Raw genomic sequence first — 55617 nt, forward strand, 5'->3', positions numbered from 1 at the left:
AGGAACACCGCATCGGTCTGCGCGGCCCGACGGAGGGCGAATCCGCTGTCCATGACGAGAGCCTAGGACGCGGGTGTTACGTCACCATGTCGGGCAGCCGTGAGTACCGGACACGTCGTCGGTGATGTAGAGTACTTCTCGTTCGCAGTATCATGTTACATATCAGGAGGAAAGATGTACTGCTGCTTCTATTTCATCCAGGCGCTCCTCAACTGCTTCTGCGGGTCCGCCGGCGGTTCCACGGGCGGATCGACGGGCGGCTCGGGCGGATACGGGGGCTACTGACCGCGGCCGTACTGCCATGTCACAGCTGAGGGCTCTCGGCGAGACCGGATGGTCTCACCGAGAGCCCTCGGTCATGTCTGCTGCTATGCCTCGATGACGAGCGGGACGATCATCGGGCGCCGGCGCAGGCGCTGGTTCACCCAGCGGCCGATCGTCCGCCGCACGATCTGCGACAGTGCATGGGTGTCACGGACGCCGTTCCCGGACGCTTCCTTGAGCGCCGCCACGATCTTGGGCGTGACGTCGTCGAACACCGCGTCGTCCTCCGCGACACCGCGCGCGTGGATCTCGGGGCCGGAGATGATGCGACCGGTCGCCGCGTCGACGACCACGATCACGGAGATGAAGCCCTCCTCCCCCAGGATCCGCCGGTCCTTGAGGTCCGCGTCCGTGATCTCGCCGACCGTCGATCCGTCGACGTACACGAATCCGAGGTCGAGCTGACCCGTGACCCGCGCGACGCCGTCCTTGAGGTCGATCACCGTGCCGTTCGAGGCGATCAACGTGTTGTCCTCCGGGATGCCCGTGTCCTGAGCGAGCTTGGCGTTCGCGATCAGATGCCGGTACTCGCCGTGCACCGGCAAGACGTTCTTCGGCTTCAGGATGTTGTAGCAGTAGAGCAGCTCACCCGCCGCCGCGTGGCCGGAGACATGCACACGAGCGTTGGCCTTGTGCACGACGTTCGCGCCGAGCTTGGTGAGGCCGTCGATGACGCGATACACGGCGTTCTCGTTGCCGGGGATCAGGCTCGAAGCGAGGATCACGGTGTCCCCTTCGCTGACCTCGATCGCGTGGTCCATGTTCGCCATCCGGCTGAGAACAGCCATCGGCTCGCCCTGAGATCCGGTCGACATGTAGACGATCTGCTCATCGCGAAGGTCGCGCGCCTTCTTGAAGTCGATGAGGACACCGTCGGGCACCTTCAGGTAGCCCAGCTGCTCCGCGATCGTCATGTTGCGGACCATGCTCCGACCGAGGAAGGCGACGCGACGACCATGGGCGGCAGCGGCGTCGATCACCTGCTGCACGCGGTGGACGTGGCTGGAGAAGCTCGCGACGATGACACGCCGGGGCGCCTTGCCGATCACCTGATCGAGCACGGGTCCGATCGACCGCTCGGTCGGGGTGAAGCCGGGGACATCGGCGTTGGTCGAGTCGACCAGGAAGAGGTCGACTCCCTCTTCACCGAGCCGTGAGAATGCCCGCAGGTCGGTGATCCGTCCGTCCAGGGGCAGCTGGTCCATCTTGAAGTCGCCGGTCGCGAGAACCATGCCCGCGGGAGTGCGGATCGCGACCGCGAGTGCGTCGGGGATCGAGTGGTTGACCGCGACGAACTCCAGGTCGAAAGGTCCGACCCGCTCCTCCTGGCCCTCTTTGACCGTCAGCGTGAAGGCCTTGATGCGGTGCTCCTTGAGCTTCGCCTCGACCAGCGCGAGCGTGAGGCCGGAGCCGATCAGGGGGATGTCGCTCTTCAGGCGCAACAGGTACGGGACGGCGCCGATGTGGTCTTCGTGTCCGTGTGTGAGCACCACCCCGACGATGTCGTCGAGTCGGTCGCGGATCGGCTCGAAGTCGGGGAGGATCAGGTCCACGCCCGGCTGATGCTCTTCCGGGAAGAGGACGCCGCAGTCGACGATCAGGATCTTGCCGTCGTACTCGAACATCGTCATGTTCCGGCCGATCTCGCCGAGACCGCCGATCGGGATGACCCGCAGCGTCCCTTCATCGAGAGCGGCCGGTGCTACCAGGGGAATGGACATGCTGTCTCCTCAGTCGGACACTCCGCGCGTCCGTTCGTTCATGGTGACGCGGCTCAGCGCGTCGTGCCGTGCACCTTCGGCAGGGCACCACCCGCAGCCGCATTGCGGTCGGGTCGGAAGTTCGAGAAATCGGCGCCGGGGACGTTCTTGACGAGATCGAGCTCATCCTCGATGAGCGCGGCCTCCCATTCCTCGGGGCCGACGAGGGGAAGACGGACGCGCGGGCTCGAGATGCGGCCGAGTCCGTGCAGGATGTACTTCGCCGCCACGGTGCCCGGCACGTGCGTCATCACCGCGCGCACGAGAGGCTCGAGACGCTTGTGCTCCGCGGTGGCGGTGGCGAGGTCGCCCGCGTTGACCGCGTCGATGATCGTGCGGTACGGCGCCGCAGCCACGTTCGCGGTGACCCCGATGAGTCCTGCTGCTCCGATCGCGAGGTGTGGCAGCACATTCGCGTCGTCGCCCGAGAAGTACATCAGATCGGTCTGGTTGAGCACGCGGCTCACCTCCGAGAAGTCGCCCTTGGCGTCCTTCACCGCGAGGATGTTGGGGTGCTTCGCGAGCCGGAGGATCGTCTCGTACTTGATCGGCACCCCCGTGCGGCCGGGGATGTCGTAGAGGATCACCGGGAGATCCGTCGCGTCCGCGACCAGACGGAAATGCGTGAGGATACCCGCCTGGGTCGGCTTGTTGTAATAGGGCGTCACGATCATGATGCCGTCGGCGCCGGCCTTCTCGCTCGCTTTGTACAGCTCGATCGCATGCGCCGTCTCGTTGGAGCCGCCGCCGGTGATGATCTTGGCTCGGCCGGCAGCGACGGACTTGCCGACTTCGACGAGCTTGAGCTTCTCGGGGTCCGTCAGGGTCGAGGTCTCGCCGGTCGTTCCCGTCACGACGATGCCGTCCGCGCCCGCGGTGATCACGTCATCGATGTGCTTCTCGACGGCGGGCCAGTCGACTTCGCCGTCGGCCGTCATCGGAGTGACGAGCGCGACGAGGACCTGTCCGAAAGGGTTGCCCGAGTGCGTCATGCTCCCAGCGTATCTGGTCGGATACCGCTCATGCGGACGCGGTGACAGGTCCGGTGACGTCACCGATGTGTCCTGCCGCGCCGAGTGGGAGCGCGGCTCGGCATACGCTCATGGGATGGGATGGGTCACGCACCGCAGCGAGTCCAAGTACGAGAACCTTTGGATCCGGGTGCGGGAGGACACCGTGTCGGGCCCGAACGGCGCCGATGGCATCTACGGCGTCGTCGCCACCTGGCATCCTGCCGTGTTCATCGTCGCGGTGGACGACGAGGACCGCATGTGCCTGATCACCATCGACAGATACACGGTGGGGGTGAGCACCGAGATCCCGGCTGGAGGCAGCGACGGCGAGGAACCGCTCGCGGCGGCGAAGCGGGAACTGCGTGAGGAGACCGGGTACGAGGCGGACGACTGGACGTCGCTCGGCTCCATGTATGCGTTGAACGGGATCGCCGAGGCGCGTGAGCATGTGTTCCTCGCGCGGGGCGTCCGGCCGCTCCCCTCCTCGGAGGACGCCGCCGCGAGTCAAGCCGAAGAGGGCATCCGGGAAGTCTCGTGGGTGCCCTTCGAACGGGTGCTCAGGATGATCGCGGCGGGTGACGTCACCGACGGCGAGACCATCGCCGCGGTCGCGAAAGCGGGCATCGCGCTCGGCAGGTTCCGTTGAGACGTGCGTCTCAGACGCGACCTCGCCTCGCCACGCGCGAGGTGAGCGAGCTCGGCAGGAAGCGGGCCACAGCCACTATCACCTTGTATCGCACCGACGGCACGGACACCGGCTTGCCACGGGCGGCATCGCGCAGCCCCGCGCGCACGACATCGCGGGCGTTCAACCACATGATGCTCGGCACGCCTTCCTGCCCGACCGCCAGCCCCATGCGCTCGTGGAACGAGGTGTGCGTGAAGCCGGGGCAGAGTGCGGTGACGCTCACTCCATCACGCGAGTACTCCGCGTCGGCCCAGCGGCTGAAGCCGATCAGCCAGGACTTGCAGGCCGAGTAGGTCGATCGGGAGATGAAGCCGGCCACTGAGGCCACGTTGATGATGCGCCCTCCTCGACCTCGCATGGACTGGAGCGCGGCGTGCATGAGACGCATGGACGCCTCGACATGCACGCGGAGGTGTCTCACCTCATCGTCGATGTCGTTGTCGGCGAACTGCAGCGGCAACCCGAAACCGGCGTTGTTGACGAGCAGATCGACGGGATCGGAGACATCACGGAGCCGCGCGGCGACCTTCTCGACATCGCCGACCTCCGTGAGATCCGCCGGAAGGACCTCGACGGCGACACCGTGCTCACGACGCAACTCGGCGGCGAGCTCCTCCAGCGGACCCGCCGAACGGGCGACGAGGATGAGATCGGCGCGACGTCGCGCGAGTTGCCGCGCGAACTCGGCTCCCAATCCGGCACTGGCCCCGGTGATCAACGCAGTGGGCATCAGCGCTCGTATCCGAGGAAGCGGTAGCGGATGTCGGAGCGAGACGTGTGCCACTCCCCCTCGTCGACGAGGCGCCAGCCGGTCTTCGGCGGCGCGTAGGCGTCTCCGGCGACCTGAAGGTCGAGCTCCGTGACCTCCAGCCGGTCGGCGTCGCCGATCACCTGCCGGAAGATCTCCGCTCCGCCGATGATCCAGACCTTGTCGAGACCGCGCACGGCTTCGGCCACCGTCGCCGCGCGGCGCGCACCCTCCTCGGCCCAGTCCTGCTGACGCGTGACCACGATGTTGTCGCGACCGGCGAGCGGACGGAAGCGATCAGGGAGCGAGTCCCAGGTCTTGCGGCCCATCACCACCGGCGCTCCGAGGGTCACTTCCTTGAAATGCGCGAGGTCCTCGGGAACGTGCCAGGGCATTCCGCCCTCGGCGCCGATCACGCCGCCGCGCGCCTCCGCCCAGATCAGCCCGACCCAGGTCATACGGCCACCGCTGCCCGGATCGGAGCATGGTGCTGGTAGGCCTCGACGACGAAGTCTTCGTAGCGGTAGTCGAGGATCGAGTCCGGCTTCCTCGCGAATCGCAGTGTCGGATAGTCGTACGGGTCTCGGCTGAGCTGTTCGCGCACCTGCTCCACGTGGTTGTCGTAGACGTGACAGTCTCCGCCGGTCCACACGAAGTCGCCCGGCTCGAGCCCGACCTGCTGCGCGATCATCATCGTGAGCAGAGCGTAGGAGGCGATGTTGAACGGGACCCCGAGGAACATGTCGGCGCTGCGCTGGTACAGCTGGCACGAGAGCTTGCCGTCGGCGACGTAGAACTGGAACAGCGCGTGGCACGGCGCGAGAGCCATGTCGGGGATATCCGCCGGGTTCCACGCCGAGACGATCAAACGCCGCGAGTCGGGAGAGCGTCGGATCTGCTCGATCACCTCGGACAACTGGTCGATGCTCCCGCCGTCGGGCGTCGGCCAGGACCGCCACTGCACCCCGTAGACAGGACCGAGGTCGCCTGACTCGTCAGCCCATTCGTCCCAGATCGTGACGCCGTTCTCGCGCAACCACGCGACGTTCGAGTCGCCTCGAAGGAACCAGAGCAGTTCGTAGGCGATCGACTTGAAGTGCACACGCTTCGTCGTGATGAGCGGAAACCCCTTCGACAGGTCGAAGCGGATCTGCCGACCGAAGACGCTCGTGGTGCCCGTGCCTGTGCGATCGGACTTGTGCGTGCCGGTCTCCAGGACATCGCGGAGCAGGTCTTCGTACGGCGTCGGGACGGCTTCGCTCATGACAGCCACGATACCGCGACCCTTCGTGTCTCGGGCGGAGCGGCGCCGGCTACGGGGCGTCCGTCATGGTGTGAAACATCGGCCCGAGGCTGTCTCCACACGGCATATCCTCGCTCTATGTCGCCCACGCTTGCCCTGGGGATCGCCGCGACACTCCTCGTGCTCGCGACGACCATCGGCATCGTGCTGCGCCGGCGCGACGGACGACGGCGCGACGGCGGCGCGCTCCGCTTCGATCCCGCAGACGCCGCCGCGGCGGAGTTCGGCGCACGGGCGACCCTGGTGCAGTTCAGCACCGAGATGTGCGCGCGGTGCCCGCAGGTGCGCCGACTGCTCGGCGGTTACGCCTCCGACCATGAAGGACTCCGCCACGTGGAGATCGATCTGACGCATCGCCCTGATCTCTCCGCCCGCTACAAGGTGCTGCAGACCCCGACCACCTTCGTGATCGACAGCTCAGGCGCGGTCCGTGCGCGATTCCACGGAGTGCCCCACCGCCATGCCCTCGCCGAAGCCCTCGCAGCCGTCTGAGTCCGAAAGTCTGGAGCACACATGAGCACGCCCGCAGGCATCGACCCCCGAGGTCCGCGCTTCGCCGCCACCATCACGGCCGTCCTGCTGCTCGCGGCGACCTTCCTCGGGCTGATCGGTATCTCGACGGCGCAGTTCCCCGGAAGCTGGTTCGCGATCACTCCGTCCTCGGACTTCGCATTCGTCGCAGGGAGGACCTGGGCCCTCCCCTCTGCAGGGTTCGCCGACCGTGTCCTCGACCCAGGGTTCCTGCTCACTGTCGTCATCGCCCTGCTGTTCCTGTGGGGTGTCGTCTCTCCCCGGACCACGCCATGGAGCGTCGTCTTCCGCTCAGTGGTGCGCCCCCGACTCGCTCCGCCGACCGAACTCGAGGATCCGCGCCCGCCCCGCTTCTCTCAGGGCGTGGGGCTGTTCGTCGTCACGATCGGACTCGCGCTGCACCTCGCCGGCATCCCCTGGGCGCTGCCGATCGCGACGGCTGCCGCCTTCATCGCCGCGTTCCTCAATGCGGCCTTCGCGTTCTGCCTCGGCTGCCAGCTCTATCTCCTGCTGCAGCGCGCCGGGGTCGTCGGGCGCGAAGCTGCAGCCTCCTGACCGCTGTTCCCCCGCGTCCGGCCGATCGATAGGCTGACCACGAGTCGATGCCGCACCCCCGCGGCGCGAGAACCGGAGGAATCATGCCCGTCACCAGCGAAGCCGCCAGCACGTGGACCGGATCGCTCATGGAGGGGTCGGGCACCGTCGCGTTCTCTTCATCGAACCTCGGAACCTTCCCGATCAACTGGAAGGCGCGTAGCGAGGGCAGCGACACCACGACCACGCCGGAGGAACTCATCGCGGCCGCCCACGCGTCCTGCTTCAGCATGGCGCTCTCGCACGCCCTCGCGGAGAACGGCACTCCGCCGGAACGCGTCAACACGACGGCCTCGGTCACGTTCAAGCCGGGTGTGGGCATCACGGGCAGCCACCTCAACGTCAACGCGAGCGTTCCGAACCTGACGCCCGAGGCGTTCCAAGAGATCGCGAACGGCGCCAAGACCGGCTGCCCCGTCTCTCAGGCGCTCGCCGGCATCGACATCACTCTCGAGGCGACGCTCGCCTGAAAGCCGCGTCAGGGTCGGCGACGAGCGAGGCGGATCGCCTCGCGGATGCTGGCCCTGGCGTCCTTACGGCGGCCGGCCGCATCCTGGACGACGCCCAGGCGGTAGCGCGCGCGCCAGTCGTCGTCGGCCGCATCCGCTTCCGAGGCGTACCGAGCGATGAGCGGATCCGCGTCTGCGCGAGCGATCCGACCACTCGGCGTGAGCTCCGTCTCGACCGGGGGCATCCCGCCTTCGGCATCGAGTAGACGTCCGAGGCGGTCCGCTCCGAAGCCGAACATCATCTCCCTGACCAACGCCCAGGCCCCGATGGGCGCCAGCACGAGGAGGGTGATCCCCATTCCGATCGACACCGCAGTGCCGACGGACATGAACATCACCGCGAGCCAGATGGCCACGGCGAGGTAGACGAGCAGCGCCGCAGCCATCAGGCCGACGCCGATGCGCGACATCACGATCGGATGCCGATGTCGATCATGTGCTCGAGGCCCACGACCACACCCGTCGCGTTGAGCGCGAAGGGCACGGCGAGCCGGATTCCGGGCGCGTAAGCCAACGCCGAGTCGGTCGTGTCGTGAGTGAAGGTGAGCGACTCGCCGGGACCGGAGAGGATGACCTCCTGCTTCGCGACCACGCCAGGGCGGCGCAGCGAATGGATCGGCACGCTGCCGACCTGCTGTCCACGCGCGCGCTGATCCGCATGCGGCGCACTGACGGGCCCGTTCTCCGCCCGAGCAGCGGCGATCAGTTCCGCCGTCCGCACGGCGGTTCCGCTCGGAGAGTCGATCTTGGTCTCGCGGTGTGCCTCGACGATCTCCGCCGAACCGAAGAACGGGGCCGCCGCAGCAGCCAGTGCCGAGCCGAGCACCGAACCCAACGAGAAGTTGGGGATGAAGACCGCACCGGTGCCGGCAGCCTCGACGAGAGGGCGCACGAGCGCGATCCGCTCCGCCGACCAGCCCGAGGTCGCGACCAGGACGTTGGTGCCGCGCTCGACGGCTGCACGCACGACCTCGATGCTCACCTGCGGTGTCGAAGCGTCCACCACCAGATCCGCCCCGTCGAGCTCGGAGAGATCACTGGACGAGGTCAGCACGCGGCTCACCTCGAAGCCCTCGAGCTCATCGATCACCGAGCCGATGATCGTGCCGAGCTTCCCGGTTCCGCCGACGAGGGCTACCTGCGTGGTCATGTGCCCAGTCTATTTCGGCGCCGGTGGGGTGCGGCCGGGGGCGCGCGGGCGGCGCTGCGGTTTGCCGGAGTGCGGCACCAGATCCGGCGTGGCACTCACAGAGTCCGATCGCAGAGCAGCGCGGCCCCCGCCCCCTTCGGGTGCCGCCTCAGACCAGGAGGGCGTCGGGGATGCCGGTGCGCAACTCCACGGGGAGGTGGCCGGTGTCGTTATGGGTGAGGAGAGTCCAGGGTCGCCCCTGCTTCTGCGCGATGACCGTGAGGCCGCAATGGGACTGATTCAACGTCATCCATCGCCACTCCGGAGCCGCGAGCACCTCGCGGACGAACCACGAGATCACGAAGTTGTGTGTGATGAGCACCTCATGCACTTCGCCGGTCTTGCGTACGAGGAACTCGTTGACCGCGTCCGACATCTGCGCCCGCCCCGCCTCGATCTCCGCCTCGGTGACCGATCCGAAGAACGGCTCGAACACCGCGGGAGTGTCTTCCGTCATGCCGGTCGGCACGCAGTCGAACAGCAACGCGGTCGGCTCGGGGTCCACGGAGGGAAGACGAGCGGCGATCGCCCGGGCCGTCTCGTTCGCCCGCAGCAGCGGTGAATGCCAGACAGCATCGAGTGGAAGCCCGGACAGCCGGTCGGCGATCAGCTCGGCCTGCCGCTGCCCTCGGGGAGAGAGGGGTCCATCGGCGAGACCGTGCTCCGCGTCCTGATGTTCACCGTGTCTGACCAGATATATGTAGTGCGTCACAACTCGCTCGCTTCATCGCCAGCATTCGCCGGGCCTCCTTCCCACCCTATGTCACGGGTGGGGGGAAGCTCAGTTGCCGGCCCGGGTGAGCTCGGCGAGGTGGCTGCGCGACAGCGAGACCCCCGCGCCCTGCATGAGCTCGTCGACATGATCGGTGGCGAAGGCGTTCACGATCGGCGCGGCGATCGTGCGCTGCGCCAGCAGCCAGGCGATCGACACGGCCGCGACGGGAACCGCGAGCTCCTCCGCGACCTGGTCCAGCGCGCGCAGGATCTTGATCCCCCGCCGGTTGAGGTGCCCCCTGAGCTGCTCGCCGCGGACCCCCCGCGATGTGAGCGCCTTGTTGCGATGCCGCCCGGACAGGAATCCGTGTTCGAGTGCATGCGACGGGGTCACTGCGAGGTTCTGCGCACCGGCGACCAGACGCAGATCGCCCTCGAACGGCTGACGCCGGATCAGGTTGTACGGCGCATCGATCACCTGGATACGTGGGTAGCCTGCCGAGGCGAGGATGCGCGCCTCGACGAGTCGCTCCGGCGCAAGTCCGTAGGCGCCGACGGCCCCGACCTTGCCGGCATCCGCCAGCCACTCCACTGTTGCGAGGGTGTCTTCCAGGTTCGTCGTCGCGTCGAGGGTGGCGTCGAGGTACAGCACGTCGATCCGCTCGACACCGAGTCTGGTGAGCGAGCCCTCCACCGCACGCACGAGGTTCACGGAGCCGAGTCCCGGGTTGTCGGCGTGCGCGCCGATGCGCACGCTCAACACCGCCCGATCGCGTCGTCCGCGTGACCGCAGCCACTGTCCGATGATGTGCTCGCTACGCCCGCCCGAGAAGCCGTCCGCGGTGTGGATGGCGTTCCCGCCGAACTCCACATAGCGATCGAGGATGCCGTGGCTGGTCTCGAGGTCGACGTTCCAGCCGAATTCGGCTGCGCCGAGCATCAGCGGAAAGGTCTCGAATCCGGTCTCTCCCAGAGGAACGCGGATCGTCTCTCCTATCCCGGGGCCGACGATGGGGATCGGCGCGGAGGGATGCTCGGCGGGTCCCTGCTGGGCGCGCTCGGCGTCTGCTCCCGCGCCTACGCTGAACAACCGCATTCTCTCTCACCCCCGCGTCGATCGGTGCGTGCCGACCTGCGTACCTGCTCGATCTGCACCCCCCGGTGCGTACTTCGAGGGTAAGCGACTTCCCCGAACGTCTTGACCAATCCAGGGAACGGCGCGGAAACGTCCGATAACGATTTGGTCACACCGGGACGACGAAGCCCGGGCCCGTCCAGTGCGGACGGACCCGGGCTCCGATGCCGGCGCTGTGCTTACTCGGCGGCAGCGTCCTCTGCAGGCGCTGCCTCGGCAGCTGGTGCCTCGTCGATCACGGGCTCGAGCGACAGCTTGCCTCGGTCATCGATCTTCGTGATCTTCACGAGGATCTTCTGGCCGACCGACAGGACGTCGTCGACGTTCTCGACACGCTTGCCACCGGCGAGCTTGCGCACCTCGGTGACGTGCAGCAGGCCGTCCTTGCCCGGGAGGAGCGAGATGAACGCACCGAAGGTGGCGATCTTCACGACGGTGCCGAGGAACTGCTCCCCGACCTCCGGGTTGGTCGGGTTGGCGATCGCGTTGACCTGGGCGCGGGCGGCCTCGGCCGAGGGGCCGTCGGTCGCGCCGATGTAGACGGTGCCGTCCTCCTCGATGGAGATCTGCGCACCGGTCTCGTCCTGGATCGCGTTGATCGTCTTGCCCTTCGGGCCGATCAGCTCGCCGATCTTGTCGACCGGGATCTGCACGCTGATGACGCGCGGCGCGGTGGGCGCCATCTCGTCGGGAGCGTCGATCGCGGCGTTCAGGACGTTGAGGATCGTCAGACGAGCCTCCTTGGCCTGGGTCAGCGCGCCCGCGAGCACCGACGACGGGATGCCGTCGAGCTTCGTGTCGAGCTGGATCGCCGTGACGAACTCGCTGGTGCCTGCCACCTTGAAGTCCATGTCGCCGAGCGCGTCCTCCGCGCCCAGGATGTCGGTCAGGGCCGCGTATCGGGTCTCACCGTCGACCTCGTCGGAGACGAGACCCATCGCAATGCCGGCGACGGGAGCGCGCAGCGGCACACCCGCGTTCAGCAGCGACAGCGTCGATGCGCAGACGGAGCCCATCGACGTGGAGCCGTTGGAGCTCAGCGCCTCGGACACCTGACGGATGGCGTACGGGAACTCCTCGCGGCTCGGCAGCACCGGCACGAGGGCGCGCTCGGCGAGGAAGCCGTGCCCGATCTCGCGACGCTTCGGCGAACCGACGCGGCCGGTCTCACCGGTCGAGTACGGCGGGAAGTTGTAGTGGTGCATGTAGCGCTTGCTCGTCGTGGGCGACAGCGAGTCGATCTGCTGCTCCATCTTGAGCATGTTCAGCGTGGTGATGCCCAGGATCTGGGTCTCGCCACGCTGGAAGATCGCGGAGCCGTGCACGCGCGGGATGACCTGCACCTCGGCGTCGAGCGGACGGATGTCCGCCAGGCCACGGCCGTCGATGCGCGCACCCTCGGTGAGGATGCGGCCACGGACGATCTTCTTCGTCACGGACTTGTACGCGGCGGAGAACTCCAGCGGAGCGGCGGCCGGAAGCGAACCCGCCTCGGTCGCCTCGATGAGCTCGGCCTTCACGCGGTCCTTGATCGCATCGTCAGCGGTCTGACGCTCGGTCTTGTCGGCGATCTGGTAGACGTCGCTGAGTTCGGCGAACGCGCGCTCGGACACGAAGTTGTAGACCTCGTCGCTGTACGCCGGGAAGACGGGGTAGACACCCGGCTCCTTCGACGCCGTCGCGGCGAGCTCTGCCTGAGCCTTGACGAGCTGAGCGATGAACGGCTTCGAGGCCTCGAGGCCCTGGGCCACGATCTCTTCGCTCGGCTTGGTGGCGCCGGCCTTGATGAGGTTCCAGCTGTCCTCGGTCGCCTCGGCCTCCACCATCATGATGGCGACGTCTTCCGAGCCGTCGGCCTTGGTGACGACGCGACCGGCGACGATCAGGTCGAACACGGCCTCGGAGACCTGCTCCGCGGTCGGGAACGCGACCCACTGGTCCTCGTGCTGGCCGTGCCCAGGGATGAACGCGAGGCGCACACCGGCGACGGGGCCCGAGAACGGCAGACCCGAGATCTGCGTCGACGCCGACGCGGCGTTGATCGCGAGCGCGTCGTAGAACTCGCCCGGCGCGATCGAGAGGACGGTGATGACGATCTGGACCTCGTTGCGGAGGCCGTCGACGAACGACGGACGCAGCGGGCGGTCGATCAGACGGCAGACGAGGATCGCCTCGGTGGAGGGGCGGCCCTCGCGACGGAAGAACGAGCCGGGGATCTTGCCCGCGGCGTAAGAGCGCTCCTCGACATCGACCGTCAGCGGGAAGAAGTCGAAGCCCTCGCGCGGGTGTTTGCCCGCGCTGGTGGCCGAGAGGAGCATGGTCTCGCCGTCGAGGTACGCGGCGACAGCGCCCTGAGCCTGCTGCGCGAGGCGGCCGGTCTCGAAGCGGATGGTGCGGGTGCCGAAGCGGCCGTTGTCGAGAACGGCCTCGGTGGCGGTGATTTCAGGACCTTCCAAGAGGTCTCTCCTTCTTTGTTTAGACTCGCGAATCCGTATGACGCGCGAGCATGTTCAAAGGAGCGGAACGGAAGGGTTCGGGCGCGCGGGCACTCCCGCGAATCTCGCCTGCGCTGGCCACCAGTAGAAAGCCACCCGACGCGTGCCGAGGAACCCACCACAGGGGACCAGCTTCTCCGCCGATCGCTCCATGAGTCGATATGAAATTGTGCGGTTGACAGACGCCAACCGCATCCACCCTACCAGCGCCGACCGCGATTCCCTCGTGGCGCCGTGCATCGCGGACAGGACATACGTCGGCCATACGACGTTCACCCGACGGATGCCCTCAGGTGGGGGTGATCGGTTCTGCTGAGTCCATGCGCATGTCAGTGATCGGCTGCGGGTACCTCGGTGCCGTGCACGCCGCTGCGATGGCCTCGATCGGGCACGACGTCGTCGGCATCGACGTGGACGAGCGGAAGATCGCCGCCCTGGCGTCGGGCGCTGCGCCGTTCTTCGAACCCCGGCTGCCGGAACTCCTGGCCGAGGGACTCGGTTCGGGGCGGCTGCGGTTCAGCAGTCAGATGGCGGACGCCGAGGGTGCGCAGGTGCACTTCGTGGCAGTCGGCACACCTCAGGTGGCAGGGGGACACGCCGCCGACCTCCGATTCGTCGAGGCGGCCGTCGACGGCCTGCGCCCTCACCTGAGGCCGGGCGATGTCGTCGCAGGCAAATCCACCGTCCCGGTCGGCACCGCTGCACGGCTCGCCGCACGCGTGATCGACACAGGGGCGACGCTCGTCTGGAACCCGGAGTTCCTCCGCGAGGGCTGGGCCGTGCATGACACGCTCGCGCCCGACCGGCTCGTGGTGGGCGCGGAGCAGGACGCGGATGGCGGGCGCGCCGTCGCCGTGCTGCGCGACGCCTACGCGCAGGCCATCGACGCGGGCACTCCGTTCCTCGTGACGGACCTTGCCACCGCCGAGCTCGTGAAGGGTGCGGCCAACGCCTTCCTCGCGACGAAGATCTCGTTCATCAACGCGATGGCGGAGATCGCCGAAGCCTCCGGCGCCGACGTCGCACTTCTCGCGGACGCCCTCGGATACGACACCCGGATCGGGCGACGCTACCTCGGGGCGGGCATCGGTTTCGGTGGAGGCTGCCTCCCGAAGGACATCCGCTCCTTCGCCGCGCGCGCCGACGAGCTCGGCCGCGGCGAAGCGGTCGGTTTCCTCCGTGAAGTCGACGCGATCAATCTGCGGCGACGGGAACGCGCCGTCCGGCTCGTGGTCGATGCGCTGGGTGGACTCGTGTTCGGGCGACGGATCGCGGTGCTCGGAGCCGCGTTCAAACCGTTCAGCGACGACATCCGCGACTCCCCCGCCCTCGACGTGGCCGTGCGTCTGCGCGGTCTGGGAGCGGATGTCGTCGTCACCGACCCGGCTGCGATCGACAACGCGTCCGCCGCGCACCCGCAGCTCGGATACGCGCGAGACCGGGATGAGGCTCTCCGCGACGCCGACGCGATCGTCGTCGTGACCGAATGGGATGAGTACCGCCGGGATCTCTCGCCGGAGCACGCGGGTGCTCTGGTGCGCGGCCGCGTCGTCGTCGACGGCCGCAGCTGCCTCGACGCCGCAGCCTGGCGTGCGGCGGGCTGGCAGTACCACGGCTTGGGCCGCCGATAGCTCACGCGAGCCACGACGGTGGTCGCGGTCCTGCGATCAGCGCACCGTCACGCCACGTCCGGCCGGGGTCCGGCCGAGATACACGTAGTCCTGGTGCTTCGACGCCCTGCCGTCGCCGGCGGCACGCCCATGCAGCCGACGCCACACCCAGGGAAGGGCATGACGACGCCACCAGACCCCGACGCTGATGGGTTCATGCTCGTGCAGTGCAGCGTCGAGAAGTCCGAGCGCATCGGCGTCGGGCACACCGAGCATCTCTCCCGCCCGATACGCGAGGAAGCGATGCCCGCGACTGCTCAGATGCACGAGATCCTCCCCCCAGTTCGGCCGCTCCGCGAGAGACGGATACAGGTCGGTGTCGATGAGCATCGCACCGGTGCGCGCGGCGATGCCCGCCAACGCCGTGGCGAACGCGGCGAACCTCCGGGTGTAGATGACCGCCGCACGACGCCCCGGCAGGAACGGCGTGACCAGGAGCACGTCCGCGCCGGCTTCCCTGAGCCGGACGACCGCACCTTCCAGTTCCAGTGCGAGCGCGTGGATGTCCACGTGATGCTTCACGAGGTCGTTGGCGCCGATCAGGATCGAGACGAGGTCCGGACGCAGCTCCACCGCCCGCTCCGTCTGCATGCCGGCCACATCACGCACCCGCTTCGAGCGGATCGCGAGGTTCGCGTAGTGCAGGCCGCCCTGCGCCGCGAGAAGCAGTGCGAGGCGATCGGCCCACCCGCGCAGGGCGCCGTCGGGGGCCGGGTCGCACAGTCCCTCCGTGAGCGAATCTCCGAGCGCGACGAAACGCCGCCAACGACGGGGTGTCACCGCCGCAGGGACTTCCGGCCGGACCGTGCGTCGCGCCCGTGCTCCCCTGTCGGCACGGTGCAGCGTCCGCGCCTCGTCATAATGCCCCAGGAGCTGATCGCACACGCTCGCCCAGCTGCGGTCCTGCACTGCCGCATGGCCTGCTGCGCCGAACGCGTGTCGCTTCCGAGCGTCCCCCGCGAGGTCGGCCACACGCATCCGAAGGTCCGCGTGATCCCCCGGTCGGTACAGCCAGCCGTCGATGCCCATCCGCACGAGGTCGAGGGGGCCTCCGCGACCTGTCGCGATCACGGGCACGCCGCTCGCGTGCGCCTCCTGGAGCGTCTGACCGAAAGTCTCGCTCTCGCCGGGATGCACGAACAGGTCGAACGACGCCATCGCGGACGCGAGCGCCAGACCGTCGAGGTGCCCGAGGAACACCGCCTCCGGGAGCAGGCTCTCCAGCCGTGCCCTGCTGGGCCCGTCCCCGACGATCACGATTCGCGTCCCTGGGATGTCACGCAGCGCGGCGAGATCCTCGACCTGCTTCTCGGGAGCGAGACGCCCCACATAGCCGATCACGACCTCTGCCGCCCAGGAGGCGCGAAGCGCTACGTCGCGACGTGCGGGCTGGAAGCGTTCCGCATCGACGCCCCTCCCCCAGCGCCGCACACGGTCAACGCCCAGTGCGGCGAGCTGCTGAGCGGAGTCGGCGGATGGAGCGAGGGTCAACGTCGCCCGGCGGTGCAATCGCGAGATGTGGGACTGGGCGATACCGGTCGTCGCGGCGATGCGGTAGCGCTCCGTGTACGCCGCCACGTCCGTCTGATAGGCGGCCGCACTGGGGACGCCGAGGCGCTCCGCGGCGAGCACGCCACGCCAGCCGAGCGCGAAGGGCGAAGCGAGATGCACCACATCCGGCTGGAACCGCTGGAGCGACGAGGCGATGCGATGCACGCCGGACGTCCCGACCCTGACGTTGCGATAGCCCGGCAGCGGGAGGCTCGGAATGGCCTCGATGAGCGCGCCGTCGACCTGGGCGGGAATTCCGTCGGCAGCGGGCGCGATGACGTGTGCGTCGTGACCCGCGTGCTCGAGGTGCCGAAGGATCTGCAGCACCGAGCCGGTGACGCCGTTCATGTGCGGAAGGAAGGACTCCGTGACGATCGCTACTCTCACACGCCAAGGATGACGGCGGTCCCGGCCGCCACCGGCCGGAAACGACCTTCGGCACCAGATGTTCACCGGATGCTGGACGGGGGGTCACCGGTTATCCGGCCTTTGGTTCCCGTTCACCGGCGGAAGGCACAGTGGGCGACGTGGCTGCCGACATGCTCACCGAATCACTCGCCGGCCCGTGGAGCCTGGCGTTCATGTGCCTGCTCGTCGTCGGAGATGCGTTCTTCGTCGTCGTACCGGGAGAGATCGCGGTGACCGCCCTCGGAGCGCTCGCCGTGACGACGGGTACTCCGCCGCTCTGGGCCGTCGTCGTGTGCGCGGCCGCCGCCGCGACTCTCGGCGATGCCTGCTGCTACGTGCTCGGGCGGCTGGTCGGCACCGAACGCTGGCGGTGGATGCGAGCAGCGCGCGTGCAGCAGGCTCTCGCGTGGGCGCGGCGTCGACTCGACGCCGGCACGGCCACCGTCCTGTTCACCGCCCGCTTCGTCCCGTTCGCGCGGCTCGCGATCAATCTGGTGGCGGGAGCATCGCGCATCCATCCGCCGCGCTACCTCGCTCTGGTCGCCCTCGCCGCCACGGGATGGGCGGGGTACCAGGCGGCGGTCGGCGCCGCCGTCGCTGCCGTCCTCCCCGGAGGTCCGCTCGTCGCGGTGCCCGTCTCCGTGGTCTTCGCGATCGGTCTCGGCCTGCTGTTCGACCTCATCAGTCGACGCACGAGAGGGTGAGAGAGCGCACTCCGGTGCTCTAGGCTCGGGGCATGAGCACCGAAGAAGGCGCCACCTCCGCTGAGGAGATGAAGCGCAAGTTCAAGGAAGCGCTCGAGAAGAAGAACGCGCACCACCGGCAGGGCGAGGCACACCTCGACGGCGATTCGGCCGTCCACAGCGCGAACGCCCCGCAGACCCGGCGTGAGTTCCGACGCAAGAGCGGTTGACCGCGCGGATGCGGGAGCCCGTACACCCGGGCTCCCGCATCCCTCTCTCCTTCGTGACGTCACCCCGTCGCCGACGAGGTCACCGTGCTGCTGGCAGCGTCACTCGCCGGCGAGGCCGCCCAGCATGTGGCCGAAGGAGCGTCCTTCGCCGAGGTACGTCGCCGGGTCGTACGGGTCGGCCACCGTGGTGGCGTCGCGACGAGCGATGGCTTCTGCGAGCTCGGTCGCGCCCTTCTCGACGCGCTTGCCGAGCGGTGCCACATCATCGCCGGAGCCGCCCCAGTCGCTCGACGCCGCGAACACGCCCGTGGACACGGCCTCCGCGTGCAGGTAGGCGAAGAGCGGCCGGATGGCGTAGTCGATCGCGAGCGAGTGCCGCGCGGTGCCGGCGTTCGCGCCGATCAGCACCGGCTTGCCGGTGAGCGCATCCGGGTCGAGGACGTCGATGAACGACTTGAACAGTCCGGAGTAGCTCGTCGAGAAGATCGGCGTCACCGCGATCAGCGCATCGGCCGATACCACCGTATTGATGGCGGACTCCAGCGCCGGCGGAGCGAACCCCGTGAGCATGTTGTTCGTGATGTCGTGCGCATAGTCGCGCAGCTCGATCACATCGACGCTCGCCTCGATGTCGCGCTCGGCGAGAGCTTGGACGGTGGCAGCAGCCAGCCGGTCGGCGAGCATCCTGGTGGATGACGGGTTCGACAGGCCCGCCGCGACGACGGCGATCCTCCGCGTGGTCATCTCAGGCCTCCTTCCGGCCGAGTCCGAATGCTGCGCCCGCCGGTGCGGGTGTGTCCTGGTACGGCGAGTCCCCCGTCAGGTTGTCGCCGCGGTTGGCGCCCGGACGCGCCTGCCGGGTGGGACCGTCGCCGAACTCAGCCCGGACCCGCGCGGCGTGCGTGGGCGCGTCCGGCACGGCGGCCGGACGGTCCTTCGCCAGCTCCTTGCGCAGCACAGGGACGACCTCGGAGCCGAGGATGTCGAGCTGCTCGAGAACGGTCTTCAGCGGCAGGCCAGCGTGGTCGATGAGGAACAACTGGCGCTGGTAGTCGCCGTAGTGCTCGCGCATGGCAGCGTAGCGGTCGATGACCTGCTGCGGCGAGCCCACCGTCAGCGGGGTCATCTCGGTGAAGTCCTCCATGCTGGGGCCGTGACCGTAGACCGGTGCGTTGTCGAAGTACGGACGGAACTGGTTCACGGCGTCCTGCGACTTCGCTGCCATGAAGACCTGACCGCCGAGTCCGACGATCGCCTGCTCTCTGGTGCCGTGCCCGTAGTGCTCGAAGCGCTGCCGGTACAGCTCGATCAGACGCTGGTAGTGCTCCTTGGGCCAGAAGATGTTGTTCGCGAAGAACCCGTCGCCGTAATAGGCGGCCTGCTCGGCGATCTCCGGGGTGCGGATCGAGCCGTGCCACACGAAGGGCGCGATGCCGTCGAGGGGGCGGGGGGTCGAGGTGAAGCCCTGCAGCGGGGTGCGGAACTTGCCCTCCCAGTCCACGACGTCCTCACGCCACAGCTTGTGCAGCAAAGCGTAGTTCTCGATCGCGAGCGGAAGACCCTGCCGGATGTCCTGCCCGAACCACGGGTAGACCGGCCCGGTGTTGCCGCGGCCGAGCATGAGGTCCATGCGGCCATCGGACACGTGCTGCAGCATCGCGTACTCCTCGGCGATGCGCACAGGGTCGTTCGTGGTGATGAGCGTCGTCGACGTCGAGACGATCAAGCGCCCGGTCTGCGCGGCGAGAGCCGCGAGGAAGGTGGTGGGGCTGGAGGACCAGAACGGCGGATTGTGGTGCTCACCGATCGCGAAGACGTCGAGCCCGACCTCTTCGGCGTGCACGGCGATGGCCGTCGTCGCCTTGATGCGCTCCTGCTCGCTGGGGGTGACCCCCGTGGTGGGATCGCGGGTGATGTCGCTGACCGACATGATGCCGAACTGCATCGCCTGCGCGCCTGACTGCTCGCTCATGATTGCTCCGTGTCTCCGAAGCGGATGACTCGCATCCGTTTCTATTCATTTGAATGTACTTGTGTCAACGCGCTCAGAGCAACTTTATTCCCGGGCTGTAGCCTCGAACGATGAGCAGTACCGGGGCGGACATCTCAGGGCCCACCACAGGAGCGATTCCGCGCAAGCGCCGACGCGTGCCGTTCTGGGACAACGCACGTTACGTCTGCATCGTGCTCGTCGTCCTCGGGCACGCCATCCAACGACTGATCTACGACTCCGACATCGCGTTCGCCTTCTACCTGGCGCTGTACGCGTTCCACATGCCGGCGTTCGCGATCATCTCCGGGTACTTCTCCAAGTCCGGTTCTCCGACGAAGACGCAGATGGCGAGGGTCATCACCGACATCCTGGTGCCGTATGTGATCTTCGAGCTGCTGTGGACTCTCACCAAGTGGCTGGTGGAGGGCCAGGCGAACCCGAACATCACACAGCCCAGCTGGACGCTCTGGTTCCTGCTCGCGCTCGGGATCTTCCGACTTGTGCTGCCGTACCTCGCCCTCCTGCGGTGGCCGTTGCTGTGGGCTGTGGCGATCTCCATCGGCTCCGGCTATCTCCCGAACGTCGACAGCACCTTCTCGCTCTCGCGCACCCTCGGTCTCCTGCCGTTCTTCGCGCTCGGCTGGTGGCTTCGCGACCGCGACATCGTCGATCGGCTCCGCCTACTGGACCTGCGTCCCTGGTGGATCCGCGCCGCCGCCGTCGGCGTGTTCGCGGTGACCGGATGGGCGGCATGGAACTGGCTGCCGCTGTGGCAGGCGGTGGACCTGCGGCACTGGCTCTTCTACGAGGACTCCTACTCGGATCTGGTGGGCGAGCAGTGGTGGGCCGGCGGCATCCGGATCGCTCTCATGCTGCTCGCCGTCGTCCTGTGCGCCGCCTTCTTCGTGCTCATCCCCCGCGGCTCGTACTGGTGGACACGCTTCGGCCAGTACACGATGTACGTCTACCTCCTGCACTCGTTCGTGCTGTATCCGTTCCGCGAGACGGGCGTCCTGCGCGACCTGGAACCGACGTGGCTGTGGTTGCCTCTGGTCACCGCGCTCTCGGTGGTCGTCGCCCTGCTCCTCGCCACCAAGCCCGTGCGCCGGCTCTTCAGGCCCCTCGTCGAACCGCGACCACGCTGGCTCTTCAACGATCCGGAGCTCGCGACGCGAGAGGGACGACGGAACGATCCGACCGGGTCACGGCGCCCTCGCCCGACGCCATGACGAGCGGCGGCCCCGCGCACACCGTGCGCGACCGGATCGTCGAAGCCGTGGATGCCGCCCGCTTCCAAGCGCACGGCCTCCACGTGCGGATCGGGACCTACGTCGCCGAGCATCGCTGGACGCCCGACGTCCGCGAGGACGTGCACTCCGTCGCCAAGGGGGTCTGCGTTCTCGCGGCAGCGATCGCCGCCGATGCCGGACTGATCGACCTCGACGAGCCGGTGGCCGGCCTGCTCTCCGACTTCGAGCGGGGCAGCGGTGTGGATGAGGTGACGCTGCGCCATCTGCTGACCATGTCGAGCGGTATCGACCTTCCCTGGTCGGAGACGATGATGACGGACTGGCCGGACCTCGCCCGCGAGTTCCTCCGCCGCCCGTCGCGTGGCCGTGTCTTCCAGTACTCGAACGCCAGCACCTACACCGCGATGGCGGCGCTCGAGACCAGAGTCGGCGACGTGGGCGACTATCTCGGCGCGCGGCTCCTCACGCCCCTCGGCATCACCGACGTCGTCTGGGCGCGCAGCCCGAACGGACGCATCGAGGCCGGCGGGGGCCTCCCCCTCCGCACGACGGAGATGGCGCGCATCGGGCTCCTGATCCGCGACCGCGGGATGTGGGACGGCAGACAGCTGGTGTCATCGCGGTGGATCGACGCGATGCACGAGAATCCGGTCGTCGCGGGTGAGACCCCCGGCTACGACCGCTACGCCCTCGCGGGGTGGGGCGGCCCTGGGCGCGCGTGGCGATTGCACGGCGCCCACGGACAACTGCTGATCTTCCTCGACGATGCGGTCGTCACCATCACCGCGCACGATCACTTCGGAGCTGATGCGATGGCGGCATCGGTCGTCGGCATCCTCGAGGACGCACGGCGCGAAGCCTGAACGCGCTCAGGCGAACAGGTCGGCGCCGACGTAGGAGCCGGGAGCCGCACCGGCCGGCACCGCCCAGATCCCCGACCCCACGTGCCGGATGTACTCGTTCATCAGGTCGGTCGACAGCCGACGCTGCAGCGAGATGAACTGGGCGGGGTCGCGCTGGTACGACAGGAAGAAGAGTCCGGCGTCGAGGCGTCCGAGCGCGTTGTTGCCGTCGACGTAGTTGTACCCGCGCCGGAGGATCCGGATCCCGTCGTTGTGCTCCGGGTGTGCGAGGCTCACATGGCTGTTCACGTCGATCGCAGCGCCGCGGAAGTCGGGTGCCGTGAATTCGTCGCCTCCGGAAAGAGGCGCTCCGACCCCCTTGTCCCGTCCGATGATCGTGTCCTGCTCGGAGAGGCGAACCCGGTCCCAGGTCTCGATGAGCATTGCGATCTTGCGCGCCACGAGGTACGAGCCGCCGGCCAGCCATGCGGGCTCGTCCTCGGCGTCGACCCACACGTGGTCGTCGAGCGCTGCGTCGTCGTCGGCCAGGATGTTCGCCGTGCCGTCTTTGAACCCGAACAGGTTCCGCGGCGTCGCCTGCGTCGCGGTGGTGCGCGACGTCTTGCCGAAACCCAGCTGCGACCAGCGCAGTCGGGCGCGTCCGAACGCGATACGACTGAGGTTGCGGATCGCATGGACGGCGACCTGCGGGTCGTCTGCGCACGCCTGGATGCAGAGGTCTCCGTGCGAGGTCTGCGGGTCGAGGTCATCGCCGAGGAATGCGGGGAGCCGTTCCAGGCCGACTGGACGCTGCGCGGCGATGCCGTAGCGGTCCCCCTCCTCATTCTCGAACAGACTCGGGCCGAAGCCGAACGTGATCGTGAGCCCCGCCGCAGGAAGGCCCAACGCCTCGCCGGTGTCGTCCGGCGGCGCCTCAGCCGGACCACCGACGGCGCCGCTCGCACTGACCTCGAGCCCCTGCGACATCCGCGACGCCGCGTACGACCAGTCCTGCAGCAGGGAGATGATGTCGTCGCGGTCGCTGCGCGGCATCATGTCGAAGCTCGCGAAGTGCAGATGGTCCTGGACAGGAGTGGTGATCCCGGCCTGATGCGCGCCGAAGAACTCGTACGCGGAGTGGGCGTCATCCGCGGCACGCGCGCGGCCCAGCGCGACCCCTCCGGCGAGACCTGCCCCCGCGCCGACCGCAAGCCCTGCGACCCCGCCGCCGATGGCGAGGCCGAGCAGTCCGCGCCTGCTCAGACCGGCTGGAGCGGTGGTCGCCCCCGTCGGTGCATCGTCGCGGGAGGCATCCACTTCCGGTTCGTTCACGTCCGTGATGGTACCCGTCCGATCGCGCTCGACATCGATCAGTCCAGGACCGTGCCGGTGAGCTGCGAGAGGGGCTCAGCCAGCGCGTTGATCAGATCGGTGAACTCGCGCTTGTTCTCCTCGGTCAGTTCCGCGTAGCCGACGAAGCCCTCGGTCAGCGAGCCGTGTGCGGCGAGCGAGTCCTCGAGAGCGGCGTATCCGGCCTCGATCTCATCGACGAGCGCGGTGCCCTCGTCGCCCTGCGCGACGGCGAAGTCCTGGACGAGCGAGAAGGCCATCTTCGAGCCCTCGACGTTCGCAGCGAAGTCGTACAGGTCGGTCCCGGACCACCAGTCCTCCTCGCCGGAGATCTTGCCGGTCGCGACCTCGTCGAGCAACGCGATGGCACCGTTCGAGATCCCGCCGATGCCCTGGTCGTCGAGCGCTGTGGTGAAGTCGTCCGAGTGGACGTAGTCGTACAGCTCCTGAACGTCCGCGAGGAGCAGGTCACCGTAGTCGGCACGCTGCTGCGGGGTCGACGGTGCCCAGTCCTGCCAGGCCGGTGTCTCGCCGTCGGCGTTCAGCGCATCCTGCGCCGGGACCCACAGGTCCTTCTCGATGCGGTGGAATCCCGTCCAGTCCAACCCTTCGGCCACGGCGTCGACCTCGCGGTAATCGATGCGCGGGTCGAGGTCGCCCAGCGCCTCGGCAACCGGCTCGATGCGCTCGTAGAACGCCCGCGTCTGCGGGAAGAGTTCGCGTGCCGCCTCGTCGTCTCCGCTCTCGTAGGCCGAGACGAGATCGTCCACCGCCGGCACGAGCTGGCCGACCTGGTCCTTCACGAACGCGGCGTAGAGGTCGACGGCCTTCTGCTTCTGCTCAGAGTCGGGGCCGTCGACGGCCACGCGATCGCCGGTCACGGTGAACGCGGCCTTGCCGACGCCGTCGCCGATCATGCCGGGCTTGCACAGGGTGAAGTAGTCGCCGGGCTGCGCGACGACCGTGAGGGTGCGGGATGCAGCGGGCGCGATGTTCTCGACCTCTCCCACGATGCGCAACCCGTCGTCGGCGAGGAGGTAGAACTCCGAGACCTGGTCCGTGTCGTTCTTCACGGCGAAGGTGAGCGTGCCGCTCTTCGCGGTGTCGGCCGAGACGGCGCATTCGCCATCCGTCGAGGAGACGTCGAATGCGGCACCCGCCTCGCTGTCACTCTTCGCGACACAGCCGCTCAGGACGAGCGCTGCGACGCCCGCCGCGGTCAGTGCGCCCAGGACACGATGAGAGGTGGTCATGCTGCTCCTTGTGGTGAGAGAGGGGAAGGATCGGTCTTCGGGGCCGTGGAGGCGCGAGGTGCGGAGGGGCGCTTCGAGCGCAGGCCCCGGATGTACGACGAGCCGACGATGACGACATACACGCCCCACGCGACGACCTGCAGCCAGGTCATCTTCGGCATGAAGCCGACAGTCGCCTGCAGCACCGTGGCGAGGGTGCCACCCGGCGCGATCACGGCCGACACGTCGAAGGCCCACCCGAACGGGAACGCGGCCCACCCGACGAGCACTCCGCCGGTCGCCGCATCGATCGGTGCCGCCGTGGTGAACGGACCGGGAAGCGCGCCAGCCTCCTGCAGATCCATGAAGGCGTAGGCGAGCACCCCTGCCGCGACGACGACCAGGAAGCCGCCGGTCCACGCGAAGAAGCGACGCAGGTCGAGCTTGACCGCACCGCGGGAGATCAGCCAGCCGATGAGCACGGCGGTCGCGAGGCCGAGGAGGGCGCCGAGCAGCGCCGCCGGGGCGTCGCCGAACGCCTGCACCATCGACCACAGCAGCAACGTCGTCTCGATGCCTTCTCGAGCTACCGAGACGAAGCCGATCGCGATGAGGGCCCAGAGCCCTCCGACGGTCAGAGCACGATCGATGCCGCCCTCGAGGGACGCCTTCATCGTTCGCCCCGCGCGCTGCATCCAGAAGATCATCCAGGTCACCATGCCGACGGCCAGGAGCGACAGCGTGCCGCCGATCACCTCCTGCGCCGTGAAGGTGAGCTCGTACGCACCGAACGTGAGGACGCCGCCGATGCCGAGAGCGAGGGCGATCGCGAGGCCGACACCCGCCCACATCCGCGGGAGAGCATCCGTGCGCCCGAGGCGGCGGAGGTAGGCGACGAGGATGCCGACGACGAGCGCGGCTTCGAGCCCCTCGCGGAGGCCGATGAGAAAAGTGGCGAGCACGGAGACTGACTCCCTGACGATTACTGAGGTAAGGCAGCCCTTACTCACGAGACTCTAGCACCCGCGAAGGCCCCGTCGGAATCGGGTGGGCGGCGCCCGACGTGAGGCGCGGTAATGAGACGCAACAGTCGCGCTCGTACCGAGAAGGCCGACATACCCTCGGTCCATGGCTGAACTCTCGCTCCCCATCCTCGACCTGTCCCAGCTCGACGAAGGCCCGGAGGCCGCGGCCCGATTCCGCGAAGACCTCAGGGCCGCGACGCACGACGTCGGGTTCTTCTACCTCACGGGTACCGGCATCTCCCCCGAGCTCGAAGCCCGCCTGCACCGCGCAGCGCTCGACTTCTTCGCCCTTCCCGAGGAGGACAAGCTGGCGATCGAGAACGTGAACAGCCCGCACTTCCGCGGATACACCCGCATCGGCGGAGAGCGGACGCAGGGAAAGGTCGATTGGCGCGAGCAGATCGACATCGGCCCCGAGCGCGAACCCGTCGATGGCGGCCCCGCGTTCAACCGCCTCATCGGCCCCAACCTGTGGCCGACGGCGCAGCCCGAGTTGCAGGAGGTCGTCGCCGAGTGGCACGAGACGCTGTCCGAGGTCGCGCGCAGGCTCCTGCGCGAATGGGCGCAGACCCTCGGCGCGGAGGAGACGTACTTCGACGAGCACTTCGGCGAGCCCTCGACCCTGATCAAGATCGTCCGATACCCGGGCACGCACGAGCCGGAGCCTCAGCAGGGCGTCGGCGCGCACAAGGACTCCGGCGTCCTCACCCTTCTGTGGGTCGAGCCGGGCAAGGGCGGGCTTCAGGTCGAGCGCGACGGCACCTGGGTCGACGCTCCCCCGGTGCCCGGCGCCTTCGTCGTGAACATCGGCGAACTGCTGGAGTACGCGACGGGCGGGTACCTCAAGGCCACGAACCATCGCGTCGTGTCACCGCAGGCCCCCGACGACCGCATCTCGATCCCGTTCTTCTTCAACCCCGCGCTCGACAAGCGGCTCCCGTTGATCGAACTTCCCGCCGAACTCGCCGCGGAGGCGAAGGGAGTCACGAAGGATCCGAGCAACCCGATCCACGCGCTGTACGGCGAGAACGCGCTCAAGTCTCGCCTGCGCGCGCACCCCGACGTCGCGGCGATCCACCATGCCGACCTCGTGACAACTCCCGTCTGACCCTCCGCGGCGCTTCCGCACGAGGGCCAGACATGACGAAGGCCGCCCCACACCGTGGGGCGGCCTTCTCAAGAATGTTCTGCGCGATTGAACGCAGGGTCGCGGTGCCTCAGCGACGAAGTCCGAGACGCTCGATCAGCGAGCGGTAACGCTCGATGTCGATGTCCTGGAGGTAGCCGAGGAGACGACGGCGCTGACCGACGAGCAGGAACAGCCCACGACGCGAGTGGTGGTCGTGCTTGTGCTCCTTGAGGTGCTCGGTGAGGTCCTTGATGCGCTGCGTCAGCATCGCGACCTGCACCTCGGGGGATCCGGTGTCACCGGGGTGCGTCGCGTACTCTTCGATGATCGCCTTCTTGACGTCTGCTTCCAGTGCCATAGATTCGATCCCCTCTCTGCTTGTTGCGCGGCGCCCGACGCCTGATGCGTGGGCTCTCTTTATCCGCGGCCGATCGAACGGCAACCTGAAGAGTCTACCAGCCGGCGGCCCCTCCCGCGCACCGCGGCCGAACGCTCCCCGGTCGCGTCTCAACTAGGCTCGAGAGGTGCAGAAGAAGACGGACGAGTGAGCGCCCGGCGCGGTCACCTGATCGACCTCACTCCCCTGAAGACCAGTCCGGCGTTCGCGCGGATGTGGATCGGCTCGACCCTCGCGGGCATCGGCGGCCAGCTCACGATCGTCACGGTGATGCTGCACGTCTTCGTGCTCACGCAGAGCACCTTCGCCGTATCGATGATCGCGGTGGCGGGGCTCGTCCCGATGATCCTGGCCGGCTTGTACGGCGGCATGCTCGCGGATGCGTTCGACCGTCGCCGGGTGGCGCTGATCGCCGCCACCATCACCTTCGCATCCACCGCACTGCTCGCGGCGCTGACCTGGACCGGCACCGAGACCATCTGGTGGCTGTACGCACTGAGCATGATCAATTCGGCCGCGAACTCCGTCGGGATGGCGACACGCACCGCGATCGTGCCACGCCTGATCCCGCGCGCGCAGCTGGCCGCCGCGTCCGCTCTCAACGGCGTCGCATTCGGACTCACCGTGATGGCGGGCCCTGCCCTGGCCGGCGTCCTCGTGGCGCTCACCGGCTATGGCTGGACCTACACGATCGATGTCGTGCTGATGCTGTCGATGTTTCTGGGCTTGTGGACGCTTCCGACCCTGCGTCCGGAGGGCGAGACCGTCCGGCCTGGGCTCGAGTCGCTCGTCGACGGATGGCGATTCCTCCGCAGGGCCGGCAATATCCGGATGCAGTACATCATCGACATCATCGCGATGACCTTCGGCCAGCCCCTCGTGCTGTTCCCCGCCCTCGGCACCGTGCTCCTGGGCGGGGGTGCCGTGACGACCGGCATCCTCACGGCAGCCGTGGCCGTCGGCACGTTCGCGTCGAGCCTGTTCTCGGGTCGCGTCGTCCAGTACCGCTGGCACGGGCGGGGAATCGCGCGCGCAGTCGAGGCGTACGGCGCATCGATCCTGCTGTTCGGTGTCGTCCTGCTCGTCGGAGCCTTCTCCGCCCCCGTCGGCGAAGACGCACCGAACATCGGACTGATCGTGGCGGCCTGCGTGGCGCTCGCCCTCTCCGGCGCCTCCGACAACGTCAGCTCGATCTATCGCAACACCATGATGCAGGCCGCCGTACCCGATGCCATGCGCGGGCGCCTGCAGGGCTTGTTCGTGGTCGTCGTCGCCGGAGGGCCCCGCGTCGGGGCGCTGTACGCCGGCACACTGGCCACCCTCACCACGCTCTGGTTCCCGCCTCTGCTGGGCGGCGTGCTCGTGATCGCCCTCGTGGCGATGCTGTCGCGCCGCAACCGACGGTTCCACGATTACGACGCAGAGAACCCCGAGCCCTGACGGGCCCGGGGTTCGGGAGACTGCGGGATGGAGATCAGTCCTGCTGCAGCGCGCCCTGCAGGTCGAGGGTGATCGTCACATCCTTACCGACGAGCACTCCACCCGTCTCGAGTGCCGCGTTCCAGGTGAGACCGAAGTCCTCGCGGTTGATCACGGTCTTGGCGGAGGCGCCGGCCTTGTAGTTGCCGTACGGGTCGGTGCCGAAGCCGCCGAAGTCGAGCTCGAAGCTGACCGGCTTGGTGATGCCGCGGATCGTGAGGTCGCCGTCGACGAAGAGGTCGTCGCCCTTGACGCGGGCGCCCGTGGAGACGAACTCCATGGTCGGGAAGTTCTCGGTGTCGAAGAAGTCGGCCGAGCGGAGGTGCGCGTCACGGCCCTCGTCCTTGGTATCGACCGAGGTGACGTCGACGGACGCCTCGACCTTGGCCTCGAGAGGGTTCTCGGGTGCGATCAGCGTGGCGTTCTTCACACCGAACGTGCCGCGCACCTTGGAGATCATCATGTGACGGACGCTGAAGGTGACCTCGCTGTGCGCGGGGTCGAGCACCCAGGTGCCGGGACGGTAGCCGGGGATGTCGATGCTGGTCATGGTTTCTCCTCTGGAGACATCGGCCGCTGTTGCGGCTTCGGACAAGGGCCGCGTTCACCGCGACTCCTGTGACAACTTACATTCACTCGCATGTATTCCCCTGAATGGAGAAGAGTTCGCGACACGGAACGGGGCGCCCCTCTTCCATCGAAGAGGAGCGCCCCGTCAGAGCCTGAGCGGTCAGCCCACCGCGACGAGATCGATGATGAAGATCAGCGTCTTTCCGGAGAGGAAGTGGCCACCGCCGACGGGGCCGTATGCGAGATGCGGAGGGATGATCAGCTCGCGGCGACCGCCGACCTTCATGCCGGGAATGCCGTCCTGCCACCCCTGGATCAGACCGCGAAGCGGGAACTGGATGGTCTCGCCGCGACCCCAGGAGGAGTCGAACTCCTCGCCGGAGTCGAACTCGACGCCGGCGTAGTGGACGGTCACGGTGTCGCCGGGCTTCGCCTCGGCGCCGTCTCCCTCGATGATGTCGCGGATGACGAGCTCCGCGGGCGCGGGGGTGCTGGGGGCATCGAACTCAGGCTTTGTGCGATCAGTCATGCCTCCATCAAACCCGAGCGCGACTGACCCGGTCAACGCGATCGCACCTGCTCACAGCGAACACCCCGCGAGGCGGCGAGGACAAGAACCTCTTGACACCCGCGAGGGCCGGGTGCACCCTGTTTACAGATCAACTCAGCGCCCGGGAGACTCGCAGGCATCGCCGCAGCACCGGGCGCTGAGTCTTGTCCGTGACGTGCGCCCCGGACTCAGTCGAGGTAGCCGACCAGGAGTTCCGCGATCTCCCTCGGCCTGCTCAGCATGGCGCAATGCCCCCCGGGAACCTCGTCGGCGACGATTCCGAGACGCTCCAGCGAGAGTCGTCGGAGAAAGCTCGCCGGGAAGAACCGATCGTCCGTGAACGCGACGAATCTCGTGGGGATGTCCGGCCAGGTCTCGAGAGGCCATGGCCTCTCCATCGCCGCCGCCGACGGATGTGCGCGCTCCTGTCGAAGCGCCTCGTCGGCCAGGTCACGCGGAACGTCCTGGTAGAAGCTCACGTAGGGGTCGTCATTGCCGGTCAGCCCGCCGTCACGCGCGGCCTGCTCCTCCGCGGCAGCGAGGTAGCCGGAGTCCGCCCACCACCGCTCTGGCGGCTCGCCGGGCACCGGGATCATGCCTGCGGCCAGCACCAGGAGCCGCGACGACAACCGCTCGGCGACGAGAGGCGCGGTGAACGCCCCGAACGAATGACCGACCACGACGGTGTCCGGCCGGGTACCGACGGCCGCGACGACCGCATCCGCATAGTCATCGAGAGTCAGCGAGTCATCATCGGCCGGAAGATCGGGAGCGTATACCTCGTGCCCGCGCGCTTCGAGTTCCGCGGCCACGAGATGCCAGGACCAGCCGACATCTCCCCCACCGTGGATCAGGACGAAAGTACTCATGCTTCCCTCTCTTCCCCGCGCGTCCCGTAGGCATACCTAGTAGGCCAGCAACGCCGCCCGTACCGCACGCGTGCGGATCAGGAGGGCGCGCTCGTCCTCGACGGCGAGCGGATCACGTCCGGTGATGGCTCGTTGGCGGACCGCGGCCAGGGCGGTCGCGTCCTTGATGAACTCCCGCATGAGCTGACGCCGGTCGCCGCGGAGTCCGCGCGCCCATGTGAGGCCGGCTTTGCGCCCGCTCGGGGTGGCCAGCATCGTGACCTCTTCCGGCGTGAACCACCCCGCGTTCGCGTACTCGGCGAGGCGGGCGCGGGTCAGACGGGCTTCCTCTCGGCGAAGCGCGACGATGCCCAGGATGAATCCGATGAACAGCGGCACCTGAAGGGTGAAGTACAGGCCGAAGAAGTCGGCGAAGGTGGCGGAGCCGTTCCATAGCGCGTGGAGCAGGACAGCGCCGATCATGCCGACGAGTCCCGCCCCGAAAGCGGAACCCGCTGACCCGTGCCTGCGCGCGACGAGACCGATCGCGAAACCGGTGACGGCGGTGAACATGGCGTGTGCGAAGGGCGAGAGGATGGCGCGTACGGCGAACGTCACGGTGAGCTGCTCTCCCCCGCCCTCGATGAGGCTGAGCGCGAAGTACTGGATGTTCTCGGTGAACGCGAACCCCGCGCCCACGAGCGCGCCGTACACGACACCGTCGACCGGGCCGTCGAATGCCCGTCGAGCGAGCAGGAAGATCAGGAAGATGCCGAGGCCCTTCCAGAACTCCTCGACGATGGGCGCCTGCACCACGGCGGAGAAGGCTTCAGGGGCGGGTCCGATCAGGATCTTCAGGCCGATGTCGACGAGGAGAGTGAGTCCGACGGCCGCGACCGCGCCCCAGGCGACAGCGAAGAGCACGAGCCGCTTCGGCTCCGGCTCCCAGCGATCGATCATCCGCACGCCGAGGAACACGACCGTCAACGGGATGAGGGCCAGGACGAGGCCGATCGCGGAGGCCGTCACGCCGAGCGCCCAGCCGAAGTATCCGATCAGCGCGAGCAGAAGAAAGCCGAGGAAGCTGAACAGCCACAGCGAGATCGTGCGCCCCTTGCGCGTCGGCATCGGCAAGGCGGGCAGCGACTCGGCCGGTGCGGGAGCGACCGGAGCAGGTGGCGTGTACGGAGTCGGTTGAGCCAGCGGGGAGGCATAGCCCGGCTGCACTCCCTGCCGCGGGGGCGGCGTGAACGGAGATGGCTGCTGCGGCGGTGGCGGTCCTCCGAAACTCATAGGCAAAGCCTAGGGGCACAAGAGAGCACGCGCCGGTATGGCTGAGTCCTCCACGCGCCCGCGGCCCGCCACCGGGTACCGTAGAAACATGCGGTTCGCTCATCTGCGCCGTCCTGACTCCCCTCGCGCGATGCTCGCCGTGGTGCAGGACTCGGACGCCATCTTCGTCTCTGACCTCCTGACCGACGCCCCTGCGACCCTGCAGCGGCTGATCGAGGGAGGGGATGCCCTGCTCGAGCAGTTGCGCGCCGCTCTCGCGCAGAGCACCGCACCGCGCCACCCGCTTGGCGACTGGGAGTTCTCATCCGCAGTGCTCGCACCCCCGGCGGTCCTCGCCGTCGGCCTGAACTACGCCGCGCACTCGAGCGAGCTCGGACTGAAGACGGATGCCGCTCCGACCGTGTTCACGCTGTGGCCGAACTCCCTCACCGGTCACGAGCAGACCACCTCCTGGCCACGGTCTCTGAGCGAAGCGGTCGACTACGAGGCGGAGCTCGGGGTGCTCATCGGCACCCCTGCGAAAGACGTCAGCGAGGCCGACGCACTGTCGCACGTCTGGGGCTACACCGTGGTGAACGACATCACCGCCAGGAACATCCAGTTCTCCGAGGCGCAGTGGTCGCGCTGCAAGTCCTTCGACGGCTTCACCCCGACGGGTCCCTTCGCGGTGACGGCGGACGAGGTCGCTGACCCGCAGGATCTGCACATCTGGGCCGTCGTCGACGGGCATACGGTCCAGGACGCGAGCACCGACCAGATGGTGCGTTCGGTCGCGAAGCTGATCGCCCACCTCTCCCAGTCGCTCACCCTGCTGCCAGGCACCCTGATCTCGACCGGGAGCCCTGGTGGCGCTGGGTACTCCCGCGATCCGCAGATCTTCCTGCGCGACCATTCGACCGTCACCGTCGGCATCGACGGGATCGGCGAGCTCACCACGCACTGTCGGATCACCGACTGAGGTCGTCCGGCGCACAGCGAGGGGGACGGACGCGACGGCGTCCGTCCCCCTCACTGTGCGCGGTGGCTCAGATCTCGATCAGGTCTTCCGGCGCGACCACCGGGATCGCCGCCGTGATGGTCTCGAGTCCCGACAGGCGCGCGGGAGACAGCTGCTTGACGACCTCGTCGCGCGACATGAGCCCGGCCTCGACGACCAGGTCGGCGACGCTCCGGTTCGTCAGAAGTGCGGTCTTCGCCAGCGCTGCGGCGGCCGCGTAGCCGATGAAAGGGGTGAGGGCGGTGATGACACCGACCGAAGCGCCCACCATCGCACCCAGGCGGTCGCGGTTCGCGGTGATGCCGTCGACGCAGTTGACGCGCAGCGTCCACATGGCCTGACGCATCCAGGTGATCGACTGGAAGATCGAGTGCGCGATGACCGGCTCGAAGGCGTTCAGCTGCAGCTGGCCCGCCTCCGCCGCCATCGTCACGGTCATGTCGGCTCCGGCGACGGCGAACGCGACCTGGTTCACGACCTCGGGGATGACCGGGTTGACCTTTCCCGGCATGATGCTCGATCCCGCCTGCATCGCGGGAAGGTTGATCTCACCGAGACCCGCCTGCGGTCCGGACGAGAGCAGTCGGAGGTCGTTGCAGATCTTGGACAGCTTCATCGCGTTGCGCTTGAGCGTCGACGAGAACGACATGAAGGAGCCCGTGTCGCTCGTCGCCTCGACGAGGTCTCCTGCCGTGCGCAGGTCGAGCGCGGTGATCTCGCGCAGGTGCTTGAGCACGGCGGGAGCGTAGCCGGGGTGCGTCGTGATGCCCGTGCCGATCGCGGTGGCGCCCATATTGATCTCGAACATCAGCGAAGCGTTCTCGGTGAGGCGCGTGTGGTCGTAGCCGAGGGTCGTGGCGAATCCGTTGAACTCCTGACCGAGCGTCATCGGCACGGCGTCCTGCAGCTGGGTGCGCCCGACCTTGAGCACATCGTGGAACTCGCGCGATTTGCCGAGGAACGACAGACGCAGCAGATCGAGCTCCTCGAGCAGCGAGCGCAGCGTCAGGGACAGACCGATCTTGACGGCCGTCGGGTACACGTCGTTCGTGGACTGGCTGCGGTTGGTGTGGTCGATCGGCGAGAGGAAGGCGTAGTCGCCCTTCTCGCGTCCGGCCATCTCGAGCGCGATGTTGGTGATGACCTCGTTCGCGTTCATGTTCGTCGAGGTGCCGGCACCGCCCTGGATGACGCCGACGGTGAACTGCTCGTGGAACTCGCCGTCGATCACCCGCTGTGCCGCGCGGTCGATCAGGTCGGCACGCTCAGGGTCGAGCACGCCGATCTCGCGGTTCGCGCGGGCGCTGGCCTGCTTCACCATCGCCAGCCCGACCACCAGGTCCGGATAGACCGAGATGGGCCGCTTCGTGATCGGGAAGTTCGCGTCGGCGCGGGCGGTGTGGATCCCCCAGTACGCGTCGACGGGAATCTCCATGCTCCCGAGCGAATCGGTCTCGGTGCGGGTCAGGGTAGGCGCGGCAGAAGCCATGTCACATCCTCGTGGGTCGTGGCGGGTGAGAAGGGTGGGGGATGCCTTCAGTCTACGCCGCTCAGCGACCGGGTTTGCGGGAGAACGCCTCGAGTCGCCCCTCGGGCGTGAGGCTCGCCATGCGCTCCAGCCACTCCTCGGAGAAGTAGTCGCCCGTCGCCGCGTCGGTCACGGGGACGACGGTGTGCGTGATCGTGTCGGGGTACACATGGACGAGGTGGAACGCCTGCGCCGCGTCCATGCCGTTGACGTCGGCGGGCGGGCGGGCCACGTTCATCGTGTAGCAGGTCGCAGACGCCACGCTCACCGGCACCCCGGCGAATGTGCCGTGCGACGAATAGTGCAGGTGCCCCGCGAGGATGCCCCTGACGTCCGTGCCGCGGATCACGTCGGCGAGCTCATCCTGATGACGAAGCTCCAGGACGTCGAACAGCGGGAGGTGGCTCGGGATCGGCGGGTGGTGCAGAGCGAGCACGGTGCCGTGGGGTGCGGGGTCGGCGAGCTGCTCGGCCAGCCACGACAGCTGGTCGTGGTCGATGTCGCCGTGGTGCCACCCGGGAACGCTGCTGTCCAGGGCGATGAGCCGCAACCCGTCGAGATCCCAGACCCCCGTCACCGGGTCCTCGGTCGGCTCGAGGTCCAGCAAGCCCTGCCGCAGTGCAGGACGCTCGTCGTGGTTGCCGGCGACCCACGCCACCGGCGCGCCGAGTTCGCGGGCGACGGGCTCGACCGCGGCACGCAGACGCCGATACGCGTCGGGCTCGCCCAGATCGGCGAGGTCTCCGGTGATCACGATCGCCGAGGGATGCGGGTGCACGGCACGGATCGCGCGCAGCGTGCGCGCGAAGTTCTCCTCCACGTCGTACCGGCCACCCAGCTGCGCCCCTCCGGCGAGGAAGTGGGGGTCGCTGACGTGGATCAGGACATGCGATGCGGGCTCATGACGGCCGAAGACGTGTGCGCTGGTTCCTGCGGACATGGGATCACCCTATTCCCCGGTGACCACAGCGGGTGTAGTGCTCGGGCTAGGATCGCCTCATGGCGAAGAACGAGAGCAGGCGTCGGGCGATCGCCGATGCCGGACTCGCGGTGCTGGCACGAGAGGGCTCCCGCGGATTGACGCATCGCGCGGTCGACGTCGCCGCGGGCATCCCGACGGGGACCACGTCGAACTACTTCCGGAGTCGGGACGCGCTCGTCGCCGGACTCGTCGAGCGCATCGGGGAACGACTCGCCCCGACGCCCGACGACCTCCGACGGAGATCGAGCGGGGTGCCGGGCGCCGCACTGTTCGCCGACTACGTCCGCGACATCGTCCGCCGCCTCACCGACGATCGCGAGGTCACTCTGGCGCTCTTCGAACTGCGCCTCGAGAGCAGCCGCAGACCGGAGGTCGCCGCCGTCCTCGGAGCCTGGCAACGCGCCGGGTTCGACGGAGACGTCGCCTTCAACGCCGCAGCCGGTCTGCCCGGCGGTCGCCGCGAGATCGCTCTCTTCCACTATGCGATAGACGGGCTCCTCCTCGATCGCCTCACGATGCCGATCGACCCCGACACGGAGACCGACGCCATCATCGACGACCTCGTCGCCGGGTTGCTGCGCTGAGCAGACCGGCTCGGTGCGATCAGTGGCCGATCACGAGGAGCAGAATGCCCGCGACGACGGCCGCGGCGCAGAGGGCGAAGCACGCGTAGGCGCCGAAGAGGGCGACGAGCTTCTGCCCCTCGGTGAGCGGGCTCTTCCGTGCCGCCTTCGCGGCCTGCTTCTCCGCGCGCCGGAGCTCCTTCTCGGTGATCACGGTGATCGCGTCCGTGAACTCCGCGGGACTCACCACGGGCGCGCGGCCGCTGCGCACGAGCAGTCGGAGACCGAGCGCGTAGAAGGTCACGATCGCGGCCGCTCCGATGAGAGCCGCGAGGAACACCTGGAGGAAGGCGACCCAGTCGATGACGACGTTCATTCCGACTCCCCGCTCCGAGGCGCATCGGGCTTCTTCGTTGACACCCCGGTCGTCGAGGTCGACCCCGACTTGGATGCCTTCGCGCTCGCCTTGTCCTGAGCCTTCTTCTTCGCCTTCGCTGCCGCCTCACGCTTCGTCTGGGCCTTGGCCTCCTCGCGAGCCGCCGCTCGTGCCTTCGCCTCGGCCTTCGCCTGCTCGATGCGCTGCTGACGTCGTGTCGGAGGCGGGGTGTCGGGAAGGTCGATGGCCATTCCCGATTCGGCGACATCGCTCATCGCGTTCGCCGGGGTGACCGCGTTCCGGCGCGAACGCATGAACAGGCCGAGGATGATCGCGAGCGCCAGAAGCGCGTCGATCGCCACACCCCAGTTGCCGAGCCACACGACCAGGAGCGCCGCCAACGCCCCGACCCCGCCTGCCGCGGGAAGGGTCAGCAGCCAGCCGACGCCGATCCGGCCTGCGGTCCGCCAGCGGACGGTCGATCCTCGGCGTCCGAGACCAGAGCCGATCACCGATCCGGATGCCACCTGGGTGGTCGACAGTGCGAAGCCCAGGGCACTCGAGGCGAGGATGGTCGCAGCGGTCGAGCTCTCGGCCGCGAACCCCTGAGCGGGCTTGACGTCGGTCAGCCCCTTACCGAGGGTGCGGATGATGCGCCAGCCGCCGAGGTACGTGCCGAGGGCGATCGTGAACGCACATGCGATGATGACCCACAGCTCGGGCTCGTGGTGCGCACCCGACTGCCAGCCGATCGTGATCATGGCCAGGGTGATGACGCCCATGGTCTTCTGCGCGTCGTTCGTGCCGTGCGCGAGGGCTACGAGGGACGAGGTGAAGATCTGGCCCCAGCGGAAACCGTCGCGTCCGTCCGGCTTGCCGTCGTAACGGCGGGTGACGGAGTAGGCGATCTTCGTCGCCGCGAAGGCGATCAGCCCGGCGGTCACTGGCGCGATGAGAGCAGGGAGCACGATCTTCGAGAGCACCATGCCGAAGTCGATGCCGCCGAGGCCAGCGCCGACCAACGTCGCCCCGATCAGACCGCCGAAGAGCGCGTGGGACGAACTCGACGGAAGACCCAGGAGCCAGGTCAGCATGTTCCAGGTGATGGCGCCGATCAGGCCGGCGAAGATCAGCGAGAGGAAGAGATCCGCCCCGGCGGAGATGATCGCATCCTCGCGGATGATTCCGCCGGAGATGGTCTTCGAGACCTCCGTCGACAGGAACGCGCCGACGAGGTTGAGGACGGCGGCGAGGAGGACGGCGGTCTTGGGCTTCAGCGCACCCGTGGCGATCGGCGTCGCCATGGCATTCGCGGTGTCGTGGAAGCCGTTGGTGAAGTCGAAGAAGAGTGCCAGCGCGATGACGAGCACGACGATGAGGGCTGCGGTTTCCACCGTTCGCTTTCGGTCGTTGAGGAAGAAGGAGTTGTCGACGGGATCGACGTGACGAACGAAGAGTTCACCGTGGGTTTGACTTCCGTTAACCGGCCCCGGTAAATCCTCCCACCCTCCCCCGTGCCGGTCAACTCGACCTGGGATAGCGTGGGACGGTGACTGACGCTCCCCTGGCCGCACGCCGCTCCACCCTCCGCACGCACCACGGCGACACGTTCGACGACCCGTACGAATGGATGAGGGCCAAGGACTCGGAAGAGGTCATCGCGCACCTCGAAGCCGAGAACGCGCACACGGATGCCGCGACCGCGCATCTGGCCGATCTCCGCAGCAGGCTGTTCGACGAGATCAAGGCGCGCGTGCAGGAGACCGACCTCTCGGTGCCCACCCGCCGCGGCGAATGGTGGTACTACAGCCGCACGGAGGAGGGCGCCCAGTACGGCATCCATTGCCGGGCGGCCGCCACCGAAGACGACTGGACTCCCCCTTCGCTCGTGCCCGGTGTCCCGGTTCCCGGCGAGGTCGTCCTGCTCGACGGCAACGTCGAGTCCGATGGCCACGAGTTCTTCTCGCTCGGGGCCTTCGACACCTCGGACGATGCGACGAAGCTGCTGTGGTCGACCGACTTCGAAGGCGACGAGCTCTACACCGTGCACGTGCGCGACCTCACGACCGGAGAGACGCTCGAGGACGAGATCCCGGACACCGGCGGAGCGTTCTTCACGCCGGACGGCACAGGCGTGCTGTACACGACGCGCGATGAGGCATGGCGCCCCGACACGCTGTGGCTGCATCGTCTCGGAACGCCGGTCGCCGACGACGTCCGCCTCTTCCATGAACCCGACGAGAAGTTCTGGCTGGGCGCCGGGATCACCCGCAGCCGCAGGTACCTCGTGATCGGCGTCGGGTCCAGCATCACGAGCGAGGAATACCTCGTCGACCTGACCGGCGAACTCACCGCCGAGCCGCGGCTCGTCTGGCCCCGCCGCGAGGGCGTCGAATACTCGATCGACCACGCCGTGGTGGACGGTGAGGACCGCCTCTTCATCCTCCACAACGATGACGCTCTCGACTTCGAGCTCGTCTCCGTGTCGGCGTCCGACCCTCGGGGCGAGCGGCACGTGGTCATCGCGCACGAACCGGGACAGCGTCTGCTCGGCATGGACGCGTTCCGCGACTTCGCGACCGTGGAGTACCGCAGCGAAGGTCTCGAGCGCGTCGGGCTGCTCGACTATGCCACGGACGCCGTCGACGAGATCCCGTTCGACGAACCGCTCTATTCGGCCGGCGTGAGCGGGAACCCGGAGTGGCACTCGCCGTTCCTCCGCCTCGGCTACACGTCGTTCGTGACCCCGGGCACGGTGTACGACCTCGATCTGGCAGACCGGGCGCTCATCCTGCGCAAGCAGGTCACCGTGCTGGGCGGCTACGATCCCGCCGAGTACGGTCAGCGACGAGACTGGGCGACGGCCTCCGACGGCACACGCGTGCCGATCTCCCTCGTGTGGAAGCGCTCATTCGGCGATCCTGGGGCCGGGACACGACCTGTGCACCTCTACGGCTACGGCTCGTACGAGCACTCCATCGACCCGGGATTCTCCGTCGCCCGTCTCTCCGAGCTCGACCGCGGAGTCGTCTTCGCGGTCGCGCACGTCCGCGGTGGCGGAGAGATGGGTCGCCAGTGGTACGAAGATGGGAAGCTGCTGAACAAGCGCAACACCTTCACGGACTTCGTCGCCTGCGCCGAGCACCTCGTCGCCACCGGGGTCACCGCGCCGAGTCAGCTCGTCGCGGAGGGAGGCAGCGCCGGAGGTCTGCTGATGGGCGCGATCGCCAACCTCGCGCCCGAGCTCTTCGCCGGCATCCTCGCCGGAGTCCCGTTCGTGGATGCGCTTACCACGATCCTCGACCCGTCGCTTCCGCTCACGGTGATCGAGTGGGATGAGTGGGGCGATCCCCTTCACGACCCGGACGTCTACGAGTACATGAAGTCCTACACCCCGTACGAGAACGTCCGAGATGGCGTGAAGTACCCGAGGATACTCGCGGTGACCTCGCTCAACGACACCCGGGTGCTCTACGTCGAGCCTGCGAAATGGGTGGCACGACTGCGCGAGGCCGGGGCCTCCGACGTGCTGCTCAAGTGCGAGATGGTCGCGGGACACGGCGGGGTCAGCGGGCGCTACAACTCCTGGAAGGAACGCGCGTTCGAACTCGCCTGGCTGCTCGACACGCTCGGCCTCGCCGACGACTGAGCGCAGCGGCCGCGCTCGACCCTGTTGTCGAGCGTGCCTGCACGCGAGTTCAGGCGATCACGCCGGATCAGGCTGATTCGCTCACTTCCTGCCTGATACGGCGCTCTTGCCTGATTTCAGGATGCAGCAGAACGGATGCGTCGACTCCTCCACAATCGACGACCCGTCGCAGTTGTCCCCTGACCACGGCTCGACAGTCCCGCGGCATTCGGGGCGTCGGCCAAGGTGGGACCGTGACGATCTCTGCAGATGACTGGGTACGCCAGCACGACGGTGCCGCACACTCGTCCGCTCTGCGGACGGCCGGGTTCACGGACCACGCGGTGCGGCGAGCAGTTCAAGACGGGCACCTCCTGCGGGTGCGGCGGTCCTGGCTCGTGACGCCCGATTGCGACGCACGGCTCGTCGCTGCCGCCTCCGTCGGTGGGCGCGTGACCTGCGTGAGCGCCGCGAGCATGTGCGGCTGGTGGGACATCAGCACGGATGCGGTGCACGTCGCGCTGCCGCACAGCGCCTCCCGGTTTGAATCGACGGGCATCCGCGTCCACCGCAGCCGCGGTCCCGTTCCCGTGGCACGGCGTTCGACGGTGGACCCGTCCCTCAACGTGCTGTTCCAGGTCGCTCGGTGCGTGCCGACGACGGATGCCCTGGCCGTCTGGGAGTCTGCGATCCGGCGAGATGCTCGACCTCGATGTCCTCGAGCGGGTGGAGTGGCACTCGAGCTCCGCATCACGGATCGCAGCACTGGTCGGCGGGAGGTCGGACTCGGGTCCTGAGACCGCGTTCCTCGCCCTGATGCGCGGGATCGGGGTCGAGATGCGGCAGCAGGTCTGGGTCGACGGGCATCCGCTCGACGCCATGATCGGAGAGCGACTGGGAATCCAGATCGACGGTTTCGCACATCACAGCTCAGCGCGAGATCGCCGTCGGGATATCCGAGCGGATGCTCGCCTCGTGCTGCGCGGGTACACGATCCTCCGTTTCGACGTGCACCAGGTGATGTACGACGCCCGATACGTCGAGCAGACCGTCCTGACCGCGATCGCACAGGGGCTGCACACGCGACGAAACGGTGACTGAGCACAACGGCGGTACGCCCGCGTCAGCGCGCGTACGCGGGGAACATCGTCCCATGACGGCGCGCGAAATCAGGCAGACACTCAGAATCAGGCGATTGCAGTGAGCTACCGCCTGATTCGGCGCGATTGCCTGATCTCAGGATGCTGGCAACAACGCTGATCCACCCACACGAAGCGTTGTCGAGCGTGCCTGCGATCAGCCGAAGAGGGCAGCCGCCTCGTCGTAGCGGTAGCGGGGCACCGTGTTGAGTTCGCCCAGCGCATCGGCGAAGGGCACCCGGACGATGTCCGTGCCCTGCATCGCCACCATCTGCCCCCAGGCCTCGTCGACGATCGCGTCGGCGGCGTGGAGCCCGAGACGCGTCGCCAGCACGCGGTCGAACGCCGACGGGGATCCACCGCGCTGGATGTGTCCCAGGATCGTGGCGCGGGTCTCGATGCCGGTGATGCGCTCGATCTCGGGCGCGAGCTGGTCTCCGATGCCGCCGAGGCGGGGACGGTTGAACGCGTCGAGCCCCTTGTCGCTGTATGCCTCCTCCATGCCGAGGAGCTTGAACCCCTCGGAGACGACGACGAGCGGTGCCCTGCCACGGTCGTGAGCGCTGGTCACGAGCTCGGTGATGTCGTCGATCGACATCGGAACCTCGGGGATGCAGATGACGTGCGCGCCGGCGGCCATGCCCGCGTGCAGGGCGATCCACCCCACGTGGCGCCCCATGACCTCCGCGACCATGCAGCGCTGATGCGAGTCGCCCGTGGTCCGCAGACGGTCCATGGCGTCCGTCGCGATGTTCACCGCGGTGTCGAAGCCGAAGGAGTAGTCGGTGGCCTGGAGGTCGTTGTCGATCGTCTTCGGCACGCCGATGACCTTGATGCCGTCCTTCGCGAGTCGGTCGGCGGCGGCGAGGGTACCCTCCCCGCCGATCGCGATGATGCCGTCGATCTTGTGGCCGTATAGGGTCTTGGCGATGTTCTCCGCTCCCCCGCGCTCTCCCTCATAGGGGTTCGTGCGGCTGGTGCCGAGGATCGTGCCTCCGACCTTGGAGAGACCCTTCACCTCGTGCCGCGTGAGCGGCATGAAGTCGCCGTCGACGAGGCCACGCCATCCGTCGCGGATGCCGACGAATTCCAGGTCGTACGTGGTGGTGCCCTTGAGCACGATGCCGCGGATGACCGCGTTGAGGCCGGGGCAGTCGCCGCCGCTCGTCAGGATGCCGATCTTCATGCTGGTGCCTTCAGACGTTCGGGAGATGGGGGAAGAGGCCGCGCTGCCTTCGATCGACACTAGCGCCCCGGTGCACTCGGGCGCTATTCGGGGTCGACGAAAACCGCCGATCTTGACGCGCGGATCCGTCGATATCGACGAACTTCCCGAAGCGACGTGTGTGACAAGCGAATCGCGTGTTAAGAACCGTAGTTCTTGACGATCATGCGCCGCCGAGCGCCTGACGCAGCAGGTGCATGAGTGCCGCGAGCTGCACCGGCTCCCCCGCCGATTCCTCGACGGCCTCACCGTCGAGTGCCCGCGCCGCGAGCCCCTGCTTCTGGTCGATGAGCTCCGCGATCTTCGTGTCGATCGTGTGGGCGGCGATGATCCGCCACGCGGTGACGGGCTCGTCCTGACCGATGCGGTGCACGCGGTCGATCGCCTGCGTCTGCTCCGCGGCCGTCCACGACAGCTCGGCGAGCACGACGTTCGACGCCGCCTGCAGGTTCAGCCCGACACCGGCCGCGGTGAGCGAACAGACCGCGATCCCGACCGAGGGGTCTCCGTTGAAGTCGTCGATCGCCTGCTGACGCGCGGTGGACGTCTGGTCTCCGCGGATCGACACCGCACGGATCCCCGCGGCCGCGAAGTGCGCCTCGGCCTGATCCATGACGTCGATGTGCTTCGCGAAGAAGACGACCTTGCCGACCGACCGCTGCAGCTGAGCGGCGTAGTCCGCCGCGAGCTGCGCCTTGGCCTGACCGATGCGGCGGACCATGGTGAAGACGTTGTCTCCCCCTGTGCCGGCCGCCTTCGACTCCTCGAGCTCGTTCTGCGCGACGAGACGCACGATGTCGTCGTCGATCTCGCCGGGTGCCAGCCCTCGATCGCCACGCGCTTCGATGATGCGACGGTAGCGGGCGGCGAGACGCTCGCCGAGCTCCCGTTCCGCCTGCCGGATGCTGCGCCCGAACTCGTCGTCGAGCTGCACCGGCAGATCGGCGATCAGCTTGTCGGGGAGGTCCGCAGCGACGTCCTTCTTCTTGCGACGAACGATGCCCATCGAGATGACGGCATCCCGCGCCTCGGGGTAGAACGCCTTGTCGGCCGGGGTGAAGCCGGTGGCGTCGAGCTTCTCCATGAGCTCGGGGCCCGGCTTCTCGCCCGTCGTCCAGCCGAGGAAGCGCCAGATCGCGTCGAAGTCCTCGACGTCGTTGATCAACGGCGTACCCGTGAGGGCGAGCATGAGCGGGTTGTGGCCAGGTGTGCGTTCGCGAACCTGCGCGGCGAGCGACAGCACGTTCTGCGACCGCTGCGACGACAGGTTCTTGATGAAGTGCGCTTCGTCGACGACCATGCCGCGCAGGCCGATCGACGCCAGCCACGAGAGGTGACGGTCGAGGATCTCGTAGTTCACGATGAACACGTCGGCGAAGGCATCGATGTCGGCACCGTCGCCCTGGATCACCGTGGCTCGGCGCTGCGGCGTCCACCGCTCGACTTCGCGCGCCCAGTTCATCTTGACGACGTTCGGGACGACGGCGAGGAGCGGGTAGGCGCCGGCGACGGATGCGGCGAGGACTGACTGCGCGGTCTTGCCGAGCCCCGGCTCATCCGCCAGAAGGAAGCTGCGGTGCCCGGTCTTCACGGCCTCGAGGAACCGGGACTGGTGCACCATGACCTCGAGCCCCTTGGGCGAGAGGTGGTCGAACTCGGGCGCGGGAGGGAGCTCCATCGACGCGGCAGAGCCGCCGGCCCCGGTCTCGAAAGCCTTGTAGAGGGGGCCCATGAGCTCCCAGCCGTCGAGACGCCGACGGGGTGTCGCGGTCGAGCGCGGTGTCAGATCCGGTGCGAGGAACGGGTTCGCCAGCTGGCGAGCCTCGACGGACGGCGGTGTGACCTGGCGTTCGGCGATCGCCGCAGGCACGACCGAGATCTGCACGGGTGCGGCGTCGGCGATGATCAGCTCTTCCGGGGCCAACTCCGCGCCAGACTCGAGCAGCCAGTCGCGGCGCATGCGCTTGGCCACAGGCGACGTCGCCTGGTCGGCCTCCAGCAGCTGGATGAGCGAGGTGTCACGGGCGGCCGTCTTGGCGAGGATCGTCGCCACGCCGTCGAGCCGCTTCAGCAGCTCGGCGCGTGCCGGGTCGCCGATCTCGGCGTCCGCCTTCACCCTGGCGCGCTCCTCGCGCACCAGGAAGGCGATCACCTGGAACTTCACCCGATTCGTCGGTCCCAGCTTCCCCCGCTGCGACTTCGCCTCGATCTCGCGCACCTTGCGCGCGAGGATCGGGATGAGTGGTGCCTCGTCGTCGCGACGGGACGTCTTCTTTCGCCGCGTGGCGGCGGTTGCCGTGGTCGGCATGCTCCTCCTGAGCGTGAAGGCTCCGACTTCCCCAGGAAGTCGCGGGCCGTTCTCGTTGTCCGCGTGTGGCGTGAGCCAGGACCGTACGAACAGTGGATCTTCTTCCCGACGAGGCACGCGAGAAGCGCGAGGATCGGCGGGAGCCGAGACCCATTCTATGCCATCGCGGCCGAGACCCGGGGAACACCCACGCCGACATGTCGAACGGGATCGACGATCAGGCGCGCAGTCCGAGGGCCCGAGCGGCATCCGTCACGTCGGTGGCCATCTGGTCCATCAGCTTCTCGATGCCTTCGAACGCCACCATGCCGCGGAGGCGCTCGACGAACTCGACCGTGACATCGTGACCGTAGAGATCGAGGCCCGTCTCCCCCAGCACATGCGCTTCCACCTGGCGGACCAGGACGTCGTCGAATGTGGGGTTCGTGCCGACGGAGATCGCGGACGGATGCCGGATCCCGGTGTCGTGGTCCACCAGCCATCCCGCATACACGCCGTCTGCGGGGACGAACGCATCGACGATCGTCGAGAGGTTCGCGGTCGGGAAACCGAGTTCGCGGCCGCGCTTGAGACCGTGGACGACCTCGCCCCGCACATCGGGATGACGGCCGAGCACCTTCGTCGCGGCCGCGACGTCGCCCTCCATCAGGAGTTCACGGATCCAGCTCGACGACACGCGGCGTTCGGAGCCGGGCAGGTACACGTCTTCCACGACCTCGACCGCGAAGCCGTAGCGTGGCCCGAGTTCGCGCAGGAGCTCGGGGGTGCCCGCCCCCTTGTTGCCGAAGCGGAAGTCCTCGCCGACCAGCACCGTCGAGACTTCGAGTGCGCCCACGAGGATGTCGACGACGAAATCGTGGGCACTGCGCGCCGCGAGCTGCTCGTCGAAGGTCAGCAGGAGCGTCGCGTCGATGCCCAGCTCGCCGAGCAGCTCGAGCTTGCGGTCGACGGTGACCACGTTCTCCGGGCAGCGGTCCGGACGCAGGATCGCGAGCGGGTTGCGGTCGAAGGTGACGGCGACCGACCGGCTGCCGGTGGCTGCGGCCGCCTCGTTCAGCCGTGCGATGACCGCCCGATGCCCCGCGTGGACGCCGTCGAACTTGCCGATCGCGACCGCGCTCGGTCCGAAGCCGGCGGGAACCTCCTCTGGGCTCCGGAAGACGATCATGCGCCGGCCTCGACCGGTCGCGCGGCATCGACCGGGCGGTGCGTGCGCAACCACCAGATCCCGAACACCGGGAGCACCAACGGGATGAACAGGTATCCGCGCCCGAACAGCGACCACACGGTCTCGTGCTGGAACAGCGCCGGCATCAGGATGCTCAGAAGCCCGACCACGAGGACGCCCGTGAGTTCGAAGACGATGGCGACCCAGGCGACCGTGTACCAACCGCGCCGACGGGCGAGCACGAGGGCGAGGGTGGCGAGGATGTAGACGACGGCGGCGAGTGCGGACAGCGAATACGCGAGGGGCGCTTCGTCGAACCGGCGGACGATCTGCACGAAGCTGCGCCCCGTGGCGGCCAGCGCCATGACGACGTAGACGATCACGAGGACGCGACCGATTCCGGTCATCCGAGTGGTGGGGGCGGTGGTGCTCATAGCGCATTCCATCCTAGAGCCGCGCAGGACACCGGGACTCCGCCCCGACGCCGCACGTCACGCCACCTGGATCGCCCAGATGACCTGCATGCGCCACAGCATGATGGCGATGGCCAGCGCAGCGACACCGAGGATGACCGTGCTCCATCTGCTGCGCTCCATGAGCGCCCACAGCACCGCGCCCACGGGAAGCAGCGCGGCCGAGACGAGGTAGACCCAGTACTCGAGCAGGTCACCCGTCGGCGGGTTGCCCACGAGGGGCGCGACGATCGCCACGACCACCTGGACGATCAGCAGCACCTCGACGAGCGCGAGGGCTCCGACCGTGAAGTCGCTCGGTCGACGTCCGATGAGTCCTGCGACGAGGCAGAACACCCCGGCCGCCACCGCCGCCACGATCTGCACGACCGTGAACCACAGGATCATCGCTCGCCCTCCGGCATGTTCATGGCGCTCTTCAGGTCTGCGCCGCGCTTCTCGACGATCCCGATGAGCACCCCGTCTTCATCGACCGCCGCAGCGATCGCTGCGGTCAGTCGTCCCGCCTGTCCGGCGAGGCGCTTCCCCTGACGCAGGTCGCGCGCGTCATCGCCCGACATGTCCAGCACCGGCAGCAGGCGACTCGCAGCCTCCGCCGGGGTCAGCGTGTGAGCGCCGTCGAGGGCGTCGAGGGCGACGGCGTCGGTCACGTCGAAAGGACCGACCCTAGTGCGCCGCAGCGCGGTCAGGTGCCCGCCGACGCCCAGAGCAGCTCCCAGATCACGGGCGAGTGAGCGGATGTAGGTTCCTGAAGAGCAGTCGACCACCACGTCGAGGTCGAGGTAGCCGTCGCTTCGCCGCGCCTCGATCAGCTCGAACCGGGAGACGACCACGTCGCGTGCGGCGAGAACGACCTCCTCGCCCGCCCGCACACGGTCGTACGCACGACGTCCGTCGACCTTGATGGCGGAGACCGCGCTGGGCACCTGCGAGATCGCTCCGGTGAGCGCGGCGATGCCTGCTCGCACGGCCGAGTCCGTGACGGCTTCCCAGGCCTCGGGCGCCGCGGTCGCGACCGTCTCCCCCTCGGCGTCGTCCGTCCCGGTGCTCGCGCCGAGGCGGATCGTCGCCAGGTAGGTCTTGTCCGTGCCGACGACATAGGTCAGCAGACGGGTCGCGCCCTCGATCCCGATCACCAGCAGTCCGGTCGCCATCGGGTCGAGGGTGCCCGCGTGACCGACTTTGCGCGTACCGAAGGCACGGCGCGTGCGTGCGACGACATCGTGGCTGGTGAGCCCGGAGGGCTTGTCGACGAGGAGGATGCCGGGCGAGACCATCCTCCCAGCCTACCGATCGCATCCGGGCACTCCCGGCGCACCGAAGCCTCGGCGCCGGGAGGTCGCCCGCGCTCGCATAGGCTGAAGGGATGCCCGTACCGCAGGCCCCTGACGACATCGCGTCGCGCCTGTCGACGTGGTACCGGGCGACCGCTCGTGACCTCCCCTGGCGCCGGCCGCAGTTCCATGAGGAGTTCGGAGCCTGGGGCGTGCTCGTCAGCGAGTTCATGCTGCAGCAGACGCCGGTGACGCGGGTCATCCCGCATCTGGAGGCGTGGCTCGAGCGCTGGCCGACCCCGACCGCCATGGCCGCGGCGTCGACGGCGGATGTCGTGCGGCAGTGGGCGAACCTGGGCTATCCCCGACGGGCGCTGTGGCTACATCGAGCGGCCATCGAGATCACCGCTCGACACGGCGGTGCGGTCCCCCGTGAGATCGAGTCGCTACTCGCGCTGTCGGGCATCGGCGACTACACGGCCAGAGCCGTCGCCGTGTTCGCGTACGGTGATCGCCACCCCGTCGTCGACACCAACACGCGTCGCGTGCTCGCCAGGGCGATCGACGGTCGAGCCCAGCCGGCACCCCCTTCCCGCAGAGACCTCGCGCTGATGGCGTCCCTCCTGCCCGACACGGTCGAGGAGGCCGCAGTGTTCAACGCCGCGGCCATGGAACTGGGCGCGACGGTGTGCACCTCCCGCGCACCACGCTGCGACGTGTGCCCGCTCGCGCCCACCTGCGCCTGGCTCGCCGACGGGCGCCCCGACACCGGAGACGGACGCCGACGCCAGGCCACCTACGAAGGATCCGACCGCCAGGCGCGCGGCGCAGTCCTCCGACTGCTCAGGGACATCGCGCCGGAGGGTGCTCCGTTGCCGTCCGTCCTGCCCGATTGGCCCGACGAGCAGCAGCGTGATCGCGCGATCGACTCGCTGATCGCCGACGGACTCGCGGAGGCCGACGGCGCCACGCTCTTCCTTCCCCGCTGACGACGCGTCAGAGGTGCTGCTCTGCTCGGTGCGCCAACACCGTGAGCTCGACTCGGCTGCGCACCTCCAGCTTGGTGAACACGCGGCCGAGGTGCACCTCGACGGTACGGACCGACACCCGCAACGCCTCCGCGATGTCGCGGTTCGCCGCCCCACGGATCGCGTGCATCGCGACCTCGAGCTCACGCGCCGTGAGCTGCGACGACCATGCGGCACGGCACGCCGAGAGCGCATCGATCGCCGGAGCCGTGCTGCCGTCCCGCGGGTCCAGCCTGTCGAGGCGTCGACGGATCGCCCGCGCCCATGCCGTCGCTCCCGAGAGTTCGAACAGGCGCTCCGCGTGGAGAAGATGGATCCGCGCCGACACGTGATCGTCGCGGATGGCGAATTGCGTCCCGAGCATCGTCTCCACCCGCGCACGCGCGAACGGCGAGCGGAGCGTCCGTGCGGCCTCACGGACGTCATCGCACTCCGACCGCCATCGCCCTTCTCCTGCGCGAGCCAGCCGAGCGCGCAGGCTCTGGGCGCGGATGATGTCCGGCGGAGCCAAGGCGACGACCGTGTTCTCGTGGCTCCCCGCACCCACCGCGAGCTCTTCGAGACCCGGGACCGTCATGGCCGGGCGCACGCCTCCGAGCTCGGCCCAGAGGCGGATGGTCGCAGCCGCATCGTCGAACGAGCCTGCGAGGTACTCCCGGAGTCCTCGATCGACGAGAAGATCGATCCTGACGCCCGGTGGGAGCGCCTCGGTGAGCGCGCGGGAGTACGGGCCGAGTTCGCCGAGGACGATGAGATCGAGGCGGCGGGCGAGCACCACCCCCAGCCCGGCGAACGGCAACGCGACGGGAAGGACGAGCGCGGCCTCGAACAGCTTGTCCCGCGCCACACCGATATCGCCTCGCCACGCGAGCAGAAGCACCTCGACCACGACACGGTAAGCCTGCACCAACGGGGTGCGCTCGTGCTCGGGGACGAGCGCATCGCCGACCGGGAGAATCGCGGCATCGTCTCGCGCCAGCAGGCGCAGCCCCCGGTCGAGGTCTCCGTCCATCGCGGAGCGCAGCGCATCGAGGATCGTGCCGCTCACCGAGCGCGACCCGCTCGACCCGTCGACATCGCGTTCCCCGGCGATCAGCCAGCTCAGCGCCACGACCCGGTCTCCGAGGTCGCGTTCGACGCCGATGCGAGCGGCGCCCTGTCTGACCTCATCGAGCCAGACGCGCATTCCGCGGCGATCCTGCCTCTCCGCGCACATCAGCGCCGCGAGGGCCGCAGCTCTCGTCCACTGCCCCCAATCTTCGGCGTCTCCGACCGGACGAAGTGCGCGATGGTCGACGTCGGGCACCGTCCCCGTCAGCAACGCGTGCGCAACGAACAGGCCGCCGAGCCCTCTGCGCCGACAGCTCGCCGCACCTCCGGGATACAGGCGCGCGAGCCATGCGGCGCCTTCTGCCGCGTACCCTGCGGCAACCGCCGAGGAACCCGCGACGAGTACCGCCTCATCGCGAAGGCCGTCGACCGCGTGCGCCACCGCCTCGCGGGCGAGCAGGAACGCACGCTCCGGCAGCCCCGCCCCGATGAGACGCCGGGCGATCCGGATGAGCTGAGGCGCCGTCGCGGGGTCGCGCTCGAGAGATCCGCGCGCCTGATGCCAATCCGCTCCGACCTGGTCGCCCCTCCGGCGGAGGATCGCGCTGAGCCGCTCGTGCACCCGGGCCGTGGTCGCGGTGGGCGCCGTCGCCCTGATCCAGACCGAGAGCCGCGGATCGACGAATCTGACATGCCCGGCGTGCACGAGGAGATGCTCGCCAATCGGGCCGGAGGCGATCTCGTCGGGCGAACGTCCGTCGAGATCCACCAACGGAGCGAGGCTGTCGTCGAGGGCGACGGCGAGGGCGAGCAGCAGCTCACGGTCCCTGCCGTCGAGTTCCAGCCCATCGAACGCACCCGCGATGGCGGGCACGGACGGGAGCGGATTCGGCAGGGGACGCAGCCCGTGGCGCTGATCCGCCGACAGTCGTTCGACGACCTGTCTGATCGTCTCCACATCCGCGCCGAGGTCGGCGGTCAGTCGCCCGAGCACGTGCGGTGCGCAGCCGAAGCCCCGGTCGTGCAGATCGTCGAGCAGAAGTCCGATGACGGCGGGCGCGACGAAGGAGGTCCCCGTCGTGCTGGTTCCCTCTATACCGATCCCCTTGAGCCTCGCGGGTGCCTGACCCGCGAGGCCGAGCGTATCAAACCGTGCCTACTCCGCGTCGTCGTCGCTGCGGTACGGGTCCGCGTCGCCGGCGTGCGACGCCGAAGAGGCGAGCTTCGCGACGTCGGCATCGCGCTGCTGCGCTTCACGGAGCAGTGCACCGATGTGGTCCGCGTTCTCCGGAAGCGCGTCCGGGATGAACTCGAGCGTCGGCACGAGCCTCGTGCTCAACTGCCGTCCGACCTCGCTGCGCAGCATTCCGGTCGCCGATGTGAGAGCGGCACCGCTGGAGATCCGCTCCTCCTCGGTGCCGAGCACGGTGTAGAACACGGATGCGTGCTGGAGGTCACCGCTCACGCGGACGTCGGTGATCGTGACGAAGCCGAGGCGCGGGTCACGCAGCCCCTTCTCCAGCCGTTCGGCGAGGATCACGCGGATCCGGTCCGCGAGACGCGCCTGTCGTTCGCCTGCCATTGTTCTCTCCCTGTCCAGGAACCCTCAGGGCGTCCTTCATCCCGCGCTCCGGGGAGCGGGAACGAAGGACGCCCGAAGGTGTTTCGAATTGATCAGCCGCGAGGCTTCTCGACCATCTCGGTGGTCTCGATCTCGTCACCGATCTGGATGTCGTTGTACTTGCCGAGACCGATACCGGCCTCGTAGTCCGTCCGAACCTCGGTGACGTCATCCTTGAAGCGACGCAGCGACTCGATGGCGAGACCATCGGCCAGCACGACGCCGTCGCGGATGACACGAGCCTTGGCGTTGCGCGTGATCGTCCCCGACCGCACGATGACACCGGCGATGTTGCCGAACTTCGAGGAGCGGAACACCTCGCGGATCTCGGCGACACCCGACTGGACCTCTTCGTACTCCGGCTTGAGCATGCCCTTGAGCGAGCTCTCGATCTCGTCGATCGCGTTGTAGATGACGGAGTAGAAGCGGATGTCCACGCCCTCGCGAGAAGCACGCTCACGCGCCTTCGTGTCGGGGCGGACGTTGAAGCCCACGATGATCGCGTTGTCGATCGTCGCCAGGTTCACGTCGGACTCGGTGATCGCACCCACGCCGCGGTGGATGATGCGCAGCTGCACCGAGTCGTCGACCTCGATCTTGAGGAGCGACTCCTCCAGCGCCTCGACGGCACCGGAGACGTCACCCTTGATGATGAGGTTGAGCGACTCGACCTTGCCCTCTTCGAGAGCACGGGTGAAGTCCTCGAGCGAGATGCGCTTGCGGGCCTTGGCCAGCTGGGCGTTGCGCTCGACGGCTTCTCGCTTCTCAGCGATCTGACGGGCCATGCGGTCTTCCTCGGTGACGATGAAGACGTCGCCGGCGCGCGGCACGGAGTTCAGACCCTGCACCTGGACCGGACGCGACGGGTAGGCCTCGACGACCTGCTCGCCATTCTCGTCGGCCATCGCACGCACGCGGCCGTATGCCGTACCAGCGACGATCGCGTCACCGACCCGGAGCGTTCCGGACTGGATGAGCACCGTTGCGACGGAACCGCGACCCTTGTCGAGCTTCGCCTCGATGGCGACACCACGAGCGGCCTTGTTCGGGTTGGCGGTCAGGTCGAGACCGGCATCGGCCGTCAGCAGCACGGCGTCCAGGAGCTCCTGGATTCCCGTGCCGGCACGAGCGGACACGTCGACGAACATGACGTCGCCACCGAACTCCTCCGCGACCAGCCCGTACTCGGTCAGCTGCTGTCGCACCTTCGAGGGGTTGGCATCGGGCTTGTCGACCTTGTTCACCGCGACCACGATCGGCACGTTCGCCGCCTGCGCGTGGTTCAGCGCCTCGACCGTCTGCGGCATGATGCCGTCGTCGGCCGCGACCACGAGGATCGCGAGGTCGGTGACCTGCGCACCACGGGCACGCATGGCGGTGAAGGCCTCGTGACCGGGGGTGTCGATGAACGTGATCGCCCGCTCGATGCCCTCGTGCTCCGTCCACACCTGGTACGCACCGATGTGCTGGGTGATGCCGCCGGCCTCGCCCTCGATGACGTTGGTCTGACGGATCGCGTCGAGCAGTCGCGTCTTACCGTGGTCAACGTGACCCATGACGGTGACGACCGGGGGACGGATCTCGAGGTCGTCCTCGCTCTCCTCCTCCAGCTCCTTCTCGAGGTCGAGACCGAAGCCCTCGAGGAGCTCCTTGTCCTCGTCCTCGGGCGAGACCATCTGGATCTTGTAGCCGAGCTCCTCGCCCAGCACCTCGAACGTGGCCTCATCGAGCGACTCGGTGGCCGTGGCCATCTCGCCGAGGTTGAAGAGGATCGTCACGAGGGTTCCGGGCTGGACCGTGTAGCCGGTCAGCGTCTCGATCTTGTCGGCGAAGTCCGCGATGGATGCGCCGCGACGCATGCGGATGATCTCTCCGTTGCCGCGGGTGACGTTGACGCCACCGACGACCGGAGCACTCCGCATCTCGAACTCTTGCCGCTTCGCCCGCCGCGACTTGCGCTGCTTGCTCTTGCCGCCGCCCTTGCCGAAGGCACCTGCGGTACCACCGCCGGGGCCACGGCCACGACCGCCACCGCCACCGGGGCGACCCGCGAAACCGCCGCCGCCACCAGGACGGGCTCCGGGACCGCCGGCGCCGCCGGGTCCACCGGCACCGCCGGGACGACCGGGGCCGCCAGGACGCTGCTGGAACGGAGCGCCGGGACGACCGCCCTGGCCACCACGAGGGGCACCGGGACGAGGCGAACCAGGACGAGGAGCACCCGGGCGGGGTGCGCCGGGGCGCGGAGCCTGCGGACGCGGGATGTTACCCGGCGTCGGGCGCTGGCCCATGCCCTGCGCCGAGGCGAACGGGTTGTTGCCCGGACGCGGACCGGCCGGACGCTGGCCCATGCCCTGCGCGGACGAGAACGGGTTGTTGCCGGGGCGCGGAGCGCCAGGCGTCGGCGCGCCGTCAGCGGGCTTCGATGCGTCGGACTTCGATGCTTCGGGGGCCGCGGGCGCGGGGGCTGCCGGAGCGGGAGTCGCTGCGGCCGGTGCCGGAGCCGCGGGGGCAGGAGCCTCCGGGGCGGGCTTCGGACCGGGCTTGGGGCCCGGAGTGGGTGCCGGAGAGGCGCCCGGCTTCGCAGCAGGCTTCGCCGCGGCCGGCTTGGCCGCGGGCGCAGCGTCGGCGGCACCCTTCAGCGAGGGGTCGGCCTCGATCGCCGCGCGCAGCTTGCGCGCAACCGGCGGTTCGATGGTCGAAGAAGGACTCTTGACGAATTCGCCGAGTTCCTTGAGCTTCGCAAGTGCGATCTTGCTGTCGACGCCGAGTTCGGCGGCGATCTCGTGTACGCGTGGTTTACCAGCCACAATTCTCCTGTCTGGGTCGGTCTACCCAGACAGGGCAGACCACTAGTCGCGGACGGGTCTCATTTCGAGCCGTTCACTTTGTTTCCATAGCTGTTCAGCCTTTGTTTCTGGGTGGGTGCTGTTCGAAGTTCCGTGTGTCCAGCTGAGTGGTCACACGCAGTGCTCGCCCGAATGCGCGTCGCCGCAGAGCGGCCTCCATGCATTCCTGTGTCGGATGCACCCACGCGCCGCGCCCCGGCAGGACTGCACGCTCATCGACGATGAGCGTGTCGTTCTGGGACACCACCCTGAGCAGGGTGGAGCGGGGAGCACGCGTGCGACAACCGACGCACGTTCGTACGGGTTCCATCTTACACCTGCGTTTCACCCCGACCCGTCCGCGCAACGCGCGATCCGGAAGGCCGAAGCCTTTCAGTCGAGGATGCTGTCGGGCTGGATGTCGATCTTGGCGCCCGTGAGCTTGGCGGCCAGACGCGCGTTCTGACCCTCCTTGCCGATCGCGAGCGACAACTGGTAGTCGGGGACGAGTGCGCGGACGGCCTTCGTCGAGGCGTCGAGCACGAACGAGCTCGTGACCTTCGCAGGAGACAGAGCATGGGCGACGAACACCGGGAGATCCTGGTCGTAGTCGACGATGTCGATCTTCTCGCCAGCGAGCTCCTCGGTGACGGCCCTGACGCGACGGCCGAGCTCGCCGATGCAGGCGCCCTTCGCATTGATCGACGGATCGTTCGCCTTCACCGCGATCTTCGTACGGTGTCCGGCCTCACGGGCCAGGGCGACGATCTCGACCAGACCGGCCGCGATCTCGGGCACCTCGAGGGCGAAGAGCTTGCGGACGAGTCCGGGGTGGGTGCGCGAGACCGTGATCTGCGGCCCCTTCAGCCCCTTGGCCACGCTGGTCACATAGACGCGAAGACGCGAGCCGTGGGTGTACTCCTCGCCCGGCACCTGCTCCTCCGGCGGCAGGATCGCCTCGACCGCGCCGAGATCGACGTGGATCATGCGGGGGTTGGGGCCCTGCTGGATGACTCCGGCGACGATGTCGCCCTCTTTGTCTTTGAAGTCGCCGAGCACCACATCGTCGGCGATGTCACGCAGACGCTGGCTGATGACCTGCTTCGCGGCGAAGGCGGCGATGCGACCGAAGTCGTCGGGAGTGGCGTCCTCCTCGCCGATCACGGCGCCCTCCTCATCCCGGACGACCTGGAGCACGGCGACGTGCCCGGTCTTGCGGTCCAGGTCGACGCGAACGCCCTCGGGGGTCGCGCCGTCTTCGGAGACGTGCTTGGAGTACGCGGTCAGGATCGCCTGCTCGATGATCGCGACGAGCTCATCGAAGGGGATCGCCTTCTCCTTCTCGATCCCTCGCAGAAGACTCAGTTCGATGTCCATGACGGCCTCTCTATTCAGCTCTCGTCGCGCCTGTTCGCACGCGCGACATCCGTACCACGATACCCTGTGCCGACCGACTCCGGCGCGGCCGCGGCGGTGTGGGAAGCGGGATCGTTCGAGGAGGAGCACGTGAGCACATTCGACACCATCGTGATCGGCGCAGGGATGTCGGGGCTCACGAGCGCCCGGATGCTCGTCGACGCGGGGCAGAAGGTCGTCGTCCTCGAGGGCCGCGACCGCGTCGGCGGACGGATGCACACCGACCGCGGCGCCGGGTACCCGGTCGACCTCGGCGCCTCCTGGATCCACGGGATCGAGGATTCTCCGCTGTGGGACCTCGTCCAGGCGCTCGGCATTCCCACGATCGAGTACACGGTCGGCAGCTTCCAGGTCGGCGGACGCCCGATGGAGAACTTCGACGGCGACGGCCGGCGTATGGACGCCGCGGCCACCGCCGAGTGGATCGCGGACGTCGACCTGGCCGACCGCCTCCTCCTGGAGGAGATCGACTCCTCCTCCCCCGGCGACACCTACCTGGACGTCACGGAG

Annotated in this window: 54 protein-coding genes (2 of these 54 running past the window's edge); 17 read left to right on the top strand and 37 right to left on the bottom strand. The window is 68.3% G+C overall.

Annotated features, from left to right (window positions below; all coding sequences use genetic code 11):
* The 3 genes from AB0E56_RS12430 to dapA all read right to left on the bottom strand — a co-directional run.
* Positions 1 to 53, bottom strand: partial view of a GNAT family N-acetyltransferase gene (locus AB0E56_RS12430; RefSeq protein WP_359799321.1) — the beginning only. The gene continues 442 nt to the left of window position 1, outside the view; 53 of the gene's 495 nt are visible here — the first part of the coding sequence; the start codon lies at positions 51 to 53; its stop codon lies off the left edge, out of view.
* 315 nt (positions 54 to 368) lie between these two features.
* Positions 369 to 2045, bottom strand: coding sequence for a ribonuclease J (locus AB0E56_RS12435; RefSeq protein WP_359799322.1), 1677 nt, complete (start codon positions 2043 to 2045; stop codon positions 369 to 371).
* Positions 2046 to 2098: 53 nt separating this feature from the next.
* The gene (gene dapA / locus AB0E56_RS12440) at positions 2099 to 3076 is read right to left on the bottom strand and encodes a 4-hydroxy-tetrahydrodipicolinate synthase (protein WP_359799324.1); all 978 of its coding nucleotides are present in this window, start codon (positions 3074 to 3076) and stop codon (positions 2099 to 2101) included.
* 115 nt (positions 3077 to 3191) lie between these two features.
* Here dapA and AB0E56_RS12445 point away from each other — a divergent pair, with 115 nt between their 5' ends.
* Entirely contained in the window at positions 3192 to 3743 is a 552-nt protein-coding gene (locus tag AB0E56_RS12445; RefSeq protein WP_359799326.1) for an NUDIX hydrolase, read from the top strand.
* 10 nt (positions 3744 to 3753) lie between these two features.
* Here the strand turns inward: AB0E56_RS12445 and AB0E56_RS12450 are convergent, their stop codons facing one another.
* The 3 genes from AB0E56_RS12450 to AB0E56_RS12460 are packed head-to-tail and all read right to left on the bottom strand — an operon-like array spanning position 3754 to position 5797.
* On the bottom strand, positions 3754 to 4515 hold the full coding sequence (locus AB0E56_RS12450; protein WP_359799328.1) for an SDR family oxidoreductase: 762 nt from the start codon (positions 4513 to 4515) through the stop codon (positions 3754 to 3756).
* Positions 4515 to 4991, bottom strand: coding sequence for a dihydrofolate reductase (locus AB0E56_RS12455; RefSeq protein ID WP_359799330.1), 477 nt, complete (start codon positions 4989 to 4991; stop codon positions 4515 to 4517). Before AB0E56_RS12455 ends, AB0E56_RS12450 begins: the two co-directional genes overlap by 1 nt.
* Positions 4988 to 5797 (bottom strand): thymidylate synthase, encoded by an 810-nt coding sequence (locus AB0E56_RS12460; protein WP_359799332.1) that lies wholly within the window; start codon positions 5795 to 5797, stop codon positions 4988 to 4990. The genes AB0E56_RS12455 and AB0E56_RS12460 overlap by 4 nt, the downstream gene beginning before the upstream one ends.
* Before the next feature lie 117 nt (positions 5798 to 5914).
* On the opposite strand from AB0E56_RS12460, the gene AB0E56_RS12465 reads away from it, so the two are divergent.
* The 3 genes from AB0E56_RS12465 (at position 5915) to AB0E56_RS12475 (ending at position 7431) form a co-directional block, all read left to right on the top strand.
* Positions 5915 to 6328: a thioredoxin family protein gene (locus tag AB0E56_RS12465; RefSeq protein WP_359799334.1), complete on the top strand. Its 414-nt coding sequence runs from the start codon at positions 5915 to 5917 to the stop codon at positions 6326 to 6328.
* Between the two features lie 21 nt (positions 6329 to 6349).
* Positions 6350 to 6922 (top strand): DUF4395 domain-containing protein, encoded by a 573-nt coding sequence (locus AB0E56_RS12470; protein ID WP_359799335.1) that lies wholly within the window; start codon positions 6350 to 6352, stop codon positions 6920 to 6922.
* 83 nt (positions 6923 to 7005) lie between these two features.
* Positions 7006 to 7431, top strand: a complete 426-nt coding sequence (locus AB0E56_RS12475) for an OsmC family peroxiredoxin (RefSeq protein ID WP_359799337.1) — start codon at positions 7006 to 7008, stop codon at positions 7429 to 7431.
* Positions 7432 to 7439: 8 nt separating this feature from the next.
* Here AB0E56_RS12475 and AB0E56_RS12480 read toward each other — a convergent pair whose 3' ends face one another.
* The 5 genes from AB0E56_RS12480 to AB0E56_RS12500 all read right to left on the bottom strand — a co-directional run bounded on the left by AB0E56_RS12480 (position 7440) and on the right by AB0E56_RS12500 (position 12964).
* Complete coding sequence (locus tag AB0E56_RS12480; protein ID WP_359800060.1) at positions 7440 to 7880, bottom strand: hypothetical protein; 441 nt, start codon at positions 7878 to 7880, stop codon at positions 7440 to 7442.
* Positions 7880 to 8620, bottom strand: coding sequence for a 4-hydroxy-tetrahydrodipicolinate reductase (gene dapB, locus AB0E56_RS12485; protein WP_359799338.1), 741 nt, complete (start codon positions 8618 to 8620; stop codon positions 7880 to 7882). The genes AB0E56_RS12480 and dapB overlap by 1 nt, the downstream gene beginning before the upstream one ends.
* Positions 8621 to 8768: 148 nt before the next feature.
* Entirely contained in the window at positions 8769 to 9371 is a 603-nt protein-coding gene (locus AB0E56_RS12490; protein WP_359799339.1) for a histidine phosphatase family protein, read from the bottom strand.
* Between the two features lie 69 nt (positions 9372 to 9440).
* A complete protein-coding gene (locus AB0E56_RS12495; protein ID WP_359799340.1) occupies positions 9441 to 10469 on the bottom strand; it encodes an aldo/keto reductase in 1029 nt (342 codons plus the stop codon).
* 218 nt (positions 10470 to 10687) lie between these two features.
* A complete protein-coding gene (locus AB0E56_RS12500) occupies positions 10688 to 12964 on the bottom strand; it encodes a polyribonucleotide nucleotidyltransferase (RefSeq protein WP_359799342.1) in 2277 nt (758 codons plus the stop codon).
* A gap of 359 nt (positions 12965 to 13323) precedes the next feature.
* Here AB0E56_RS12500 and AB0E56_RS12505 point away from each other — a divergent pair, with 359 nt between their 5' ends.
* Positions 13324 to 14634: a UDP-glucose/GDP-mannose dehydrogenase family protein gene (locus AB0E56_RS12505; protein WP_359799344.1), complete on the top strand. Its 1311-nt coding sequence runs from the start codon at positions 13324 to 13326 to the stop codon at positions 14632 to 14634.
* 36 nt (positions 14635 to 14670) lie between these two features.
* Here the strand turns inward: AB0E56_RS12505 and AB0E56_RS12510 are convergent, their stop codons facing one another.
* Entirely contained in the window at positions 14671 to 16572 is a 1902-nt protein-coding gene (locus tag AB0E56_RS12510; protein ID WP_359799346.1) for a GDSL-type esterase/lipase family protein, read from the bottom strand.
* 179 nt (positions 16573 to 16751) lie between these two features.
* Here AB0E56_RS12510 and AB0E56_RS12515 point away from each other — a divergent pair, with 179 nt between their 5' ends.
* Complete coding sequence (locus tag AB0E56_RS12515; protein WP_359799347.1) at positions 16752 to 17336, top strand: VTT domain-containing protein; 585 nt, start codon at positions 16752 to 16754, stop codon at positions 17334 to 17336.
* A 32-nt stretch (positions 17337 to 17368) separates the two neighbouring features.
* The gene (locus AB0E56_RS12520) at positions 17369 to 17545 is read left to right on the top strand and encodes a DUF5302 domain-containing protein (protein WP_183152518.1); all 177 of its coding nucleotides are present in this window, start codon (positions 17369 to 17371) and stop codon (positions 17543 to 17545) included.
* 99 nt (positions 17546 to 17644) lie between these two features.
* On the opposite strand, the gene AB0E56_RS12525 is transcribed toward AB0E56_RS12520, so the two are convergent.
* Together AB0E56_RS12525 and AB0E56_RS12530 are read right to left on the bottom strand one after the other, a co-directional pair.
* A complete protein-coding gene (locus AB0E56_RS12525; RefSeq protein ID WP_359799349.1) occupies positions 17645 to 18289 on the bottom strand; it encodes an FMN reductase in 645 nt (214 codons plus the stop codon).
* Position 18290: 1 nt separating this feature from the next.
* A complete protein-coding gene (locus AB0E56_RS12530) occupies positions 18291 to 19517 on the bottom strand; it encodes an LLM class flavin-dependent oxidoreductase (RefSeq protein WP_359799351.1) in 1227 nt (408 codons plus the stop codon).
* A gap of 110 nt (positions 19518 to 19627) precedes the next feature.
* Here AB0E56_RS12530 and AB0E56_RS12535 point away from each other — a divergent pair, with 110 nt between their 5' ends.
* The gene (locus tag AB0E56_RS12535; protein ID WP_359799353.1) at positions 19628 to 20767 is read left to right on the top strand and encodes an acyltransferase family protein; all 1140 of its coding nucleotides are present in this window, start codon (positions 19628 to 19630) and stop codon (positions 20765 to 20767) included.
* On the top strand, positions 20764 to 21651 hold the full coding sequence (locus tag AB0E56_RS12540) for a serine hydrolase (protein ID WP_359799355.1): 888 nt from the start codon (positions 20764 to 20766) through the stop codon (positions 21649 to 21651). Before AB0E56_RS12535 ends, AB0E56_RS12540 begins: the two co-directional genes overlap by 4 nt.
* A gap of 6 nt (positions 21652 to 21657) precedes the next feature.
* Here AB0E56_RS12540 and efeB read toward each other — a convergent pair whose 3' ends face one another.
* Genes efeB through efeU form a run of 3 tightly spaced genes read right to left on the bottom strand, consistent with a single transcriptional unit; the run spans position 21658 to position 25174 of the window.
* Positions 21658 to 22962 carry an iron uptake transporter deferrochelatase/peroxidase subunit gene (gene efeB / locus AB0E56_RS12545; RefSeq protein ID WP_359799357.1) on the bottom strand — a complete coding sequence of 435 codons (1305 nt, stop codon included), beginning with the start codon at positions 22960 to 22962 and terminating at the stop codon, positions 21658 to 21660.
* Positions 22963 to 23000: 38 nt separating this feature from the next.
* Positions 23001 to 24233: an iron uptake system protein EfeO gene (gene efeO, locus AB0E56_RS12550; RefSeq protein ID WP_359799358.1), complete on the bottom strand. Its 1233-nt coding sequence runs from the start codon at positions 24231 to 24233 to the stop codon at positions 23001 to 23003.
* Positions 24230 to 25174 (bottom strand): iron uptake transporter permease EfeU, encoded by a 945-nt coding sequence (efeU, locus tag AB0E56_RS12555; RefSeq protein ID WP_359799360.1) that lies wholly within the window; start codon positions 25172 to 25174, stop codon positions 24230 to 24232. The genes efeO and efeU overlap by 4 nt, the downstream gene beginning before the upstream one ends.
* A gap of 166 nt (positions 25175 to 25340) precedes the next feature.
* On the opposite strand from efeU, the gene AB0E56_RS12560 reads away from it, so the two are divergent.
* A complete protein-coding gene (locus tag AB0E56_RS12560; protein ID WP_359799361.1) occupies positions 25341 to 26345 on the top strand; it encodes a 2-oxoglutarate and iron-dependent oxygenase domain-containing protein in 1005 nt (334 codons plus the stop codon).
* Positions 26346 to 26454: 109 nt separating this feature from the next.
* On the opposite strand, the gene rpsO is transcribed toward AB0E56_RS12560, so the two are convergent.
* Positions 26455 to 26724, bottom strand: a complete 270-nt coding sequence (rpsO, locus tag AB0E56_RS12565) for a 30S ribosomal protein S15 (RefSeq protein WP_055993247.1) — start codon at positions 26722 to 26724, stop codon at positions 26455 to 26457.
* Positions 26725 to 26910: 186 nt separating this feature from the next.
* On the opposite strand from rpsO, the gene AB0E56_RS12570 reads away from it, so the two are divergent.
* Positions 26911 to 28203 (top strand): MFS transporter, encoded by a 1293-nt coding sequence (locus AB0E56_RS12570; protein WP_359799363.1) that lies wholly within the window; start codon positions 26911 to 26913, stop codon positions 28201 to 28203.
* Between the two features lie 34 nt (positions 28204 to 28237).
* Here the strand turns inward: AB0E56_RS12570 and AB0E56_RS12575 are convergent, their stop codons facing one another.
* From AB0E56_RS12575 to AB0E56_RS12590, 4 genes are all read right to left on the bottom strand, one after another.
* Positions 28238 to 28792, bottom strand: coding sequence for a YceI family protein (locus AB0E56_RS12575; RefSeq protein ID WP_359799365.1), 555 nt, complete (start codon positions 28790 to 28792; stop codon positions 28238 to 28240).
* A gap of 180 nt (positions 28793 to 28972) precedes the next feature.
* Positions 28973 to 29341 carry an FKBP-type peptidyl-prolyl cis-trans isomerase gene (locus AB0E56_RS12580; protein WP_183152511.1) on the bottom strand — a complete coding sequence of 123 codons (369 nt, stop codon included), beginning with the start codon at positions 29339 to 29341 and terminating at the stop codon, positions 28973 to 28975.
* 209 nt (positions 29342 to 29550) lie between these two features.
* Positions 29551 to 30231, bottom strand: coding sequence for an alpha/beta hydrolase (locus tag AB0E56_RS12585; protein ID WP_359799367.1), 681 nt, complete (start codon positions 30229 to 30231; stop codon positions 29551 to 29553).
* Between the two features lie 36 nt (positions 30232 to 30267).
* Positions 30268 to 31503 (bottom strand): PrsW family intramembrane metalloprotease, encoded by a 1236-nt coding sequence (locus tag AB0E56_RS12590; protein ID WP_359799368.1) that lies wholly within the window; start codon positions 31501 to 31503, stop codon positions 30268 to 30270.
* Positions 31504 to 31591: 88 nt separating this feature from the next.
* On the opposite strand from AB0E56_RS12590, the gene AB0E56_RS12595 reads away from it, so the two are divergent.
* Entirely contained in the window at positions 31592 to 32461 is an 870-nt protein-coding gene (locus AB0E56_RS12595) for a fumarylacetoacetate hydrolase family protein (protein WP_359799369.1), read from the top strand.
* A gap of 67 nt (positions 32462 to 32528) precedes the next feature.
* Here AB0E56_RS12595 and AB0E56_RS12600 read toward each other — a convergent pair whose 3' ends face one another.
* Positions 32529 to 33989, bottom strand: coding sequence for an aspartate ammonia-lyase (locus AB0E56_RS12600; RefSeq protein WP_359799371.1), 1461 nt, complete (start codon positions 33987 to 33989; stop codon positions 32529 to 32531).
* A 61-nt stretch (positions 33990 to 34050) separates the two neighbouring features.
* The gene (locus AB0E56_RS12605; RefSeq protein ID WP_359799373.1) at positions 34051 to 34968 is read right to left on the bottom strand and encodes a metallophosphoesterase; all 918 of its coding nucleotides are present in this window, start codon (positions 34966 to 34968) and stop codon (positions 34051 to 34053) included.
* 59 nt (positions 34969 to 35027) lie between these two features.
* Here AB0E56_RS12605 and AB0E56_RS12610 point away from each other — a divergent pair, with 59 nt between their 5' ends.
* Entirely contained in the window at positions 35028 to 35594 is a 567-nt protein-coding gene (locus tag AB0E56_RS12610) for a TetR/AcrR family transcriptional regulator (RefSeq protein ID WP_359799374.1), read from the top strand.
* 19 nt (positions 35595 to 35613) lie between these two features.
* Here the strand turns inward: AB0E56_RS12610 and AB0E56_RS12615 are convergent, their stop codons facing one another.
* The gene (locus AB0E56_RS12615) at positions 35614 to 35949 is read right to left on the bottom strand and encodes a peptidase (RefSeq protein ID WP_183152505.1); all 336 of its coding nucleotides are present in this window, start codon (positions 35947 to 35949) and stop codon (positions 35614 to 35616) included.
* Positions 35946 to 37343 carry an inorganic phosphate transporter gene (locus tag AB0E56_RS12620; protein WP_359799375.1) on the bottom strand — a complete coding sequence of 466 codons (1398 nt, stop codon included), beginning with the start codon at positions 37341 to 37343 and terminating at the stop codon, positions 35946 to 35948. Before AB0E56_RS12620 ends, AB0E56_RS12615 begins: the two co-directional genes overlap by 4 nt.
* Positions 37344 to 37498: 155 nt before the next feature.
* On the opposite strand from AB0E56_RS12620, the gene AB0E56_RS12625 reads away from it, so the two are divergent.
* Positions 37499 to 39598 carry a S9 family peptidase gene (locus AB0E56_RS12625; RefSeq protein WP_359799377.1) on the top strand — a complete coding sequence of 700 codons (2100 nt, stop codon included), beginning with the start codon at positions 37499 to 37501 and terminating at the stop codon, positions 39596 to 39598.
* Positions 39599 to 40276: 678 nt separating this feature from the next.
* Positions 40277 to 40678: a DUF559 domain-containing protein gene (locus AB0E56_RS12630; protein WP_359799379.1), complete on the top strand. Its 402-nt coding sequence runs from the start codon at positions 40277 to 40279 to the stop codon at positions 40676 to 40678.
* A gap of 195 nt (positions 40679 to 40873) precedes the next feature.
* On the opposite strand, the gene AB0E56_RS12635 is transcribed toward AB0E56_RS12630, so the two are convergent.
* The 6 genes from AB0E56_RS12635 to truB form a co-directional block, all read right to left on the bottom strand.
* The gene (locus AB0E56_RS12635) at positions 40874 to 41902 is read right to left on the bottom strand and encodes a 6-phosphofructokinase (protein ID WP_359799381.1); all 1029 of its coding nucleotides are present in this window, start codon (positions 41900 to 41902) and stop codon (positions 40874 to 40876) included.
* Positions 41903 to 42104: 202 nt separating this feature from the next.
* Complete coding sequence (locus tag AB0E56_RS12640; protein WP_359799382.1) at positions 42105 to 44249, bottom strand: DEAD/DEAH box helicase; 2145 nt, start codon at positions 44247 to 44249, stop codon at positions 42105 to 42107.
* 217 nt (positions 44250 to 44466) lie between these two features.
* On the bottom strand, positions 44467 to 45417 hold the full coding sequence (locus AB0E56_RS12645) for a bifunctional riboflavin kinase/FAD synthetase (protein ID WP_359799385.1): 951 nt from the start codon (positions 45415 to 45417) through the stop codon (positions 44467 to 44469).
* A complete protein-coding gene (locus tag AB0E56_RS12650) occupies positions 45414 to 45851 on the bottom strand; it encodes a hypothetical protein (RefSeq protein ID WP_359799386.1) in 438 nt (145 codons plus the stop codon). Before AB0E56_RS12650 ends, AB0E56_RS12645 begins: the two co-directional genes overlap by 4 nt.
* A gap of 57 nt (positions 45852 to 45908) precedes the next feature.
* Positions 45909 to 46277, bottom strand: a complete 369-nt coding sequence (locus AB0E56_RS12655) for a hypothetical protein (protein ID WP_359799388.1) — start codon at positions 46275 to 46277, stop codon at positions 45909 to 45911.
* Positions 46274 to 47167: a tRNA pseudouridine(55) synthase TruB gene (gene truB / locus AB0E56_RS12660; protein WP_359799390.1), complete on the bottom strand. Its 894-nt coding sequence runs from the start codon at positions 47165 to 47167 to the stop codon at positions 46274 to 46276. The genes AB0E56_RS12655 and truB overlap by 4 nt, the downstream gene beginning before the upstream one ends.
* Before the next feature lie 89 nt (positions 47168 to 47256).
* Here truB and AB0E56_RS12665 point away from each other — a divergent pair, with 89 nt between their 5' ends.
* Positions 47257 to 48153: an A/G-specific adenine glycosylase gene (locus AB0E56_RS12665; protein WP_359799392.1), complete on the top strand. Its 897-nt coding sequence runs from the start codon at positions 47257 to 47259 to the stop codon at positions 48151 to 48153.
* Positions 48154 to 48160: 7 nt separating this feature from the next.
* On the opposite strand, the gene AB0E56_RS12670 is transcribed toward AB0E56_RS12665, so the two are convergent.
* The 5 genes from AB0E56_RS12670 to nusA form a co-directional block, all read right to left on the bottom strand.
* Positions 48161 to 50236, bottom strand: coding sequence for a helix-turn-helix transcriptional regulator (locus tag AB0E56_RS12670; protein ID WP_359799393.1), 2076 nt, complete (start codon positions 50234 to 50236; stop codon positions 48161 to 48163).
* A gap of 162 nt (positions 50237 to 50398) precedes the next feature.
* Positions 50399 to 50824: a 30S ribosome-binding factor RbfA gene (gene rbfA / locus AB0E56_RS12675; RefSeq protein ID WP_359799394.1), complete on the bottom strand. Its 426-nt coding sequence runs from the start codon at positions 50822 to 50824 to the stop codon at positions 50399 to 50401.
* 92 nt (positions 50825 to 50916) lie between these two features.
* A complete protein-coding gene (gene infB, locus AB0E56_RS12680; protein WP_359799396.1) occupies positions 50917 to 53673 on the bottom strand; it encodes a translation initiation factor IF-2 in 2757 nt (918 codons plus the stop codon).
* Between the two features lie 94 nt (positions 53674 to 53767).
* On the bottom strand, positions 53768 to 54022 hold the full coding sequence (locus AB0E56_RS12685) for a YlxR family protein (protein ID WP_359799398.1): 255 nt from the start codon (positions 54020 to 54022) through the stop codon (positions 53768 to 53770).
* A gap of 62 nt (positions 54023 to 54084) precedes the next feature.
* Positions 54085 to 55068, bottom strand: a complete 984-nt coding sequence (nusA, locus tag AB0E56_RS12690) for a transcription termination factor NusA (RefSeq protein ID WP_183152496.1) — start codon at positions 55066 to 55068, stop codon at positions 54085 to 54087.
* A gap of 129 nt (positions 55069 to 55197) precedes the next feature.
* Here nusA and AB0E56_RS12695 point away from each other — a divergent pair, with 129 nt between their 5' ends.
* Positions 55198 to 55617: the start of an FAD-dependent oxidoreductase gene (locus tag AB0E56_RS12695; protein WP_359799399.1), read on the top strand. The gene runs 936 nt beyond the window's last position; only the first 420 of its 1356 coding nucleotides appear in the window; the start codon lies at positions 55198 to 55200; its stop codon lies off the right edge, out of view.

It is taken from the genome of Microbacterium sp. NPDC028030, from assembly GCF_040637855.1.
Lineage (GTDB): Bacteria > Actinomycetota > Actinomycetes > Actinomycetales > Microbacteriaceae > Microbacterium.

Excerpts from the sequence above, each read along its gene's own strand:
- AB0E56_RS12435 (WP_359799322.1), bottom strand. The coding sequence starts at position 2,045 with ATGTCCATTCCCCTGGTAGCACCGGCCGCTCTCGATGAAGGGACGCTG.
- dapA (WP_359799324.1), bottom strand. The coding sequence starts at position 3,076 with ATGACGCACTCGGGCAACCCTTTCGGACAGGTCCTCGTCGCGCTCGTC.
- AB0E56_RS12445 (WP_359799326.1), top strand. The coding sequence starts at position 3,192 with ATGGGATGGGTCACGCACCGCAGCGAGTCCAAGTACGAGAACCTTTGG.
- AB0E56_RS12450 (WP_359799328.1), bottom strand. The coding sequence starts at position 4,515 with ATGCCCACTGCGTTGATCACCGGGGCCAGTGCCGGATTGGGAGCCGAG.
- AB0E56_RS12455 (WP_359799330.1), bottom strand. The coding sequence starts at position 4,991 with ATGACCTGGGTCGGGCTGATCTGGGCGGAGGCGCGCGGCGGCGTGATC.
- AB0E56_RS12460 (WP_359799332.1), bottom strand. The coding sequence starts at position 5,797 with ATGAGCGAAGCCGTCCCGACGCCGTACGAAGACCTGCTCCGCGATGTC.
- AB0E56_RS12465 (WP_359799334.1), top strand. The coding sequence starts at position 5,915 with ATGTCGCCCACGCTTGCCCTGGGGATCGCCGCGACACTCCTCGTGCTC.
- AB0E56_RS12470 (WP_359799335.1), top strand. The coding sequence starts at position 6,350 with ATGAGCACGCCCGCAGGCATCGACCCCCGAGGTCCGCGCTTCGCCGCC.
- AB0E56_RS12475 (WP_359799337.1), top strand. The coding sequence starts at position 7,006 with ATGCCCGTCACCAGCGAAGCCGCCAGCACGTGGACCGGATCGCTCATG.
- AB0E56_RS12480 (WP_359800060.1), bottom strand. The coding sequence starts at position 7,880 with ATGTCGCGCATCGGCGTCGGCCTGATGGCTGCGGCGCTGCTCGTCTAC.
- dapB (WP_359799338.1), bottom strand. The coding sequence starts at position 8,620 with ATGACCACGCAGGTAGCCCTCGTCGGCGGAACCGGGAAGCTCGGCACG.
- AB0E56_RS12495 (WP_359799340.1), bottom strand. The coding sequence starts at position 10,469 with ATGCGGTTGTTCAGCGTAGGCGCGGGAGCAGACGCCGAGCGCGCCCAG.
- AB0E56_RS12505 (WP_359799344.1), top strand. The coding sequence starts at position 13,324 with ATGCGCATGTCAGTGATCGGCTGCGGGTACCTCGGTGCCGTGCACGCC.
- AB0E56_RS12510 (WP_359799346.1), bottom strand. The coding sequence starts at position 16,572 with ATGAACGGCGTCACCGGCTCGGTGCTGCAGATCCTTCGGCACCTCGAG.
- AB0E56_RS12520 (WP_183152518.1), top strand. The coding sequence starts at position 17,369 with ATGAGCACCGAAGAAGGCGCCACCTCCGCTGAGGAGATGAAGCGCAAG.
- AB0E56_RS12525 (WP_359799349.1), bottom strand. The coding sequence starts at position 18,289 with ATGACCACGCGGAGGATCGCCGTCGTCGCGGCGGGCCTGTCGAACCCG.
- AB0E56_RS12530 (WP_359799351.1), bottom strand. The coding sequence starts at position 19,517 with ATGAGCGAGCAGTCAGGCGCGCAGGCGATGCAGTTCGGCATCATGTCG.
- AB0E56_RS12535 (WP_359799353.1), top strand. The coding sequence starts at position 19,628 with ATGAGCAGTACCGGGGCGGACATCTCAGGGCCCACCACAGGAGCGATT.
- AB0E56_RS12540 (WP_359799355.1), top strand. The coding sequence starts at position 20,764 with ATGACGAGCGGCGGCCCCGCGCACACCGTGCGCGACCGGATCGTCGAA.
- efeO (WP_359799358.1), bottom strand. The coding sequence starts at position 24,233 with ATGACCACCTCTCATCGTGTCCTGGGCGCACTGACCGCGGCGGGCGTC.
- AB0E56_RS12560 (WP_359799361.1), top strand. The coding sequence starts at position 25,341 with ATGGCTGAACTCTCGCTCCCCATCCTCGACCTGTCCCAGCTCGACGAA.
- rpsO (WP_055993247.1), bottom strand. The coding sequence starts at position 26,724 with ATGGCACTGGAAGCAGACGTCAAGAAGGCGATCATCGAAGAGTACGCG.
- AB0E56_RS12575 (WP_359799365.1), bottom strand. The coding sequence starts at position 28,792 with ATGACCAGCATCGACATCCCCGGCTACCGTCCCGGCACCTGGGTGCTC.
- AB0E56_RS12580 (WP_183152511.1), bottom strand. The coding sequence starts at position 29,341 with ATGACTGATCGCACAAAGCCTGAGTTCGATGCCCCCAGCACCCCCGCG.
- AB0E56_RS12585 (WP_359799367.1), bottom strand. The coding sequence starts at position 30,231 with ATGAGTACTTTCGTCCTGATCCACGGTGGGGGAGATGTCGGCTGGTCC.
- AB0E56_RS12590 (WP_359799368.1), bottom strand. The coding sequence starts at position 31,503 with ATGAGTTTCGGAGGACCGCCACCGCCGCAGCAGCCATCTCCGTTCACG.
- AB0E56_RS12595 (WP_359799369.1), top strand. The coding sequence starts at position 31,592 with ATGCGGTTCGCTCATCTGCGCCGTCCTGACTCCCCTCGCGCGATGCTC.
- AB0E56_RS12600 (WP_359799371.1), bottom strand. The coding sequence starts at position 33,989 with ATGGCTTCTGCCGCGCCTACCCTGACCCGCACCGAGACCGATTCGCTC.
- AB0E56_RS12605 (WP_359799373.1), bottom strand. The coding sequence starts at position 34,968 with ATGTCCGCAGGAACCAGCGCACACGTCTTCGGCCGTCATGAGCCCGCA.
- AB0E56_RS12610 (WP_359799374.1), top strand. The coding sequence starts at position 35,028 with ATGGCGAAGAACGAGAGCAGGCGTCGGGCGATCGCCGATGCCGGACTC.
- AB0E56_RS12615 (WP_183152505.1), bottom strand. The coding sequence starts at position 35,949 with ATGAACGTCGTCATCGACTGGGTCGCCTTCCTCCAGGTGTTCCTCGCG.
- AB0E56_RS12630 (WP_359799379.1), top strand. The coding sequence starts at position 40,277 with ATGCTCGACCTCGATGTCCTCGAGCGGGTGGAGTGGCACTCGAGCTCC.
- AB0E56_RS12635 (WP_359799381.1), bottom strand. The coding sequence starts at position 41,902 with ATGAAGATCGGCATCCTGACGAGCGGCGGCGACTGCCCCGGCCTCAAC.
- AB0E56_RS12640 (WP_359799382.1), bottom strand. The coding sequence starts at position 44,249 with ATGCCGACCACGGCAACCGCCGCCACGCGGCGAAAGAAGACGTCCCGT.
- AB0E56_RS12645 (WP_359799385.1), bottom strand. The coding sequence starts at position 45,417 with ATGATCGTCTTCCGGAGCCCAGAGGAGGTTCCCGCCGGCTTCGGACCG.
- AB0E56_RS12650 (WP_359799386.1), bottom strand. The coding sequence starts at position 45,851 with ATGAGCACCACCGCCCCCACCACTCGGATGACCGGAATCGGTCGCGTC.
- AB0E56_RS12655 (WP_359799388.1), bottom strand. The coding sequence starts at position 46,277 with ATGATCCTGTGGTTCACGGTCGTGCAGATCGTGGCGGCGGTGGCGGCC.
- truB (WP_359799390.1), bottom strand. The coding sequence starts at position 47,167 with ATGGTCTCGCCCGGCATCCTCCTCGTCGACAAGCCCTCCGGGCTCACC.
- AB0E56_RS12665 (WP_359799392.1), top strand. The coding sequence starts at position 47,257 with ATGCCCGTACCGCAGGCCCCTGACGACATCGCGTCGCGCCTGTCGACG.
- rbfA (WP_359799394.1), bottom strand. The coding sequence starts at position 50,824 with ATGGCAGGCGAACGACAGGCGCGTCTCGCGGACCGGATCCGCGTGATC.
- AB0E56_RS12685 (WP_359799398.1), bottom strand. The coding sequence starts at position 54,022 with ATGGAACCCGTACGAACGTGCGTCGGTTGTCGCACGCGTGCTCCCCGC.
- nusA (WP_183152496.1), bottom strand. The coding sequence starts at position 55,068 with ATGGACATCGAACTGAGTCTTCTGCGAGGGATCGAGAAGGAGAAGGCG.